The following is a 50,786-nucleotide window of genomic DNA, read 5'->3' as shown; positions in this document are numbered from 1 at the left end:
CTTTTCCTTGCCCCAAGATGCCTTGGGACAAGCTTATCCGGTATTAGCACCGGTTTCCCGCTGTTATCCCGGTCAATAGGGTAGATTGCCCACGCGTTACTCACCCGTCCGCCACTAGCCTTTACTTATAGCAAGCTATTCATAAAGGCCCGTTCGACTTGCATGTGTTAGGCACGCCGCCAGCGTTCGTCCTGAGCCAGGATCAAACTCTCCATAGATATCTAGGCTATCAGCTTCCAGTTTTCAGCCTTCAGCTAAAAACTTTCCGCTGCCTTTTTTCTTGGTCTGTTCAATCGGCTCGATTGTCTTCTCTTCACGAGTTTCTCTTTCGATTCATTTCTTCGCCAGCCCCACTCTAGCTGATAGCTATGAGCTCTTGGCTGACGGCTAAAAGAATCGGGCATGTCGTCTTCCACTGTTCAGTTTTCAAAGACCAGCTTGCGGCTTGGGCTTTTGCCCCCCGCGCGACAAAATTTATCTTACCATGTCACAAGCTTTTTGTCAACTTCTTTTTTCTTCCCTCGCTGCATTTCCCGCAGTATCCTCTTTCCTTCTTCCTCCCCTGCGCTCCCGCGCCGGGAATTCATATATTAGCACCCTCTGCGAAATTTGTCAATTGCCAATTACCGGCTAACTTTATTTTCCTAGCCAGTGGCTCTGTATTTTACTTTTACCGCTGTTTCCAAATGTTCTTCATACAGCGGCGAATTTACAACTTAGCACGCTTTTGTATCGATGTCAATTCCTTTTTATCACCATTTTTCGCTTGCTAAGCATACAAAGCAATCAACGGAAAAAATTAAACTGGAGTTTTTCATTTTAATTCTTATCGCCATTTTTTGAGCATTGCAATTGCATCAAAAAACCCGACTTGCGCCATGCCCGTGGGCCGGAAGTCAGGTTATATAATAGGCTTTTAAATTTATTTTGGTAGCGAGAGAAGGTTTTACTATCGCTGCTGAAAACCGTTATTTAAAATATCGCCGTTTAATGATCTACCGATATTCAGGTATGTATTAGGCACCCTGCCCACAATTATCGCATCAGCTATGGGAACTCTTGTTTCTATAGATACAGCCTTACTTACTAAGGGGATGATTACCTTTACTGTACTTTTAACTACCAGATATACCCTATGCCGCGTCTGATTTATTCCAGCTTCTTGGAAATCATCTGCAATTTTTGCTTCAATCGTACCAACTGGTAAAAGGGTAAGGTTAAATTCCGGGCCGGAGTTGGCAAAAATTTTAATTCCAAATACCTGCCCCAGTGGCACTTTGAATTTTACTTTTTGCAGCTTTTCAAGGGATTTTTGAATTTCCAAAATTGCTTCAGCCGTTATTTTGTTCACTTTGATCATATTAACTTGCATAAACACTATCTCTTGCTCGGTATTTCTTTCCGGCTTAATCAGATCAGTATAAGAAATACTCGGGACAATTTTTTCAGTAATTGCTTTATTGATAACTTCAGTTGCAGTCCATCGGGCTTGTGCTTCAGCGAAAGCATATATTGTATCAGTCAAGCTTTCTTCAACAAGATACAAAAAAGAAATGAAAAAAATAAAAAGAGCTAGAAAAGGAAATCGCAAGCGCTTAAAATAAATGCGCCTTCGCAAATCTTTCACCTCTTTTCCAACGTATATTCTGCTCTTCTGTTTTTGTTTTATAGATAGTATATGTAGCCCTTTTTAAAAGGTTCCATGAACCTGTTATATTTCTGCAAAGCTTCGTTCTTTATTACAATACTACTTTTAAATATAACAAAGACGGATCCCGCTATCGAAATCCGTCATCCAATAATTGAACGTTATTGTTTTACGATTAATTTAGCAAATTTCCTTTTACCTACCTGTATGACCATCCCATTTTCAGGTATAATCTCTTGCGAGCTGTCAGTTACCTTTTGCTCATCGATTTTTACAGCCCCTTGCGTTATTAGGCGTCTTGCTTCACTGGTACTTCCGGCCAGATTGATAGCAACCAGTAATTTAGGTAACCAAATCTTTTGAAGTAGTTCAGGCTCTTTTAGCACTACTTCAGGTAGCTCATCGGGTAACTCATGTTTTTGAAAGACCTTTTTGAAATTTTCTTCTGCTTCCAAGGCAGCTTCTTTGCCATGGTACATGCTAACAATTTCCCTGGCTAAGCGCATTTTCACATCTCTCGGATGTAATTTGCCGGTTTGTAAACCTTCTTTTATCTCTTGCAGTTCTTCTAGGGAAACGCTGGTAACAAGTTCAAAATAACGAACCATCAGCTCGTCTGCAATTGACATGGTTTTTCCGTACATTTCCTGTGGGCTCTCATTAATGCCGATGTAATTGCCTAAGCTCTTGCTCATTTTTTGTACGCCATCTAGCCCTTCTAAAATCGGCATCATCAAAGCTACCTGCGGTTCTTGTCCATATTCCTTTTGCAAAGTCCTTCCCATTAACAAGTTAAATTTTTGGTCTGTTCCACCTAATTCTATATCGGCTTCTAACGCAACTGAATCGTACCCCTGCATCAAAGGATAGAAAAATTCATGGATACTAATAGGGAGATTTTCACGGTAACGCTTGGCAAAGTCATCCCGCTCCAGCATGCGTGCCACCGTGTAATTAGCCGCCAGTTTTATAACATCCTCAAAGGTTAAAGGAGCGAGCCACTGACTATTAAAAACAACCTTTGTCTTAGCAGGGTCTAAAATCTTAAAAATCTGTTCTTTATATGTTTGTGCATTCCTTTGAACTTCTTCTTCTGTAAGCTGTTTCCTGGTTTCTGATTTTCCTGTAGGATCCCCGATTCGGCCTGTAAAATCGCCAATGATAATAATTACTTCGTGGCCCAGTTCCTGAAATTGCCGCATCTTTTGCAACACAACCGTATGTCCCAAATGTATATCCGGTGCGTTGGGATCTAGGCCAAGCTTAACTTTAAGAGGTCTATGTTCTATTACAGATTTCTGTACTTTTTTAACAAGTTCATCTTCCGGAACAATTTCCACTGCTCCACGTCTAATAATATCAAGCTGACGTTTAATTTCTTGCTCGATTGTCAAAATAAACCACCTTCCGCACAATAGTATATGTAAAGAAAACTTGGCTTGCGCCAAGCTTATAAGCGCCGGCGAAGCCCTAGTTGTACTTATGTAAATCAGAAAATCGATAATCTTTCTGATTTACTAAAAAAATAACTTCTCCCCTCTAATGGAGCGAGAAGTAGTATTGTTTAAAAAGCAAGATACTGCCAAATTCTTAACAATTTTACCACAACCAAGCATTGAAAATCAAGTATTTTAAACATTTCCCGCTCCTTGACCTTATGTTATAATTAGGTGGTATCTTGTACATCAAAAATCCCATTTTCTATTTCTATAAGTTAGCATCTAGGAGAGGAGGCTAAAAAATGCCTGGAAAGAAAAAAACCGTACGGAGGTTAAACTGGACACGGCTTATTGCGCTGACTGTGCTTGTACTTTTTATTATTGCCGCCGGTGCATCTGCCGGCTTCATGGTAGCTGTCGTCAAAAACCTGCCAAACTGGAAGCCGGGAGATATAACCGGAGACATGACTACCATTTTTTATGATCGAGAAGGAAAACAAATAGCCCAACGGCACGGTGTAGAAAACCGTATTCCGGTAGAATTTGAAAGAATTCCCGAACATCTTAAAAATGCTTTTATCGCAACCGAGGACCCCAATTTTATGTCTCATCACGGTATCGATTTTCGTGCTATAGCCAGGGCTGCCTATGTTAACCTAAAAACAGGAAGATGGAGCCAAGGGGGAAGCACAATCACCATCCAGCTGGCTAAAAATGCTTTTATCGATCAAAAAGATCGCAATAAGAAGATGCTGCAGCGTAAAGTTCAAGAAGCTATTTTAGCAATTCAATTGGAAAGGACCTATCGCAAGGAAGAAATTTTTGAATATTATCTTAACCTGATTCCCTTTGGCCGCGGTGCTTATGGTGTGCAAGCAGCCGCTAAGACTTTTTTCGGAAAAGATGTGGAAGATCTCACCTTGGCCGAAAGCGCTTTAATTGCGGGATTAACTCAGCGTCCCTCTTATTACGACCCTTTTAAATATCCGGACCGGGCTAAAGGGAGACGGGCACGGGTACTAGCCAATATGGTAGAACATGGCTATATTTCCCAAAGTGAGGCTGATGCAGCTAATGCTGAAGAATTACATTTAGCTGAAAAACCTCAAGAAATAACCAAAGCAAAATATTCTTTTTTTGTAGACCACGCCATAGAAGAAGCTGAAAGAGTACTAGAGGATAAGGGCATTTCCTCTGTTGAAATTTACAAGGGTGGTTACAAGATCTATACCACCATGGATACCAGGGTTCAGGATAAAATCGAAGAAGTTTATGCAAATCCGGCTAATTTTCCTAAAGATATGAATGGCGTACCGGTCCAAAGTGCAATGGTAGTATTAGATCACCGCACCGGTGAAATCGTTGGTTTGATGGGCGGACGGGATTATACTACTCAAAGGGGGCTTAACAGAGCCACACAAATGAAACGCCCACCTGGTTCAGCAATTAAACCTATTGCTGTTTACGCTCCAGCTTTAGAAAAAGGTTTTTCCCCTGCCACAGTTGTGGATGATGTACCGGTCACATATCCCGGCAGTACAAAACCATACAGCCCCAAAAATTACGATGGCAGGTACAGGGGTTTAATCAATTTACGAGATGCAGTTAAAGATTCAGTCAATATCCCTGCTGTAAAAATGCTTGATACTATCGGCGTAAATACAGGTTACGAGTTTGCAAAAGCTCTAGGCCTGCCGCTAGTAAAAACAGATAAAAACTTGAGTTTGGCTTTAGGTGGTTTAACTTATGGAGTCTCTCCTTTGGATTTAGCTTCTGCCTATGGCGCATTTGCCAATCAGGGTGTGCGCGTCGAACCGCACATTATTACCAGGATAGAAGATCATGATGGTAGCGTGCTTTTCGAGGCTAAGCCTAAAAAGACAGAAGTGATGAGTGAACAAACAGCATATTTAATAACAGATATGCTGCAAACGGTAGTTAAAGCCGGTACCGGTACACGAGCCCAAATGAACCGCCCAGTTGCCGGTAAAACCGGTACGACACAGCTGCCGGATAAGCCGGAGTTCAGGGGAAAAGCCGGCAACCAAGACGCTTGGTTTGCAGGATACACACCTGAATTAGTAGGTGTGGTTTGGATGGGGTTTGACACTACTGATGCCAAGCATTATTTACCACAAGTGTACGGCGGTAGATACCCTGCTCAGATCTGGAAACAAGTAATGCAGGCAGCTTTAAAAGATGAACCCGTAAAACCCTTTACAGTTCCTAAAGGAATTACCCGTGTACAAATTGACAAAAAATCCGGGCTTTTACCAAGCGAATTAACGCCATCCATGTTTGTAGTAACAGAAGTATTTGCACAACAAAATGTTCCAAAAACAGTTTCGGACATCTGGGTTGAAGCACAGGTGTGCGCAGAAACAGGACAGCTACCCAACCCTTATTGCCCGGATATTGTCACAGGAGTGTTCATGCGCAGGCCTATACCTTATACGGGGAGCGTATTGCCAGAAGATGCCGAACTGGAGCTGCCCAAAGAAACATGCACTCTTCACGGTCCCAATGGTACAATACCGGAGGTTCCTACTTGGGGCGATACAGGTGTCCCCGGAGGCAATACAGACATTAATACAGGGAATAAAGGCGGAAGAGTAACCCCTGGTTCTGAACCTGAAGAGAAAAATGCCGAAAAAACCCCGGAAGCGCCATTCCTTTATGGCGAACAAGAAGGAATGGGGGTAAGGCTTTACTGGAAGGCTGATAACAGCAGAGGGGATCTGATCTTTAGCGTTGAACGTTGGACAGCTAAAAATCCGAAACGTTACAGCGTGACCATTACTACTAATCAAACTTATCTCGACCAACAGGTAGAGGTAGGCGAAACTTATTACTATAGGGTCTTTGCCATCAATAAAAACAACAATTTAAGTACCCCTTCCAACGAGGTTAAAGTTAAATTGAAATAAATGGCAATTGCAAACAGAGAGTAGAGTACTCCTCTACTCTCTGTTTATTTTAACCTTTTAGCTGCACTACTGTAACACCGGTACCTCCTTCACTGTAATCACCTATTCTAAAATTCTTAACGTGAGGGTGACGCAGGAGATGTTCTTTTATTGCGCTGCGCAGGGCCCCAGTTCCTTTACCATGGATAAGGTAGACATTAGGCAAATTAGCTAAAACAGCATCGTCCAAGTATTTATCCACTTTCTCCAAAGCTTCTTCAACTAAGAGCCCCCGCAGATCCAATTCATTGGAAATCTGCAAACTTTTGTCTTTCATCAGTTGGACGACGCCAGACTTTTCGCTGGCTGTAGCTTCTTTCTCAATTTTTCTTAGATGTTTTAAGCTAACATTGATTTTCAATATACCCGCCTGAACTTGGACCTCTCCTTGTGCATTAAGCGGTGTCAAAACAACACCTTTTTGCTGCAGAGTGGTTATAAATACTTGATCGCCAGGCTGCAAATACTCCGGAGGTTTTCCCGGTGTAACATTTAATTTTTTTACTTTTTGCCCCAACTCCTCAGCAGCATTTTTTAATTGCTGCTTTGCTGCCTGGGCAATTTGTTCTTGGGCGCGCCTTGCTTCAGCAGTCAACTCGGTGCGTAAACTCTTAATTATCTCTTCAGCCTGATGCCTGGATTTAGCTATTATCTCTTCAGCCTCCAGGTATGCTTTCTCCAGTATTTTAGCTTCTTTAATTTTTAATTCTTGTCTTTCTTCCTCTAAAGCTTGCTTCAATAAAACAATCTCTTGTTTCAACCGTTCTATTTCTTCCCGTTCCGCGTGACTCGCCCGCCTGTTTTCTTCCAAGTCTTGAATCATATCGGCTACTTGCAACTCTTCCTTGGAGATAAAAGACCTGGCCCGTCTTACCAAATCAGCCGGCAGTCCCAAACGCAGTGCAATCTCCATTGCATTGCTGCGTCCCGGCAAACCAATTATCAGTTTGTATGTTGGGCGCAGCGTTTCCGCGTCAAATTCCACACTGGCGTTTTTAATACCGGGGGTAGAATAAGCAAATGCCTTAAGTTCACTGTAATGGGTCGTGGCTATGGTCTTGGCACCGTTCTTGTGCAAAAACTCCAAAATAGCCATGGCCAAAGCCGAACCTTCAGTTGGGTCCGTACCGGCACCCAATTCATCTAACAGCACTAGAGAAGATGAATTAACCTGCTTGACGATCTCAATAATATTTTTTAAGTGGGAAGAAAAAGTGCTTAAGGACTGTTCAATGCTTTGCTCATCGCCAATATCAGCAAATATTTTCTGGAAAATTGCTGTGACAGAGCCTGGTTCAGCCGGAATGTGCAGCCCAACTTGCGCCATTAATGAAAACAGGCCAACAGTTTTTAATGTTACTGTTTTCCCGCCTGTATTTGGTCCAGTTATAACAAGTGTGTTAAATTCATACCCTAGTTCTAAACTGGTCGGTACTACCTCCCCTTGAATCAACGGATGGCGGGCTCTAATTAATTTGATTTTACCTTCAGTATTCAACTCTGGTTCACTGGCATCCATTTTTTCGCTGAGGCGGCCTTTAGCAAAGACAAAGTCTAAGTAAGCCAGCTTTTGTAGAGTCTCCGTGATCTCCTTGGCGTACACCTGGACGTTTTTTGATAAGTTTTGTAAAATCCGTTCTATCTCATTTTTTTCAGCCGAGATAACTGTACGCAATTCATTGTTCAGTTCTACAACAGCCAGCGGTTCAATAAACAGGGTAGCACCACTGGCAGACTGGTCATGTACTAAACCTGGAATCTGCGACCTATATTCCTGCTTTACAGGAATTACATACCTGTCACCTCTAATAGTTATTAAATTATCCTGGAGGTATTTTTGGGTTTCTTGCGATCGTAACACAGCTTCTAATTTAGCTTTAATCTTTTCATGAGTAGCAGCGATTTTCCGTCTCAGACGGAAGAGCTCAGGCGAAGCGTCATCGCGTACATTTGCTTCATCATCTATTGCCGCTTCAATCATTGTCTCCAATTCAGAAAAGACACCTATCTGATTGGCAAGAGCTTGCACAATGGGAAAAGGACGTTTCATTTCAAGACAAAAACGGCGCAAGCGCCGTCCAGCTTTTACTGTATCGCAAATAGCCAACAAATCAGAAGGTTCAAGTATAGCACCTAGTTCCGCTCTGTGCAACGCCTGTCTGACATCCCTGATACCTCCTAAGGGGATGGTAGGAAAAAACCGCAAAATCTCCCTGGCCTCGGTCGTTTCCGCTTGCCAGTTTTGTAATATTGCCAGCTCAGTTTGCGGAGTTAAACCATCCACCAGTTCCCTGCTTAAAGGAGTTGTACAAAACCTTGATAGCATTTCAAGAATTTTAGGTAATTCCAACTTTACATATGATCTTTGCATTTTCTCCACCACATGTCTATAGTAATAGCTCTTCTAAATTATAACACACCACGAAAGTAATGTCCTTTGGTAAATCCGGCGGAGTTTTTTTGTTCTAATTTTTCCTTCAACCTAGTCAAATCATCTTTTTCCAAAGCCCCTGACGCAAAGCCTGTCAATGCTTGGCGGTATATACCGGTAATAAATTTTATTTCTTCGTGACTGTTCTTACGTGCTTCAATCCTTAAGCTAGTTATTCCCGTCTTGTGGAAATGTTCCAGCTCCTCTATGAGGCAAAGTTCTTTGGAATTATAAACATGCATGCGACAATTCTCATCCATTTCCAAAGGAAATATTAAGTTTAACCTATCTTTCAGTCCGTATTTGCCCTGTAAACATGGTTTGGAACAGGCTTTCTCAGCAGTTCTTCCTCCAAGCAAAGCCCCTACGGCGCAATATTCAGAAAGCATTAAGGGCAGCGAGCCATGAACAATACATTCCAATTGTGTTTCTTGGCTTAAAACCAAACTAGCTATTTGTTCAAAGGTTAACTCCGGGGATAAGGTGATTGAAGTTATTCCTTCCTGTCCTTCCAATAGTTTAATTGCTAAACTGTTAAATACGTTTAGCGGGTAATCTGCGTATATTTGCTTAGTCACACCTAGATCCCTGAGTAACTGCAATGTGCCGATATTGCCCACCAAGTAGCCTTGGATACCCAGCACTTCGTATTGTTTAATCAGTTTTTCCATCCTCTCAGCTTCACGCTGGTGCCAAATTCTAGGTAAAGCAATTACCAGTTCACAACGGTTTTCTGCAGCAGACTTAAGCAAAGCGTGAATTGTCCCTGTCTGGTTCCGCTGGCTGCGAAAAGGGGCAGTATATAAATATAACCTTTGAGCTCCTGCTTCAACTGCAGCAAGACCCGATTTAATTTCGCCCACAGCAACTGCTAAACTAAGCTCTTTTTTCCGTATTTGCCTTCTCTCTGTATTGCGTTCCAGGTACTGGCTTATAACCCATGCATCGACCGGCTTTCTCCCAAAAAGCGATTGCCTTAATTCTTCAAGGCATGCAACGGCATCCCGGCGTACATTATTAAGTTCGCTCAAGGGAACCATAACCTCACCCTCGATTTGGCAATCAAATTCACCTATGTTAAACGGAGTATTTCCCAGCCTGCTTAACTGCTCCTTGACAACCTCGGCTGTCAATGGGCGCTTTATCGCTTTTTCAGCTATAAAAGAAGTCTTAACCCTAACCACATTTCCCCGCTCGTCTTCGGCAATTAAGCTCAAGGGTTGCCCCTGCGTAACTCTTACCGTCATTTTCAAAGGTATTTTTGGTTCAGCATTAACGTTTTTATATGATTCCTGGGCCCGGGCAATAAGCCTGGCGTCATGAGTCTTAAAGATCCTATCCCCTGCCCTGGCTCTTCCAGGAATCTCAATAGTAACTTCTTGCCCTGCTTCAGCCTCATGGACAGGCTGCCCGTGCACCCATAGCTTTGTTATAGTTGAACCTTGTCTGCCTCCTTTGGAAACCCAGATTTCAATGCCATCATTTACTGCCAGGTTTTCAGCTAATCTAAGTGTCACCAACTTGCCATCAGGACTTACTTTATTGATCCTGCCAAGGAACAAACCACGGTTATTGGGCCTTTTGTAACTCATCAGATCTGCCCCTTGGTTACCCAAAAAGTAGCCAGGCGTAAAATCACGATTAAAAATTTGAGCCAGGTCTCTCATTTCTCGAGGTTTAACTTCATATTCAGCAGGATTTGCCAAGTAACGGTCAATTGCCTGCCGGTAAACTCGGATAACGGTGGCTACATATTCAGGTCTTTTCATCCTCCCTTCCAATTTTAACGAGGCAACTCCGGAAGTCAGGATCTCGGGAAGGTAGGCTATAGTGTTTAGATCCCTCGGACTGAGCAAATGCTCACCAAAATTGCCGTAGGGTATTTCTTTTCCTTGAGCATCAACCAGGCGGTATTTCATCCGGCACGGCTGAGCACATTTTCCCCTGTTTCCGCTTCTCCCGCCAATCATGCTGCTCATTAAACATTGTCCCGAATAAGAGATACACAGTGCGCCGTGAATAAAAACCTCCAATTCCACGGCTGTTTTTTGCCTGATAGAACGTATGTCTTCCAGACTAACTTCCCTCGCCAGGACAACCCTTGATATTCCCTGGCTTTTCAAGAATTGGGCACCCGCGGCATTGTGAATGGTCATTTGGGTGCTGGCATGCATCTCCAAATTCGGGAATAAATCTTGAACCAGCTTCACAATACCCAAATCCTGCACAATAATCGCATCCACACCGATTTCATACAGGAAATTTATGTAATGTCCGGCATCCTCCAACTCGCTGTCAGCAATCAAAGTATTGACTGTTACGTAAATTTTAACCCCTCTGGTGTGAGCATATTTTACTGCTGCTTGCAGTTCTTCCTTATCGAAATTGGCGGCATAATACCTTGCGCCAAAAGCCTTCCCGGCTAAATAAACTGCATCGGCCCCGTTTTGTACTGCCGCCACTAATGCTTCCCAACTGCCTGCAGGTGCAAGCAGCTCTATATCTGATCGAACCAAAACTGCTACCTCCGTTTACCTGCTTTTTTTCTAGTATAGGTTGATACTTTGCTTTCTAACCCGCTTTTCTTTAATTCTGTTTAAGCATACTATCTCCTGCCAACAGGTGAACAAAACGTACATATACTAAAATACTAAAAAGCCGCTCACAAGAGCGGCTTTACAGAACCTTAGACTGTTAGTTTTGATCTATCCGGCCTAACAGCATCTCCGGACGATAGCTATTAGAAGTAAACCAATCCCAGTTGGAGATTAAACAATTATATAACTGCTCCGTTTGTGCGTAATCGGCATGCAGACTTGCCAAATAATCAGTGGTTATACCATTCTTTTTCTCCATGCACACACCCTCCTCTCTGAATTTCTTGAATATTTTCTTAATTCTATTTTATTTGAATTTTTTCTAATCTGCCATAATATTATTATCATTTCACAAGTTATTTATTGCACAAGGGGAAAATAATGTGAATTAAAGAAAACTTGGCTTGCACCAAGCCTTGAGAGTGCCAGAATTTCTAGCGTTGTGTTTGCACTATGCGTAGAAATTCCAATCCTTTAGGACTGGCGTAAGCCAAGTTGCCCTTATGCGCCGTGAAATTTATACTTTCTGAATAGCTAAAAAAGGCAGGTACTGAACCTGCCTTTTGGGGAGTTAATATTTAGTTCGCGGAGTATAGTGGGTATGCAACAGGTGATGGGATTTCTCGCCCAGGGGTTTCTCCAAAAACTCTTTATAGAGCTGCAGAACGCCAGGGTTTTCATGGGATTTTCTTAAAGGCATATCCACATCCGCCTGATAAATACCAGCTATCCGCTTAAGCCTCACTTCAGTATCAGTTGGAATAGGTTGCCCGCCACCGCCGATACATCCGCCGGGACAGCACATTACTTCGATGAACTGGTAATCCGCTTCACCGGCTTTGATTTTCTCAAGTATTTTTCTGGCGTTACTAAGTCCGTTTGTGATAGCAACCTTGATTTTGGTCCCCTCAAGATCAACCTCAGCTTCTTTAACTCCCTCCAAGCCCCGCAATTCTTTGAAGTCAAGACTGGGCAGCTCTTTCTCGGTAACTACTTCATAAGCTGTACGCAGAGCTGCTTCCATGACACCTCCCGTGGCTCCAAAAATCACGCCTGCCCCGGTGGAAATGCCTAGAGGATCGTCGTATTCTTCTTCCGGCAGAAGATTAAAATCAATTCCTGCCTCTTTAATCATAGCTGCCAATTCCCTGGTAGTCAGAACATAATCTACATCCTGGTAACCACTATCAGTCATTTCCGACCGCTGGCATTCGAATTTTTTAGCCGTACATGGCATGATAGAAACTACAACAATATTTTCTGCCGGTATTCCTACTTTCTCTGCATAGTAAGTTTTTGCTAAAGCGCCGAACATTTGCTGCGGCGACTTGCAGGTAGATAGATGAGGCAGCAATTCCGGATAAAAGTGTTCGATGAATTTAATCCAGCCAGGACTGCAGGAAGTTATCATGGGCAATGTTCCACCCTGAGTAAGCCTTTGAATCAGCTCATGCCCTTCTTCCATGATAGTCAAATCGGCGGTAAAGTCTGTGTCAAAGACTTTATCAAACCCCAATTGCCTTAATGCAGCAACCATTTGCCCTGTGCTGACCGTGCCCGGCTCTTGACCAAAATACTCTCCAATGGCAACCCTGGTGGCCGGGGCAGTTTGGACAATCACATGCTTCCCGGGGTCTGCCAAAGCATTCCATACTTCCTGGGTATAATCTTTTTCCACTAACGCTCCCGTTGGACAGACCAAAGTACACTGACCGCATTCTACACATGCCACATCGATTAACTTGTCCTGAAATGCAGGCGCTATTACCGTATTAAATCCCCTGTTCAACGGCATGATGGCTTTTACACTTTGCACTTTCTCACAAACTGCCACACATCGGCGGCAAAGCACACATTTCTGCGGATCCCTGACCAAAGCAGGTGTAGAATCATCAACAGCAAATTCCGTCATTGCGCCTTTATATCGTATCTCCCTTATCCCTAAATCATGGGCCAGCTTTTGCAATTCACAATTTTGGTTCCGTTTACATGTTAAACAGTCCTGCGGATGGTTTGAAAGCAGTAGTTCAACGTTTGCTTTCCGGGCAGCCCGCACCCTTTTGGAAGAAGTTGAAACAACCATTCCGTCGGCTACCGGCGTTACACAGGAAGCCTGCAACGTTCTTGCCCCTTGTACCTCGACTACGCATACCCGGCAAGCGCCAATCTCATTAATTTCTTCCATATAGCAAAGTGTTGGAATGTTGATTCCCGCTTTTTTTGCCGCTTCAAGAATAGTTGCTCCTTGTTCTATTTCAACCTTACGGTTATCAATTGTTAAGGTTACTAGAGCCATATTTCAGCCCCCCTTTGCTTTTCATATCCTTTGTTACTCCCTAACATCGCAACGCAGGCAGCGACTGGCTTCAGCAATAGCTGCTTCCCTGGTATAACCCAATTCCACTTCTGCAAAATTTCCCAAGCGCTGTTCCGGTGACAAGCAGTTTGCTTTTACTCTGGGTTCCTCGTGTTCTATAATTGGTCCGTTAACTTTACGCTCATATTTTGGTTCGTTAAGTTCTCCAGTGCCCCCGAGATAGCGGTCAATGGCTTTGGCAGCTTGTTTGCCCGCTGCAATAGCTTCAATAACCGTACTTGGTCCTAAGACACAGTCACCACCGGCATAAATGCCTGGCACATTTGTAGCCAGAGATTTCTGATCCACTACTACTGTCCCCTGCTTGGTTAAGCCTAAATTATCCAGTTGAGTCATGAACGTTAAGTCAGTGGTTTGGCCGATGGCAGGTATAACCAGATCAACCTCCATAGTATACTCAGAACCAGGGATCGGTGTCGCTTTCCTTCTACCACTGGCATCAAAATCACCTAATTGCATCTTGATGCATTTCAAGGCAGAGACTTTGCCTTCACCTAAAATTTCCACCGGTCCTACTTGAGGATAAATCTTAATTCCTTCAATTTCAGCTTCGTGTATCTCCTCTGGAAGTGCAGGCATATCCTGCCGTGCCCGACGGTAAAGAATAAAGACTTCAGAGGCACCTAAACGCAAAGCACTGCGGGCAGCATCGATAGCTACATTGCCGCCTCCGATAACCGCAACTTTCTTACCTTTGACCTCTAATTTTTCTCCTAGATTCAGCTGGCGGAGAAAAGTAGCACCAGGTACAACTCCCGGCAAATCAGCTCCAGGTATACCTAAGTCTTGATCCTTGTGGGCACCGACCGCTACAAAAATGGCTTTGTAACCTTGCTCAAGCAACTCCTGCATTGTAATGTCTTTACCAATTGTGGTATTTAATTTTAATTCCACGCCTAATTTGAGGATATTCTCAATTTCTTTTTCTAAAGTTGCCTTAGGAAGCCTATATTCGGGAATACCAACTGCCATCATTCCACCGGCCACAGGCAAAGCTTCAAAAACCGTTACCTTGTAACCCATTTTGGCCAGATAATTAGCTGCGCTTAAGCCTGCGGGGCCAGAACCAATAATGGCTATTTTATCTTCTTTGGTTGGCTCAATAGCGCTGGCTTGGCTATGCTCTATACCGTAGTCAGCAGCAAAGCGCTTCAGCTCGCGTATAGCCAGCGGCTCATCGATTTTAGCCCGGTTGCATTTTCCTTCACAAGGATGGTTGCATACCCTGCCGCACACAACCGGGAAGGGATTCGCTTGGACAATAGTTTGATACGCTTCCTCCAAACGCCCTTGCCTGATTTGATCAATATAGATGGGGACATCCACTCCTGCCGGACACGCATTTTGACAGGGAGAATTAAACATGGTAGCACAAACTGAAGCCGGACAGCGTTTATCCCGGATATGCGCATCGTATTCCTCCCGGAAATAGCGGATAGTACTTAAAACCGGGTTCGGCGCTGTTTGCCCCAGACCACAAAGGGCTGAATCCTTAATCTGCTGCCCCAGTTCAATCAATAATTCTACGTCGCCTTCTTGACCTTGGCCCTTGGTAATCCGGTCTAAAATTTCCAGCATTCTGGTGGTACCGATCCGGCATGGTGTACATTTGCCGCAGGATTCATCCTTCACAAAGTCCAGGAAGAACTTGGCCAAATCCACCATACAGGTGTCCTCATCCATTACAATCAGGCCGCCGGAACCCATGATTGTACCCAGAGCAGTAAGCGAATCATAATCGATAGGCACATTGAGGTGCTCAACAGGAATACAGCCGCCGGAAGGGCCTCCAGTTTGGGCAGCCTTGAATTTCTTGCCCTTCGGGATCCCACCGCCTATATCGAAAATGACATCCCCCAGCTTAGTTCCCATGGGAACCTCAATTAAACCGTTATTGTTTATTTTACCGGCCAACGCAAATACTTTTGTTCCCTTGCTCTTTTCCGTACCAATGGAAGCAAACCATTCCCACCCGTTACGGATTATAGTAGGTACATTAGCCAATGTTTCTACGTTATTGATCACTGTAGGCTTACCCCACAGGCCCGAGATAGCCGGGAAAGGAGGACGCGGTCTGGGCTCCCCTCTTCTGCCTTCAATAGAAGCAAGCAGAGCAGTCTCTTCTCCGCAGACAAAAGCGCCCGCTCCTAAACGAATTTCAATTTCAAAATTAAAATCTGAGCCAAAAATCTTTTTACCCAGCAAACCAAGAGCTGTTGCCTGTTCTATAGCTTTTTTCAGACGGCTTACAGCAATTGGATATTCTGCCCTTATATATACATAACCTTTTTCTGCTCCGATAGCGTACCCCGCTATTGCCATACCCTCTAATACGCTATGGGGATCGCCTTCCAGGATACTCCGATCCATAAAAGCTCCCGGGTCGCCTTCATCAGCGTTGCACACGATGTACTTAACATCTCCTGGAGCCCGGTGAGCGAACTCCCATTTCATTCCGGTGGGGAAACCACCGCCGCCCCTACCCCTTAAACCTGACTTCTTAATTTCTTCCAACACATCTACAGGCTTATATTCTTTTAAAACCTTGCCCAGGGCTTGGTAACCGTCTCTGGCTATATACTCTTCAATAGATTCAGGATCGATTAAACCGCAGTTTCTTAAAGCTATTCTTTCCTGATATTTGAAGAAAGGTATTTCTTTAAAATCAACGATTTTTTCCTCTGCACTCTCCGGTTGATATAACAGTCTCTTCAAAACGCGTCCTTTAATAAAATGCTCTTCAACCAGTTCCGCCACATCTTCCGGATGGACATGACAATAAAAAGTTCCTTCTGGATATACCACCATGTTGGGGCCAAAACTGCAGAAACCAAAGCATCCCGTATCTAAAACCTTGACTTCCTTAGCTAATCCCCTTTTTTCCAACTCCTTGATCAATGCTTCTTTGGTCGGATGGCTGCCAGATGCAGTGCAACCTGTACCGGCACAAATCAGCACGTGGGAGCGATAAAATTCCATGAGCCTACCTCCTTTGGGTCTCCTCAACCCGCCCACGATTTATTCAATTTTGTTTACAAGCCAATCAGTTATAACAATCCCGTTAACAACATGCTGGGCTACAATCTGCTTGGCTTTTTGAGGATCTACTTTGCCATAAGTTACTTTTTCCTTGCCAGGAATCAATACGTCTACAAGAGGTTCTTCACCGCACATACCTATGCACCCAGTCTGGCTGACTAAGACATCGTTCAAATTCCTTTTCCCCAGTTCTTCCAAAATTGAGGTCATAACCTCCCTGGCACCGGCGGCTATGCCGCAAGTACCCATTCCTACTACTACCTTTATTTTGTCTTCTGTTTCCCGCAATTTCATTTTTTCCAATACTTCTTTTTTCAACTTTTCCAGATCTTCAAGGGATTTCATCCTCTTCCCCCCTTACGGATATTGTCGAGATTTTCCGCGAAATAGCTTCTTAACCAGTTAATTACTTGTGGATGTTTCTGGGGAATGCCATCTAAAATTTTAGAAAATTCCCGGCTGTCAAATGTGAAAATTCTTTCGTTCACAAGATGAGAGTAACTTAGAGCTATGTTTTCGCTTGAAGCCAAAAAAACTGCTATGGTACTGGCAATGTCGCCCAGGGGAGGTCTGTCCCAATGATTATAGATCATTTTAGCAGTAACCTTCGTCCCCTTCCCTGCCTGGGATACAATTTGCAGTTCACCACCGCAGGATTCGGCAGTTGCTTTTAACAGGCTCAACCCTAACCCAACCTTTCTGGTTGTCCTGCTGGTGACAAAAGGATTAGTCACCTTTGCAACTACGTCAGGTTCCATACCCTTCCCGTTATCGGCTACTACCAGCGTTAACAAATTATTGGCTTCATCTTCATCTATGAGTATCTCAATGGCTGTAGCTCCGGCTTCCAAGGAATTTTCCATTAAGTCCAAAAGATGCAAAGCCAGTTCCTCCATGAACCATCCACCTGACTTTTTTAGGCGTAGCTTTTAATGACTTCTGCGGCTTTATCCGGTTTTAACAAGCCATGAGCAGAATTATTTACCGTCATTACCGGACCCAAACCACAGGCCCCCAAGCAGCGAACAACATTCAACGAAAACTTGCCATCGTCAGTGGTATCGCCGGCCTTAATGCCAAGCTCTTTCTCCAGACGTTCCAAAACAGCAGGAGCCCCTTTAACATAACAGGCGGTACCTTTACATACGCAAACATTATATTCTCCCTTCGGCTTCACACTGAAATGGCTGTAAAAAGAGATTACGCTGTACACTTCGTTGACCGTAATACCTAAACCATCTGCTATTTTCTCCTGTACTTGGCGAGGCAGGTAACCTATCAGTTCCTGGGCCTGATGCAACACCTCAATTAATGCAGATGGTTGACCTTGATAACGGCTAATAATTTGTTGCAGTTCTTGCTCATGTTCCGCCACATCCTTACAAACGCAGTTTGACACCAAAATCCCTCCTTACCAAGTAATTCTGCTCTCCTTTGTAAAGAAAATGCTTAATCCCGAGAACCCCTCCTTTCTTATTGGCACAAATATTCTATTAAGGCGGGCAAACTAGGGCCTGCCAAATAGAACCTTGACTTGCATAACCCTATCTCAGTTAAGCTGTGGGCATCTGAACTTATGATCATAGGGTATCCCAAAGACAAAAACTCTTGTGCTCTGTTCTCTTGCAATGAATAAGGTGTAATTTCAATGGCTGGGAAAAGCCCTGGTGGGATAAATCCTAGTACTTCCAGAATGCTATATGCTTTGCGATCAATATGAGCAGGTATTGCAATACCCTTAACTTGAAGAACAGCCCGTACTAATTGGTTAATTGTCAGATTGCAAGAGTTTAACAGCAATTTTGTTTCGGTGCCTATAATATTACCTTTATAATCAAACAACAGTTGTTCGCCAAAATATTCAGGTCTGTTTAAACAAGACGGTAAAGTTGCATCTACCAGCTTCTGCACCGCTACCGCCTCTTCATAGCCCGGAAACAAACAAAGCAAATGTATTTCTTCAATTGTCTGTACCTCAATTCCTGTCAACACAGCTAAACCGGTACCTTCTGCCGCTTGCTGCACAGCAAGCACATTGCCCAGCGAATTATGGTCCGTAATGGCAATCAAATCGAGCCCAGCACTTATGGCAGTTGCAACTATGGCCGGAGGGCTCATTTCCCGCCCAGCACACGGAGATAAGGCGGTATGGATGTGCAAATCGGCCTGATACCAACGGTTCACAGTTTTTACCCTTCTTGGAGAAGCTGAAAGAGCTGTCCAGCTACCATAAAGTTTAATTCCTCGGTCCAAAACAGCGGCAATCTTTCTTCCCTGGCCCGGTCCAAAACATCCTGCTCAGGCTTCCTGCCACCCGTAATAATAATACCGCTTAGGTCTGCCATCAGTGCTACCGCCACAATGTTGATGTGACTTTGTAATGTTATCCATAGGGCTTCCTTGGGGGCACAAGCCAGTACTTCACTTAAGAGATCTGAAACATGCCCGGCAGAAATTTCTCGATTCAACTGTTCGGGGGTATACTGCCCTTCCAGTTTTAACCTACTTATAATCTCTTTTAAGAGCATTATTTTTCCCCCTATTTTGTATTTTTGCCCATCACTGGCGGCACTTTTTTGGCCAGTTCCAAAACTTCTTCCGCAACAGCTTGAACTTTTTCCCGCAAAACAAAGGTACAGTCTGTTTCATAGGCCAGCCCTCTAACAATATCCTCCGCCAGAGCGCGGCAGGTAGGTGACCCGCAAGAACCGCAGTCTAAACCAGGTAATGTTTCAACTATCTGCTCCAAACTACCCATCTTCTGGATTGCTCTGGTTAAATCCTCGTCAAGGGGACTTAACCTTCTGGCTTCAGGCAAGTTGACAAGTTTATAAAAACCTTGATGGTAACTTTCCCTTAAATGCTCCTGATCAACACTTTTCGTCTGACTTCCTGCCTCTCTGATTATATGTTCCAAGCGGGCCTTGGCCACGAATGGATTTTTAACTACTAAGGGGCCTCCGACACATCCGCCGGCACATGCTTGGCACTCTAAATACAGCAGGTTATTTAATTCCCCTCTTTCCACTTCTTCCAATAAATCAATAACATTGCGTATACCGTCGACAGAAAGCATTCCTGAACCGCCTAAAGCTGCAATTTCGCCTCCTGCTCTTCCCCAGCCAATGCCTTTGTCATAACAAAACCTTATACCTCCAGCCTCATCCTGTTCTTTAACCCGTTTAATAGCTCGCTGCAATTCCCCATAGATTTCGTTAATTGCTATAGCTCCGTCTACCTTATAAGGATTATTGCTTTGGGGCTGTCTGACCACCGTTGCTTTGGCCGGGCATGGAGTAATGAAGAAAGTCCCTACCTCCTCCGGCTTTAAACCAAATTGCTCCTGCGCCTGCCTTTTTGCCAATTTGGCTGCTATAGCCATTGGGGTTTCAATAGGAATAATCTGTTCTGTAAGCAAGGGAAAACGAACCTGAATCAACCCTACTACTGCGGGACAAGCTGAAGAAATAAGCGGTTTCCTAAAATCCTTGCCCTTTAAAAATTCGGCTATAGCAGCAGTAACCAATTCAGCGGCAAAAGGCACCTCTACAACCGCATCAAAACCTAGCGCCAACAAAGCCTGATCGATTTGTCCCGGCGTTTCTTCTTTAAATTGCCCGTACAAAGCAGGAGCAGGCAAAGCGACAGTGTATTTATAGTTGTTTATAACAGTCAAATGGTCAACTTCCGCAAATTTAGCATTATTGGGACAAATACGAATGCATTCCCCGCAGTCTATGCAGCGTTCCTCAATAATCTGCGCTTTGCCGTCTCTTACTCTGATGGCTTCCGTTGGACAACGTTTGATGCAGTTGGTACAGCCTTTGCATTTATCCTTATCAAGCCTGACTGAATGAAAGTATTGGCGCAAAGCTAAACACTCCCTTGGCCGCAAGGGTAGTAAACTCTAGCACTTAACTTAGTGCCTACTCCTACCTCAGAGGTAATCTCCAATTCATCTGCACTGCGCTTGATGTTCGGCAAACCCATGCCTGCCCCAAAGCCCATTTCTCGCACCACTGATGGAGCCGTAGAAAAACCTTCGCGCATAGCTTGCTCAATATCACTAATTCCAGGCCCCGAATCCTCTGCTACAATTTCTATAAACTCAGGGGCAATGATTGCTCTAATTTCCCCTTTGTAAGCATGAATAATGATGTTTAATTCGGCTTCGTAAGTTATGATGGCAATCCGGCGAATTACAGCATTATCCACACCTATTTGCTGCAGCACCTGCTTAATCTTCGAGGCGCCCTGCCCAGCCGCCTTGAAATCCATACTTTGCACTGTGAAATTTAGCACCAAGACATTCTCGGACTGTTTCATTTTAACTCCTGGTACTGTCCATGCCGGCTAAGCCAGCTGACCATAGCCTGCCGCAAGCCTCATACAAAGTGTATTTTGTAGTTAAGAGGGGCAGTCTTTTCACATAAGCCTCCGCAATCACATCGGGAGGCGGAACTTTGCCCCGCACAAAAATCACAGCTCTTGCATCTACCATGTCGGCTGTAGTAATAACTTGCCGGTTAGTCAACCCGGTTAATAAAACAAAATTCTCTTTGGCGAACATCAACACATCGCTTAACAAATCTGCTCCAAACCCTGCCTCGATCTCAATATCAAGTTCTGAAAGACAATTTAAAGGTTGAGCTTGTAAGATTTCCGCAATTTCCCGAAGCAACATAGGTTGGCACCTCTAGTAGTTCCTGTTTTCACTTTCACAACCAACAAAATACGTGCTTGCTATTACATTCACAATAGCTATCTTCATTATCCTCTTATCATGATATGCAGCCCAGTACTCAAATTTGTTTTTTTAATAACACTCTGAAAAATTATTTTTAGTGTAAATTCGCTAAATCATGGCCAACTCCTGCCATTCGGAATAAAAAAATTCGGTAATACCAGTAATGATAAAAGATTACCACCTGTAAGGCAGTGAATTAAAAATACAAATCCCTCACTCCCTCTTCAATTAATTTTAAACGTTGTTGGGTCATATTCCGGACCTGCAAGTTGCTTATTTGTTTCAGGTGCTGCTTAATGGTACCTTCACCCACTGCCCGCGTGGCCGGTGAAGCATAGTCTTCCAGGAATTCCTTAAAAGTAAGAATAGCGTTTGGCTGGCAAACATTTTGAATTTGCCCGCTTTTAGCTAAAGACATAAAACGGTCGCCTGTGCGGCCGCTGCGGTAGCAGGCGGTGCAAAAACTGGGGATATAGCCGGAAAGGCAAACGCTGCGCAGAATTTCGTCAGTGCTGCGACGATCCTCTACCTGAAATTGCGGCGCCTCATTATTATATGCTTCGAACTCGCTATCATTGCCATGCTCCAGCTTATATCCACCCACCCCTGTACATGAACCTGCGCTTATCTGGGACACGCCAACATCCAACAGTTCATCCCTGAACTCCGCCCGTTCCCGGGTAGACAAAATTATCCCAGTATAAGGAACAGCCAAGCGCAAGATAGCAACTATTTTTTTGAAAGCTGCATCATTTACCAGATGCGGATAATTGGAATAATCTACACCAAGGGCAGGGCGCAAGCGGGGCACTGAAATGGTATGGGGCCCTACGCCAAATGTCTCTTCCAAATGCAAGGCATGCATCAGCATCGCCAGCACCTCGAACTTGTAATCGTAAAGACCGAACAGTACTCCAACTCCAACATCATCAATGCCGCCTTGCATAGCCCGGTCCATGGCGGTAGTATGATAATCGTAATCGTGTTTGGGCCCTTGCGGATGCATAGCTGCGTAGGTCTCCCGGTGATATGTTTCTTGGAAGAGAATATAGGTCCCAATACCCGCTTCTTTTAGGCGGCGGTAATTTTCTACTGTAGTGGCAGCAATGTTCACATTAATCCGCCGGATGCTGCCTTTGTCTTCTTTCACTTCGTAGATGGTCCTAATCGCCTCCAGAATATAGTCGATGGGACAGTTGCGTGGATCTTCCCCTGCTTCTAAAGCTATCCGTTTATGCCCCAAGGATTCCAGTATTTTGACCTCTTCCCGCAACTCGTCCATGGTCAGGCGACGCCTGGCAAACTTATTATCATGCCTGTACCCGCAATAAGTGCAGTTATTAATGCAATAATTGCTAATATACAGAGGGGCAAAAAGCACCAGCCGCCGACCGTAGATTTTTTCCTTTATCTCCTGTGCTGTTTGATACAGCTCAGCAAGCAGTTCCTGATCCTCAAGATTTAATAGGAGGGCACATTCCCAGGGTGTTAAGCCCTTGGCTTCCCGTGACCTGGCAATAATCTCCCTAGCTGCATCATCGCTTGCATGTCTGGCTTCTGCCAACAAGGCATAGATTTGTTTTTCATCGATAAAATCGGCTCGCATTTTTTGCATATTAATTACCTCCCCACGAATTAACACAGTATTAAGTAATTTCATTTTTATCAAGTAAAGCCAGCACATCAGGAAACGGTGCCAACGCCCGACGTAAAATGCCATGCAAATAAGCGATCAAAACACCGTAATTCACGATTGGAACACCTGCTGCCTGTGCAGTCATGAGACGGCTTAGCATTTCCCTGCGGTTAATCATACAGGCGCCACAGTGGACGATGAGCTTATACTGGCTTAGAGCTTTTGGCAGTTCAATACCGCTGGACCACTCAAAACACAGTTCTCCTCCAACGATTTGGCGCAGCCAGCGGGGAATTTTTACAGTGCCAATATCATCTGCCATCCTATGGTGCGTACAAGCTTCAGCAATCAGCACTTTATCACCGGGTTGCAGTCTCTTCACCACCATGGCTCCGGCCACCAATGCAGCCAAATCTCCTTTATATCGAGCGAAAAGAATGGAAAACGAAGTGAGTGGTATCTCAGGGGGCGTATCTGCGTTAACTTGTTGAAAAGCCTGAGAATCCGTGATTACCAAAGCAGGTGGCTTCGCTAGGCTGCTTAATGCTGCTTTCAGCCCGTTTTCTTTGACTACCATAGTCAAGCAGTCGTGATCCAACAGATCCCGAATTGTTTGCACCTGTGGTAAAATCAGCCTGCCTCGAGGAGCCGCAGAATCAATAGGCGCCACCAGCAGTGCCAACCCACCCTTGGGCACCAAATCGCCAGCTATTTCAGGCCTGGACCAATCCTTTGGTGCCAGTTCCACCATCCGTCGTTTAAGTTCTGCAATGCCTTGACCCGTTCTTGTACTCACTTTGATCCACGGAATCCCAAACCAGCCGGGAGTTTGTTGTTCAGAAACTGTTGGCAAGTCAAATTTATTAAGCACTCCAAGGACCGGTATTTGCTTTTGCGCAGCCTCCATGGCAATTTGCCGTTCGATTTCACCTATCCCCCGCTGCCCATCAACTACCAACAGCACCAAATCGGTTTTAGAGAGCACATCCATGCTCTTTTCCACCCTTTTTTCACCCAGTTCGCCTTCATCATCCAGCCCTGCAGTGTCAATTAACACCACCGGGCCCAAAGGCAGGATTTCCATAGATTTATACACCGGGTCAGTAGTCGTTCCCGGTATGGACGAAACAATTGCAATCTCTTGTCCGGTTAGGGCGTTAATAAGGCTGGATTTGCCGGCATTTCGCCGTCCAAACAAAGCAATATGCAGCCTACTGCCCCTGGGAACATCATGCATGCTCATATCCCCTTTCTAGAAAATACCTGCAAAAACCAGCAGCTAACGTGAGACTAAAGCGCTCTTAACTTGAACACCTCCGATTTGCCCCAGCTTGCCGGTCAGGGCCCCTATTTCATCGGTATTGCCGTCTACAATGAGCGAAATTACGGCCACACCTCTTTCCCTGTAAGGAACCCCCATTCTGCCTAAAATAACTTCATTAAAGTCGCTCAATATGTTGTTAATCCTTGGAACCTGTTCCCTGTCTTCAATAACTATGCCTATTACACCGATTCGTCGCCCGACACTCATAATCCACCTCCTCTTCCCGACATTGATTTTTAAGCCAACCTAAGCAAAAAGGCCTGTTTCCCCGCAAAGGAAGACAGGCCTGACAGAGGGCAAGATAATACCTTCACCCCCTTGAGTCAGTGTTGCCACCTGTCATCGCAGGGCCTAGAAAAGCAACTGTTCCTTCCGGGCAGGCAGATGCCCACTCCGGTCAGAAGCTGTACCATGTTTAATTTTTTTATATGAAAAGCATTAATCAAGGCTTTGGACTATTAATTAACTTAAAAACTTCGGGCTATGTCCAGGTCCAGTACCCACCTTTCTCCCCAGACTTAAAATTATACCCTCAATACAAAAACGGCAATCTTGAGGTTTATCCCCAACACAGATCTTTCCGGGATAAATCTCATAATATTTGCGGTAATCCCCAGGAGTAATATTGGGCATGACAACGTTTGCTCCGGCGCGGAGCGCCTTCTGCCTTCCCTGCTGGTCAATGCTGCCCAACGCAGTGGTAGCCGGCAAATGGGTCAATGGCATAAGCAGGCGAGCTGCTGCCAGGCATTTCAGAGTCATTTCCACTGTTCCCCCTTTTGAACCGCCTAGCGGCGTGTTGGGATGGGGAATGAATGGGCCGATTCCCGCCATTTCCACGTCCAACTTTTTTAAGAGCAGCAGATCTTCAGCTAAATCATCCACTGTCTGTCCAGGTAACCCGACCATATTACCTGACCCCACTTGAAACCCTAGCTCCTTTAACCAGCTCAAACATTCCAACCTTCGCTCTAACTCAGTACCCGGCCTCAATACTTTAAAAAGCTCTTTATTAGCAGTTTCATGTTTAAGCAAGTAACGGTCGGCACCGGCTTCCCGGAAAAGGCGATAGTCTTCCCTGCTTTTTTCCCCTATGCTTAAAGTTATGGCGATGTTAAGTTCTTTTTTGATTTTTTCTACGACTCTGGCAATTGTTGCGGCATCGTACCACGGGTCCTCGCCGGACTGCAACACAACGGTTTGGTATCCTAATAATGCGCCCTGTTTGGCTATTTGCAGTATTTCATCCGGTTTCAAACGATAGCGCCTGAGATGCTGGTTACCCGCCCTTAAGCCACAGTACAAGCAATTTCTCTGGCAATAATTGGAAAATTCAATAATCCCTCGGAGGTGAACATCATCACCCATATATTTCGCTCGAGTAATATCAGCAACTTGATAGAGCTTTTCTGCCCGATCTCCTTCTGCAGCAAGCAGGCAGATAATCTCGTCTTTACTCAATTTATGACTTGTTTCGGCCTTAGCCACGGTATTTGCCACTTCCATCCCAGAACAATCCCCCCTCTTAATTATATTCCAAGTTGTGAAAAATGTAACGAACTTTAGAATAAAGAAACCTACCTCGAGAAAAGAAAGGTAGGTTGTAGTACGAATTTTATCTCTTATGACGAATAAGTCCGGAGCAACATAAGACCTCTATACCTTGTTTCTCTAGCTCATCCAGTATTAAATTCATACCCAGGGAATCACTGGACATATGCCCGGCAATGACTACATTAAGATGGGCCTTCTCGGCTTCTTTGCGATGTTTCTCCCCGATATGCATGCCTACTATTGTACCAACCCCGGCATCGGCCAGTTTGGCGTAAGCATCTTCAGAACCGCCCGTCCCTCCCGTCATATCCACAAAAATCTTTCCGGCCCTTCGTTCTTTGCTGCCCACAAAAACCGTTGGACCGGCATTGACTTTCACTGCCTCTTTAAATTCTGGTATTTCTTTTAATATTTTTATGATATCCCCTACTGTCTCCGGTTTCCGTTCTGCAAAGAGCCTATCCAAAAAAGTGGTCACCAGGTTATCAGCAGGAGTATGGGCGCACATTAAAGGCAGATCCAGGAGTTTAGCCCCATCTACCGTTCTATTGTGGTTTAATGGCGAGAGCCCTCTTTTCACTTCAGCGATCCTGCTGGACATAATGTCTTCCGCTATGTTAATAGGAACGCCTAATTTATAAAGAATATCCTCCTGGAGATGCATTACATCATGTAAAGCCGCTAAAGCTTTACCTTCCGGGTGGTGGGCCAAAACCAAGTCGATCTTTTTGCCCTTGACGGCTAAATGCTCAGCCAAAAGCAGTTCACCCATTTCAATGTCGATACCGGCCAAAATGGTTTTTACTTCTCTCTCATCGTCGCCATACAGCACCCGAGTATCGCTGTAAGGGTTACTTAGTTGTTCCTGATCGAACTCCGCTTGCTCCTCAGGTTTTAGCTCTTCAAACTTCTTGCGGTTTTTATCTAATAGTTTTTGCACTTCGGCCAATCCCCTGGGGTCTGCTTCCATTCCTTTTTGTACTATTAATTTATAAATTTCAGCTATCTTCAATTTCTTCACCCCATATTTTATATTCCAAATAGAACGCCAAAATTCCTTGCGAAAGTATTATGATATTTAGTATTATTCAATTATTGCTGCCGGTAGTCCTCCTTTTAATGGAAATATTATTTTGTGCCCCCCTAACTTCTGGAAACATAGGGATTGCCTGTGAGATAGTACCTTAACGGCCAATCTACTGCTTTGGAAATACCCACCCTGGTTGTAACAGTAATTGGCCTCTCTACCCCTTCAGAATTTGCATAGAAACCTATAGGACCTTCTAAAGCGCTTGAACCGTTGAGCTGTTTTGTAATTCCCAGAGCCTGCACCAGTTTACCTGGCCCGGAACAGAGCTCTGTAACTTTGCCGCGCTTACGGCGCCTTTCCATTAATTCAAGCCCAACCCGAGGTTCCAACGCTCGGATAAGGACTGCTTCCGGCTGTTTCGGTGAAGCAGTTGTCACATTTAAACAGTAATGGACGCCGTAAATAAAATAAATATAAATGATTCCTGCAGGCCCAAACATCACTCGATTGCGCGGGGTACAGCCCCTTGCGGCGTGGCAGGCGGGGTCATCCATACCCAAATAAGCTTCTGTCTCAACGATAATCCCGCCAGTTAGGCCCTCTTTGTCATGGTGGACCAACCATTTCCCCAAAAGTTCCCGGGCTACCAGAGCAGTTTCCCTGGCAAAAAAGTCGTAACCTAATCTTTCCCCCCAAAAAACATTGGACATTACTCGATTCTTCTCCGTTTTAAAAATTTATCCAGCTCAAGTTTGGATTTGGTATTGACTACCTGTTCCTTAGTCAACCAACCTCTGCGGGCGGTGGTTACCCCGTATGCCATTTCCTCCAATCTCGACACATCATGGGCATCAGTATTGATGACAATCGGTATTTCAAATTCGTAGGCTGCCCGGCGTGCTAGTGCTGCATTTAAGTCCAGCCGGTCTATGGAAGAATTTATTTCCAAAGCCTTGCCCTCTGCCTTCGCTAGTTGAAAGAGCCTGTCCAAATCTATGTCGTATGGTTTACGTCGGCCCAAAATACGTCCCGTAGGATGTGCCAAAATGTGTACGTATGGATTTTTTAAGGCAGCCTCAGCCCTTAGTGTAAGTTTCTCCATTTCCTGCCGGAATCCTGTATGAATGGAGGCAATAACCACATCGCACTGCTCCAAAATTTCATCGGGGTAGTCAAGCCGTCCGTCTTGTAAGATGTCAGCCTCAACCCCTGTGAGTATTTTCAAATCTGCTGACTGTGAATTCATTTGCTTGATAAGGGCATGTTGTTCCTGCAAACGCTCGATAGATAAACCATTGGCAATTCCCAAACTCCGGGAATGATCGGTTATGGCAATATATTCGTAACCCTTGCGTCTGGCGGCGTCGGCCATTTCTTCAATGCTGTGGATTCCGTCGCTCCAGGAAGTGTGCAGGTGTAAATCTCCTTTTATATCCTCAAGTTCCAACAGTCTTGGCAAGTCATTTTCCAGGGCAGCTTCCCATTCACCGCTGTCCTCCCTTAGCTCTGGCGGAATATAAGGAACGCCTGTAGCCCGGTAGATATCCTCTTCCCCCTTTATCTCCAAACTAACCTCGGAGCCTTCGGGAAAAATGCCATACTCATTGACTTTCAGACCCAAAGATCTTGCTCGTTGCCTCAGTCTTTCATGATGTTCTTTGGAGCCAGTCAAATGGTGTAAAGCAGACCAAAATTGGTCGGGTGACACTGTGCGAACTTCCACTTTTACACCCAACCATGTTAAAACAGCACTTTTTTCGTTGCCGGAAGTTATAATATCTTTCACTTGGGGATGTTTCAATACTGTTTGCCTTACTAAGTCGGGGTTACGGGTAGCAATTAGCAAATCTATATCCTTTACCAGCTCTTTACCCCTGCGCAAACTCCCGCAGATAGCCCCGTCAGTAACTTCAGGCAAACGTTTTAAGTCATTTAAAAATAGATTAGCCAAAGGCAATGCTACACCGATGGGTACTTCACTTTGAGCATTCTGCTTTAACATTTCAATACTTCGCAGAATATTCAGCTCAGTTTTGCTCCCCATCCCCGGTAAAGTGCGGATTTTCTTTTCCTTTGCCGCTGCTTCCAATTCTTCCATGTTATTCACATGTAATCGTTCATGGATTAAGCGCACAGACTTAGACCCTAAACCGGGGATAGCTAAAAGTTCCCGTAATGTAACCGGAACTTCTTCTTTCAACCGCTGGTGAAAGGCACATTGTCCGGTGGATAGAAGTTCTGCTATTTTATCGCTTAAGTTTTTGCCTATCCCCGGTAGTTCAGTCAGCTTCCCTTTTTTCCAGAGGCTGCCTAAATCGTCCGATAAATGCTTGATTGTTTTTGCAGCCTTGCGATAAGCCCGGACTTTAAAAGAGCTTTCTTCTTTTAATTCCAGCAGGTCAGCTATTTCGGAAAAAATCCACGCAATTTCCAAATTAGTCACATTTCTTCACCCCAGGCATTGGTGCAAACAATCGCCGCCTGGCCATAATTTTCCCACCATGGCGGCAATTAATGCGGTATTTAAAAATAACGCTTTACCACTTTAGGTAAAGCGCTATTTGTTAAGATCGTTTTGCTTCTTCAATCAATTTTACCAGCGCATCGTAATCTTCTTGTAATTTACAAAGCTCATCGGCTAAATTCAAGGCAGTCAGCACTGCAACTTTGGAAACGGGCATGTTTGGATTTCTTTGCCCGATCTGGCGCATTTTCCTGTCTACCAGCGCAGCAAGCATTTCAATGTAATCAGAAGGTTCGTTTGCCCGGACAACGTATTCCGAGTTGTAAATATTAACTGAAACCCTGTTCTTGTAGTCTTTTTCCTGTTGCAAACGCAACCCTCCTTTATTTGCCAATATTCTTTTTCATTCGCTATATTTTTGCGAATTCCTGCTTACCGGAGATAAGCTCCAAATCGGTCCTGCAATTCCTGCTCAATCTTCTGATGAATTGCCTGCACTTCGTCATCAGTCAGTGTCCTGTCGTGGGCTTGGTAAATTAAGTTATAAGCCATACTTTTGAAACCTTCCGGTACTTGTTTCCCTCTATATACGTCAAACAACCTGTAGCTGTTTAAGTAATTTCCACCAACGGCAGCAATCACCTGTTCCACTTCCTGCGAGCTAACCCCATGGGGTACCAACAACGCCATGTCCCGCTCTACTGCCGGATATTTAGGCAGTGGTGTGTATTGTTTTACTTTAGCAAAATTGTCGATTAAAAGTGCGATTTGCAGTTCAAAGGCACAGGCTTTCTGTTCTAAACCGTAATTAGTCAATACGTCGGGATGGATTTCCCCGATTACACCGATCCTCCTGCCGTCGCTGAAAACCTCGGCAGTTCTGCCGGGATGAAAAGTGCTATAGCTGCTGCTGGGGACAAACTTCACTTGCTGGTTGTTTAGACCTGCCAGCAGCTGTTCCAGGATTCCTTTCATGTAATAAAAGTCCATCTCTACTTGAGGCCAATTCCATGTTTTGCTTAATTCCCCACTTACCAAACCGGCCAGCATCTTCTCTTCCACAGGCAGCTCTGCTACTGCTTCCTTAGGCCAAAAGACCCGCCCGCTTTCAAATATGCTTAAATTTTTCTGCCTGCGGTTGATGTTGCGGGATGCAATCTCAAGAAGCCCAGGCAAAAGAGTGGTGCGCATAACGCTTTGCTCTTCGCTTAACGGATTTTTAATTTTTACTACGTTCCTCAAAGGATGAGCGGCCTCCAGCCCAATTTTATCCAAAGCTTTCGGGCTGATAAAGCTGTAAGTAATGATTTCTGTCATTCCACAGGCGAGCAAAATTTGCTTGGCCCGTTCTTCCAACAGCTGGCTGATATTTTTCTTACTCTGTCCCATGGCGCCTTGCGGCAAAGTGGTTGGTACCAGATCATAACCGTGAATTCTGGCCACTTCCTCAATTAAATCAACTTCTTGAGTTAAATCACCACGGTAGGAAGGGACTTTAACCAGCAGTTCATCCCCACTTGACGTTACTCCTAAATGTAACCGGCAAAGAATGTTAACAATTTCTTCCGCACCGATATTGGTCCCCAGGAGCTGATTGACCCTGTGAGGCCTTAAGGCAATTACTGTTTCATGTCTCTTCATGGGATACTGATCTATTTTACCGGGCACAGCCTTTCCGGCTCCCAGCTGTTCGATTAAATCTACAGCCCGGTTTACTGCAGCTAAAGCGCCGTCAATATTTACCCCTTTTTCAAACCTGCTGGAAGCTTCCGAGCGCAACCCAAGTTTTCTGGAGGTTTTTCTGATGCTGGCGCCATCGAAATGGGCTGATTCCAGAAGTATTGTTTTAGTGTTGACTGTAACCTCCGATTCCAAACCGCCCATTACCCCGGCAATTGCCACCGGATTTTCCGCGTCGGCAATAACCAGCATTTCTTCATCCAGCTGACGCTTCTGGCCGTCTAAAGTGAACATCGTTTCTTTATCCTTGGCACGGCGGACAATTATTTGGTGTCCAGCTAATTTGTCGTAATCAAAAGCGTGCAAAGGCTGCCCCATCTCCAGCATGACAAAATTAGTAACATCGACGATATTGTTGATGGAACGCATCCCGGCTGCCTCCAGCCGATGCCTTAACCAAGCAGGAGAAGGGCCGATCTTAATATCCTTTACAACTCTCGCAATGTAGCGTCCACACAGATCCGGGGCCTTAATTTCCACTGCAGCCATTTGCTCAGTTTCAGAGCTTACCCCTTCTTCATTAATCTGCGGGAGCTTTAGTTCTGCACCGGTGATAGCACTCACTTCACGGGCTATGTTAATCACACTCAAGCAATCAGCCCGGTTGGGCGTCAGATCCAATTCTAAAACTTCGTCATCCAAACCCAGAATTTGCTGCACGGGCATACCTGGCTCCGCCTCTGGCGGCAGGCTCATAATGCCATGTTTTTCATCCTCAGGGAGTCCTGACGGATCAAGCTGCAATTCCTGGGCTGAACAAAGCATGCCAAAAGATTCAACGCCCCGGAATACTGCTTTTTCAATTTGAACACCATTGGGCAAAGTTGCCCCCACTAGTGCTACCGGCACTTTCATACCGGCTTTTACGTTTTTGGCACCTGTAACGATAGCCAGAGGCCCACCGGAAGCGCTTATTTTAACAGAGCATATCACCAGCCTATCAGCCTGGGGATGAGGCCTAACATCTATGATTTCCCCTGCCACAACATTGGTAATGCCTTCTCCCAATTGCTTTACACCGTCCACAGGTATACCGGCCATTGTTAATTTGTGGGCCAGTTCTTTGGAAGACAACTCCACTGCCACATAATCTTTAAGCCATTTCATAGATACTTGCATACCGTTTACCTCCCATTATTTAAAACTGCTCGATAAACCGGAGGTCGTTATCAAACAGCAGTCTCAAGTCATCAATCCCATATTTCAGCATAGCTATTCTTTCAACCCCCATACCGAAAGCAAAGCCGCTAACTTGCTCCGGGTCATAACCCGACATTTCCAATACTTTAGGGTGAACCATTCCGCTCCCTAAAATCTCAAGCCATCCTGTATTCTTACATACCTTGCACCCTTGGCCACCGCAATTAAAACATGATATATCCACTTCCGCACTGGGCTCGGTAAAAGGGAAATAACTAGGTCTCAGCCGGATCTGTCTGTCCTCGCCAAACATCTGCCTGGCAAAGGCAAGCAGTGTACCTTTTAAATCGGCAAATGTTACCCTTTTGTCGACCAGCAGACCTTCGACCTGATGAAACATGGGGGAATGAGTAGCATCATCATCCCGCCGGTACACTTTTCCGGGTGCAATAATTTTCACTGGCAGTTCCGGAGTCATCCCCTGCATTACACGTACCTGGACCGGCGAGGTATGGGTTCTTAAAAGCATTTCTTCAGTAATGTAAAAGGAATCCTGCATATCCCTGGCCGGGTGATCTTTTGGCAAATTTAAGGCTTCAAAATTATAGTAATCCAGCTCAACTTCAGGGCCCTCAGCCACTGTAAAGCCCATGCCCGTAAAAATTGATTTGATTTCATCCAAAACCAGAGTCAATGGATGCTTATGTCCCAGCGGAAAAAATCGCCCAGGCAGGGTTACATCTATAGTCTCAGCGGCTAATTTTTGCCTTAGGGCTTCTCTTCCGAGACTCTCACTTTTGGCTGTCATCAGCTTTTCCAATTCATCTTTGATCTGGTTCGCCAACTGCCCTATTAATGGCCGTTCTTCGGGAGATAATGCTCCCATCCCGCGCAGCACCTGTGTTAAGATGCCTTTTTTCCCCAAATATTTAATGCGCAAATCATTTAAAACTTCCAGGCTTTGAGCATGCTCCAATTCTTCCCGGCCGTTTTTTCTGATTTCTTCCAGTTTTGACCGCATCAATATCCTCCTTCGAAACTTAGATATAAAATAAAAAAGCCCTCATCCTAAGGGACGAAAGCTATCTTCCGCGGTACCACCCAAATTAATCACTAAGATTCTCTCTGCGGTTAATCAACCATTTCCGTTAACGGTGGAAAACCGTCTTACCTACTTTCCCGGGAGCATCCTAGGCTTCCGGCTTTCAGTTTGCTGTTCCCGGGCGAACTTCATAGGTCAAACCTTAATGGTACTCTCAGTCCATGGTACCATCTCCCTGGCAAGGTTTAAGTCTACTACTCTCCCGTTCATCACATTTTGCGTTAACCTTCTTTTTACTGTACCAACAGCCTGCGGTACATAATATAAGCTGCAATGGAACCGGTTTTTTCAAAAATCCTCCAAAAAATTTCGGCGGGTATCAACAAAAGCACCACAACCTTTCCTGCTGTTTTTTGGGGGAACTTTACTCAAGCAGATTATATCATACTTGATCTTTATTTGGCAAGGAAGGGTAAATTGGCATGCTTTGTTGGCGCACCGCTTCGTAAATCAAAATGCCTGCAGCCACACTGGCATTTAATGATTCCACCGGACCAAGCAGCGGAATTTTTACTACTAGGTCAGCATTTTGTAAAAACTCGGCGGACGGTCCTTTGTTTTCGTTGCCGATGATGAGCACCACCGGTCCCTGCAAATCGGCGTCGAAGTAGCTGGTCTGACCGCTCAGATCAGCCACAACCAGCTTGTAATGTTTCTCTTTAAGGGCATCAATTAAATAAAAGTTATCTTGAATTGCTGCCGTAGGCAAATAAAAAATGCCACCCATGGTTGCCCTTATTACCTTGGGGTTGTACAAATCAACGCAACCTCTGGTTGAAAACAGTCCTCCGGCACCGGCTGCCGCAGCCGTACGGATAATAGTCCCTAAATTGCCAGGATCCTGAATGCCGTCGGCTACGACCAGCAATTGATGCGAGGATAAGAGTAGTTGCTCCGGCGTAAAATTTTTTTTGTGAGCAACCAGCAAGACCCCTTGCGGGCTCTCCGTAAGCGCCAATTCGGCAAAAATTTGGGCCGGTACCTCGCATATTGGTGTCTTTTCACTGAAAGAAGCAACAACCTCCTCAACTTGAGCGCTCGCTTTAAAATCCGTGGAAACCAACACCACCTCTAATTGAAAGTCGGCCTTTGCTGCTTCTTCCAGGCTCCTGAAACCTTCCAACAGAAATAAACCCTTTTCCTCCCGGCCCTTTCGATGTCTTAAAAGTTTAACCAGTTTTACGTACTGGTTTTGTCTTGAAGTAATTCTTTTAACCACCAACTACTTTTCCTCCAGATGCTTCAGTCCCTTACGTGTCCCAATGACCACCGCAACATCACCCGGTTCAAAAACTGAATCAGCCCCAGGGCCCGGTATTAGACACCCTCCCGGCTTTTTAATGGCAATAACTGATATACCGTATTTTGCCCTCAAATTCAGATTTCCTAAGGACTTACCATGCATCCTCTCCGGAACTACAATCTCCTCAATGCTATAATCAGGCGTCAACTCCATGTAATCCAAAACATTGGAAGTTGTTAAAGCATGAGCCAGGCGATTTCCCATATCCCGCTCCGGATATACTACTTTGTCTACACCGATCTTCTCCAGTACTTTACCGTGGAGTTCATTGACCGCCTTGGCAATAACAGTCTTAACCCCTAAATCTTTTAATATAATAGTTGCTAAAATGCTTGCTTGTATATCCTGCCCGATTGCTACAATCACTACATCAAAATTGCGTATTCCCAAAGCTTTTAGCGCCTCTTCATCAGTAGCATCGGCCTGGGCTGCATGTGAAACAATCTCTGAGATTTGCTGTACTCTCTCTTCCGAGGAATCGATTGCCAGCACACTATGACCAAGGTTGACAAGGGTTTTGGCCAGGCTGGTGCCAAACCTTCCTAATCCTATTATGGCAAATTCCTTCATGCTAAAGACACTCCTACAAAATCGTTTCTAATTTCATGTTCAAGCTCCAAAAGTAGAAAAGTTCAAATACGAGACTTATTTATTATTGTACCCTAAAATTAGAATCAAGCAGTAAAGAAATTAAAAAAGCTTGGCTTACTCGCCTCTAAATAGCTAAAGAAAACTTGGCTTGCCCCAAGCTTATAAGCTTGCCAGAATTTCTAGCGTTGTGCTTGCACAATGCGTAAAATTCCAATCCTTTAGGACCGGCGGAAGCCTAGTCGCCCTTATGCGCCGTGAAATTTATACTTTCTAAATAGCCAAAAAAGTGACTAAAAGTCACTTTTTAGGCGTTTAATTTTTCTTTTGCTACGTTAACCAGCTTACCAAAGGCTTGCTGGTCATGAACAGCTAATTCAGCCAGCATTTTTCTATTGATCTCTACTCCTGCTTGTTTTAATCCATTAATCAGGCGGCTATAAGATAAACCGTTCATTCTGGCAGCAGCATTGATTCTGGCAATCCATAATTTCCTGAAATCGCCTTTCCGTTTTTTGCGATGAGCATAAGCATAAGATAATGATTTTAAAACCTGTTCATTTGCAGGTCTGAAAAGTTTAGATTTTGCTCCTCTATAGCCTTTGGCCAGCTTAAGTATTTTTTTATGTCGACGATGGGCTGTAACTCCTCTTTTTACGCGAGCCATTGTTGTTCCTCCTTAACTTATTCGATATTTTTTATGAATATGGTAATAATCTAACAAGTCTTTGCTGGTCAACTTTGTTAACGACTGTAGTCTTTCTTAAGTTGCGTTTTCTTTTAGGCGATTTTTTTTCTAAAATATGGCTCTTAAAAGCATGGGCTCTTTTGAATTTACCGCTTCCGGTTACCTTAAACCTTTTAGCAGCGCCCTTATGGGTCTTCATTTTTGGCATTTATTTTTCCTCCCTTTGTACTTCTAAAATTATGATTACTAGTCTTGTTTCGGTGCAAGAATCATGGTCATATTTCTGCCTTCAACGTTTGGTTGTTTCTCCACTACAGCTATATCGCTTAACTGGTTAGCTAGTTTGGTACATATAGCTTTGCCAAGGTCAGCGTGGGAGATTTCCCGCCCCCGGAACATGACGGTAACTTTAACCTTGTCGCCACTTTTTAAAAACTTGGCGGCATTTTTCGCTTTTACCTGAAAGTCATGTTCTTCAATACCCAAACGGAATTTAACTTCTTTTACATTGATTATTTTTTGATTTTTCCGCGCCTCTTTTTCCCGTTTGCTTTGCTCATAGCGATACTTACCGTAATCAATGATGCGGCAAACAGGCGGCTTTGCAGCCGGAGCTACTTCGACCAAATCCAAACCTTTATCCTGGGCAATCCTTAAAGCTTCTTTGACCGGCAGGATTCCCAATTGCTCACCGTCAGTATTGATCAGTCGAACCTCGCGAGCGCGGATCTCTTCATTAACTCTTAAATCCTTACTAATAATTTTTCACCCCCAATTATTTAAAAGCCCTTTTGCCTCCATACACCAGCGTCTAGCAAATAAAAAAAAACGAATGGCATAAACCATCCGCTAAAAAGCTGTGAAACTACAGTACTTGTAACCAACCTTATGAGCCCGAGCTATAAGGTGAGAAGCGGATAGCTTCTGCTTGTTGCGAGTAGGGCAGAGATAATATACCCAACTTGACTATTCAATTCTTTGTAATTATAGCAAATACTTTTGGTCAGATCAATATGAAATTAAATGCTTACGAATGGCTTTAAAATTATTTTACTCCTTTTCTGCCACTTCTTTGCTTAATAAAGTGACAAACTCCTGAACAGGTACGGCACCTGTATCACCAACGCCTCTTTTTCTTACGGCCACCGTTCCTTCCGCCATTTCTTTATCACCTACAACCAGCATATATGGAACTTTTTCCATTTGGCCCTCCCGGATTTTATAACCGATTTTTTCATTCCTGGCATCAACTTCCACCCTAAATCCCACTCTTTCCAGCTGTTTCTTTACATGATAAGCATAATCCAGCTGGCGGTCAGTAATTGGCAATATTTTGACCTGAACCGGGGCAAGCCATGCGGGAAAAGCGCCGGCATAATGCTCGATTAAAATACCGATAAACCGCTCAATACTTCCGAAAACTACTCGGTGAATCATTACCGGGCGATGTTTCTGCCCGTCTTCGGCAATGTAAGTTAAATCAAATTTTTCCGGCATCTGAAAGTCAAGCTGGATAGTGCCACATTGCCAGGTTCTACCTAACGAATCTTCAAGGTGAAAGTCAATTTTGGGACCGTAGAAAGCGCCATCTCCTTCGTTGACAATATAGTCCATTCCTTTTTCTTCCAAAGCCTGGCGTAAAGCTTCAGTTGCCTGCTCCCAAATTTCTGCAGAACCCATTGCTTTTTCAGGCTTTGTAGAAAGCTCTACATGATATTTAAACCCAAAAATATTATAGAATTGATCTACCAAATCAATGACATTTTTAATTTCGTCCGTAATTTGTGAAGGCAACATAAAAATATGAGCATCATCTTGCGTAAAAGCCCTTACTCGCATTAAACCATGGAGTACTCCTGATTTTTCATGTCGATGCACCAAGCCCATCTCTGCCAGGCGTAACGGGAAATCCCTGTAGCTATGCTGCTCAGTTTTATAGACCAGCATTGCACCCGGACAATTCATGGGCTTAATGGCAAAATCCATTTCGTCAATCTTGGTAAAATACATATTCTCTTTGTAGTGATCCCAGTGACCGGATCTTTCCCAAAGGGACCGGTTAAGGATAATTGGCGTCCTGATTTCCAAGTAGCCCCATTTACGGTGTTCCTCTCTCCAAAATCTTTCCAACTCGTTACGTAAAACCATCCCTTTGGGGTGGAAAAAAGGGAAACCCGGCCCTTCTTCCTGCAGTGAAAAAAGTCCCAGCTGAGCCCCCAGTTTGCGGTGGTCACGTTTTTTAGCTTCTTCTAATTTATAGAGGTAGTCATCCAGCTGAGATTTTTTTAAGAATGATGTTCCGTAAATCCGCTGCAGCATTTTATTTTTTTCGCTGCCCCTCCAATAAGCCCCAGCTAAACTCATGAGTTTGATAGCCTTAATTTTGCCGGTAGACGGCACATGGGGGCCTGCGCAGAGATCGGTAAAGTCTCCTTGCTGATACATGCTGATCACGGCGTCCTCAGGCAGATCCCTGATCAATTCCACTTTATATTTTTCTCCCCGCTCACTGAAGAAGTCTAAAGCTTCTTCCCTGGAGACAACCTTGCGTACAAAAGGATAGTCCTCTTTTATTATCTTTTGCATTTCAGCCTCAATAGCAGCCAAATCTTCTGGTGTAAAAACATGTTCCGTATCGAAATCGTAGTAATACCCATTGGCTATGGCAGGGCCGATCCCGAACTTCACATCGGGAAAAAGATGCTGCACTGCCTGTGCTAAAATATGCGCGCTGCTGTGGCGGTATGCCCACTGCCCTTCCTCATCTTCAAAAGTTAAAATTTCCAAGTTGCCATTTTCGGCGATAGGTGTAGATAAATCCACCACTTCACCGTTCCATTTAGCTACTATAGCCTCTTTTCCCAATTTAGGACTGATTTGGGCAGCAGCCTCTCCCATGGTAGTTCCAATAGGGAATTCCCGGACTGACCCGTCTTTTAGAGTGACTTTAGCTATCGACATTGCAAACAACCTCCTCTAGACTTTGGTAATAAAAGAGCATAGAATAATGCTAAACCAAGGAAGTTTTTTTTGTTACTCGTAAAGGAAAGTGATAAATTAAGGAAGAATATACTTTCCTACTTGTAATAAAAAAGCTGCACGCCTCGCTAAGAGACGGCAGCACCGCGGTTCCACTCTTGTTAGAAAAAGACTGTCTTTTTCTCCCTTTACTCTTTTAACGCCAGAGCGCGCCGGAACATACTAAAGTTTCCGTCCCGGAACTCCAGGGTGGTCTTCAACTGTACATGCCTGGGGAAACTTCCAGCCGAGGTATCCCCTCTCTTGAGGCATTAGGAACAGTTTACTCTCCCTTTCATCGTAACCTCATTATGAATTTATTGGGCTTGTAGCATAGTTAATTATAATTATAACTGTAAATAATTATAGCTCTCATAAACAGCTATGTCAAATGCCCGGGAAAAGCTGCATTAAAAACAATTGCCCCAGTCCAATCAGAAAACCGAGAATACCGCCCAAAACCTCGATGTGACGCAGTTCCCGGCGCGCCAAGCTCAAAACAAGGTTTTCCAAGCTTGACCAATCCATCTGCATTATTTTGTTTTCTACAATCTGGGCAAAACTCAAATGCTCCCTGATCTCCCCGGCCAATTCAGTGGAAAATTGGTTAAAAAGTCCGGGGGCTTCACGGCTAAGAATTTCCGTAATGACCGATGCTAAAATGTCCCGCAAGGATACCGGTATAAGGGGAGGCAGCCGATTGAGAACTGCTTGCCTGATGAGCGGTACTATTACCTCTATAACTTGTTGCTGAATTTCTTTAGCTTTTAAATGCTCCAGAATATCCTCCAGGGAAATTAGCTCCTGTTCTATTACTTTTCCCAAGGTTTTCGCAATTTCCTCTTTTCTTTTCGGAATCAACCCTTGAACGGTGTAGTTGATTAGGGGAATTTTCCACGGCTCATGAGGTCTGAAAATTAATTTTATTGCTAAAACATTGGTAATCCAACCAATTACCGCACCGAGCAAAGGTATGGAAAGATAAGTAAGTTTCATGATTTGCCCCTCTTCACTATTATATTTAGCAATATAGCAAATTTAGAGGCTATGTGCAACCTTGAGCAGTGTGGATTACCAGGAGAGGAACTAAAGCATTTATGCCTAATTTATCACAATATTTATGCGAGTATAATTTCATGGATGACAACGAAAAAGGCCCTGCACCAGAGCCTTTAAACTAAGTATTTTTTTTCTGATTTGAACTCAAACACCTGCTGCAGCCGGGACAAATGGTAACTCTCTCGCCAAAAACACTTTTAATTGTATTGACTGTACTTTTTACTTTGTTTTGGTCTGGCAGGTGCAGCACGATTTGTCGCGGAGCAATAGTAATGAGCGTGCTGATGAGCAGATCTTCGTAATTTATATCTCCTTCCGGCAAATCAACTATAAATCCCTCTAAGTATTCGTTGGTGATGATATTTTCATTGCCATCGTACAATTGAAAATAGCCTGATGGTTTTAAAAGTACATTCACCTTTTCAACCCTGGGTTCCTGAATTTCAACAAAATAGCGCAGTAAACGAATAAACTCATTATACTCTTTTTCCATTAAAAAATCGTCTACCGCCTGGTCTACAGCTTCTTCCAACTCATTTAGATATTCTTTAAGCCTAAATTTGATAAACCCGTCTAAAATCAAGTCATCGTGGGACTCCAGATAATCCACGATTTTTAATAGTATCTTATTTTTTCTTGGTACCTCATCTTCCCGGGCCAAAATCTCCTGAGCCCGTTCCAGAATGTTTTGACGTTCTTCCTCGTTGAAATAGTAATAATGGTTTTTCACTATTCCCCTAACCAGGTGTTCTTCCCATCTGGCTACAATCACTTCTGAAATGACTTTAGCGATGTAGTGCTTTAAAAGAATATGGTCTGGGCAAGTAAGTGCCTTATTGTCTTGTGACATATTGCATCCCAGAAAGGTGTAATCTCCCCTGGCTTTTTCCTGAAGATTTATATTCACACCTTCAGCCTGCAACAACTTGAACTCATCATCAAGTCTATTGCGGATGAAATCGATGTGTTTTGAACTGGCAATAGAAATCTGCGACATCGTTTTCACCCCTTTCTCCTGGTACTATTATATGTGTGGGATATTATTTGTATACAATTGGGAAATACTTTGATCTATTTTCAACAACCCTAGGTTACCGGTAACAGCTATTATAAACAAAAAAACACGGGTATAAAACCGTGCTAATCCCTTTTTATGGTGGGCCTATCCCGACTTGAACGGGAGACCTCTTGCATGTCAAGCAAGCGCTCTAACCAACTGAGCTATAGGCCCATATTATCTTGTTCGGCAAAAGCTACTTTTATATTATGCCGCGTGACAATACTTTTGTCAAGGGCTGCTGGGCGGAAATTATTAGCTATGATATAGCAAAAGGATAGCGCCCGGGAATGAACCCAGGCGCTGTTCGTTACGAGCTTTGCATCATATAAAGTTCCGAAAACTCCCTGGCATTAAAAGAGCTACGCACAAAGGGAGCCGAAGCTACATATTTAAAACCTAAACTTTCGCCAATAGCCTTATACTCAGCAAAAGTTTCCGGGGAGACATATTCATGTACTTCTAAATGCCGGCGAGACGGTTGGAGGTATTGGCCGATAGTGACTATATCACAGCCAACAGACCGTAGATCTTGTAATGTCTGCAAGACTTCCTCATTGCTCTCACCCAACCCAACCATAAGTCCTGATTTAGTGAAAATGCCAGGACCATAATGTTTTACTCTGTCCAGCAAATTCAAACTGCGCCGGTAGTCCGCCCGCGGACGAACTGACGGGTAAAGCCTTGGGACTGTTTCAATATTATGATTAAAAATATGGGGCTTTGCTTCTGTAACTGTTTTAATTGCAGTCTCATCGCCTTTGAAATCAGGGGTCAACACTTCTATGACCGCTTTAGGCAGTTTTTTCCGGATAGCAGTAATCGTAGCCGCAAAATGCCCTGCACCTCCGTCGGGCAGATCGTCCCTGGTTACAGAAGTTACTACTACATGTCTCAGGCCCAGCTGCTTAGCCGCTTCAGCCACATTTTCAGCTTCCTGGGGGTTGACAACTGCCGGATGTCCTCCCTCCACGGCACAAAAACGACAGTTTCTGGTACAAACGTTGCCAAGGATCATGAAAGTAGCAGTCTTATTGGCAAAACACTCGCCCATATTGGGACAGATAGCACTCTGACAGACAGTGTTGAGCCCCAGCTTCTCCAGTATCTCTTTCGTTGCGGCTATATTGGCTGACGCAGGCAGTTTTCGTTTCATCCACGCAGGGAATCTAGACGGCATATAAAATCCTCCAATTATTAGGCATGTATAGTCTTTCCATGAACTCCTTCTGCAGCTTCCATTAAAGTTTCAGCCAATGTGGGATGGGCATGGATTGTTGTTGCTAATTGTTCCGCCGTGACCCCCATGCGAATAGCCAGAGCCGCTTCGGCAATAAGGTCCGTAGCATGAGGCCCTAAAATATGGACACCTAAAATTTTGTCGTTCTCAGCATCGGCAATAAATTTAACCAAACCATCGGTTTCACCGATACATAGGGCCTTGCCACTGGCTTGGAAAGGAAATTTACCTATCTTAACATTTAAGCCCCGGGCTTCCGCATCCTGGCTGGAAATACCTACGCTGGCAACTTCCGGTGATGTAAAAATACAGCTTGGGACCACAGAGTAGTCCATAGCTTTTTTCTTTGCGCCAAAAATATTTTCCACTGCAACTATACCCTGGGAACTGGCTACATGGGCAAGCTGAATTTTGTTGGTTACATCCCCTATAGCGTAAATCCCAGGAACATTAGTTTCTAAGTATTCATTGACCAGGATTTCACCTTTGGGCCCTAGAGCAACCCCTGCTTCCTCCAAACCTAAGCCTTTGGTATTGAAAGTCCTGCCAATTGAAATTAACACTTTTTCCGCAGTGATTTCCTCACCACTTTCAAGCACAGCCACCATGCCGTCATTTGCTTGGCTCACCGATTTAATCATGGCGTTGGTCCTAACAGTTATGCCTTTTTTCTTAAGAATAGTTGTTAACCTTCGGGTTAACTCCTGGTCGATCAAAGGTAAAATAGAAGGCATAGCTTCAACAATGGTCACTTGGGTTCCCAGCTCGGCAAAAATGGTGGCAAATTCACAGCCTATTACCCCTCCGCCAATTACCAGTAAACTCTCGGGAATCGCCTCTAATTCCAGAGCCTCATTGCTGGTGATTACAGTTTTCCCATTATACCCCAAAGCGGAGATCAAAGCCGGCTCGGAGCCGGTTGCCAAAATAATGTTTTTCGTCTCCAAAAGTTCAGTAGTACCATCAGCTTTGGCAACTTCTACTTTACCGGCTCCTTGAAGTTTAGCAGTACCGGTAATTAAGTCAACTTTATTCTTTTTAAATAAGTAATTTATACCGCCAATCAACTGCTTAACTATAGCATCTTTTCTGGCCATAATTTGGCTGAAATCCACACTAAAACCATCAACCTTAATGCCAAAATCGGCGGCATGTTTTATATTGGCCAAGGTAGACGTACTGGCTATTAAAGCTTTAGTAGGTATGCATCCCCTGTTAAGACAAGTTCCGCCCACCGCATCTCTTTCCACTACAGCAACCTTAGCTCCCAGTTGGGCTGCCCTGATAGCAGCAACATAACCCCCTGGGCCCCCTCCGATTACGATTAGCTCGTAGCTCAACTACAACACCCTTTCTTTAATCCAGAGGCATTTTTTGAACTTTAGAAAAATTATACCATTGGGGTTAGGCAAATTCAATAAAACCGGATGAATTACACGCCCGCATATAGATTGCCGTAAGGCCTTTTGTTAAACGGAATCAATTTACTGAATTTGGTGCTGAGGATTTCATCAGGATCCCCGCCGAAATAGGCACAATACTTGGTCACATATTTTCCCAATACTTCATAGTCTTTTTGAGCCATTTCAACGCTTTTGACTTCCTTGCCTAACTTGTAGTGTTCAACTTCCCCGCGGATATACATTACGCCCCCATGCATGCCGGTGCCGCAGTATTCCCCCACTATTTCCTCACCGTCTTTCAGGTTAAGTCCTAAAAGTATCAGCACTCCTCCGGCCATATATTCCCCGAAGAAATCGCCGCCTTTACCCCCAATGACAATAGCGGGCACTTTGTCTTTATATTCTTTCATGTGGATGCCGACCCGGCACCCCACGTTATCCCGCACGTAGATTTCTCCGCCCCGCATAGCGTAACCGGTAGTATCTCCTGCGCTGCCATGGATCACAATTGTGCCGTCGTTCATTGTATTGGCAATAGCATCCTGAGCGTTGCCGTTAACGATTAGAGTAAGGCCGTCCATATAGGCGGCCATGTCATTGCCAGGCGTACCATCGATGGTTATTCTCTGCTTACCGCTTATTCCCGTGCCGATATACCTCTGCCCGTTAACATTTTTCAAGAAGATCTCCTTGGCGCCGTCGAGTAAAGTCTGACGGATATTCCTGTTTAAGTCGGCGTAATAAATTCCCTTAGCATCAATATTTACCATCAAGCCTCCACTCCCTTCAACATACGGCTTTTTCTCAGCTCCTCCGGCAAGTGGATATAGCCGAAATTATCATTCAACAAATCTTCCTTGAATGTCTCCACATTAACTTGCTGGCTGATCAAGCCGGTAAGTATACCTGCCCTGTCCACCTTATTTAAAAGAATAAAGCCGGACACTATATTATCCTTTAGCACTATTTTCCTGTAAGCAGCTTTTTCCGGATCAATATTGGCCAACACTTCATAGCTATCCCCTTGCGGAGCAATAATTCCTGAGGTCAGCATGGGCAGCCCGAAAATCTCAATAGCGTTCATGGCAAAACCGCCGGTGTAGCTCACATGATGGCCCGCCATATTCAGCCCTGCCGTTTCCCCTTGCCTGTAGGCATTGGGCAGGATGGGCAGAACCCTTTTTTGTCCATATACCAGATCGTACCCTTCAGCAACGTCACCCGCGGCATAGATATGGGGAACATTGGTCTGCATGTAAGCATCAACTACTATGCCCCGGTTTACTTTAACCGGCGAATTTTCAACCACTGCAGTGTTAGGCTTGACACCAATGGCAAGAATTACAAAATCGCAGTTTATCTGCCGGCCGTCTTTTAAAGTTACACCTGTGACATGGCTTCCACCCTCTATTTTTTGTACGGTGGTATTCAGTTCCAGCTTGATTCCTTGACCGGTTAAATGCTTTTGGACAATTTGGCCTGCTTCTTCATCTAAAATGGCGCTGAGCACCCTGTTCGCCAATTCTACAATGGTTATTTCTACGCCCAGCTTGGCCAAACTTTCGGCGGCCTTGAGACCAATTAAACCGGCACCGACAATAACCGCTTTTGCGCCTTTTTTTGCAACCCCTTTGATTTTCTTGACATCATCAAGTTTGATAAAGGTATAAATGCCCTCTTTGTCCAACCCCTCTATAGGCGGGATAAAAGGGGTTCCCCCTGTGGCTATTAAAAGCTTATCGTAAGGAATTTGTTTTTCGTTTGCCAGTTGCACAGTCTTCCTTTCCGGATCGATTGCAACTGCTTTTTCACCTAACAAGGCCGTAACCTTATTTTTCTCATAGAAATCTCTTTCCCGATAGAGCATTTTTTCCTCTGTAACTTTTCCGGCCAGGTAATAGGAGATTAAAGGCCGGGAATAGGTATGATAAGGCTCATCGGAAATAAGGGTTATTTTCCCGGTCTGATCTATTTTTCTGATGCCTTCAACCGCCCCGACAGCAGCAGCCGAATTCCCTATGATTACGTAGTTCATGTTATTCCCCCTCTTCAACAATCAACAGTATGTGATAGTTCCAAACCGCCTCGCAAACTGGGGAGTAAGGACTGGCGACTGGTGACTTTAGTTGTCCCGTTCTTCAAAAAGCAGAGCCCCGTTAGGACAGTGCTCTACGCAAGCGGGAGTTAAAGCTGTCTGGCTGCACAAGTCGCATTTGGATGCAACTTTATGACCTGACTCATCTCTTTTGATAGCACCGAAAGGACAAGCAAGGATGCAAGTCCAGCAGCCCACGCATCTCTCTTCATCATTTGTGACAATCCCTGTCACCGGGTCCTTCCGCATAGCCCCGGTAATACAGGCTTTAGTGCAGTATGCATAATCGCAATGCCGGCACTGCAGGGCAAAAGAAACTGGCCGTTCTTCTTCCACAATTACCCTGGGCAAAGGGCGATTGGTATCCTTTTTGAATGCCTTAATAATATCGTTTGGATATTTGGAGTGGGCAACCACACAGTGTACTTCGCAAAGTCTGCATCCTACGCAGTACTCTTCCTTGGCATAAACTTTTTTCATTGTCTGACCTCCTATTCCCCAGCCGCTTTAATACCTAAAATATTTAGCTCCCGGTCAGAGAGATTGATGCCGCGCAGCATCAAGCGGTTTCCGCGCAGGCTTTCCAGGGCATTGATACCCATTCCGCCCAGCATCTCCTTAATTTCATGTTTCCAGGCACGGAGCAAGTTGGCAGCCCTTTCAGCGCCTATTTCAGGATTTAACCTTTTAACAAGCTGGGGGTCCTGAGTGGCTATACCCCAGTTGCACTTGCCGGTATAGCATTTTTGACATAAGTGGCAACCTAAAGATAGCAAAGCGGCGGTGCCAATATATACGGCATCGGCACCCAAGGCTACGGCTTTAACCACATCGGCACTGTTCCGAATGCTGCCTGCTACCACCAGAGAAGCAAGATGCCGGATCCCTTCGCTGCGCAGGCGTGAATCAACAGCCGCTAAGGCCAATTCGATAGGGATACCCACATTATCACGGATCATCAAAGGTGCGGCGCCGGTACCTCCCCGGAAACCGTCGATTACCACCATATCGGCGCCAGCCCGGACAATCCCCGAAGCAATGGCAGCCACGTTATGCACTGCGGCAATTTTCACTGATACAGGTTTTTCATAATTAGTAGCTTCCTTTAAGGAATAAATCAGCTGCCGAAGATCCTCAATGGAGTAAATATCGTGGTGTGGTGCCGGCGAGATGGCGTCGGTCCCTTCCGGAATCATTCTAGTCTGGGAAACTTCCTTGCCCACTTTTTCTCCGGGCAGGTGCCCCCCGATCCCGGGTTTAGCGCCCTGACCTATTTTTATTTCAATAGCTGCGCCGGCCTCCAGGTATTCGGGATGCACGCCAAAGCGGCCGGAAGCAACCTGCACAATGGCATTTCTGCCAAATTTAACTAACTCCTGGTGTAAGCCGCCTTCGCCTGTATTAAAAAAGGTTCCCTCCATTTCCGCTGCCCGGGCTAAGGATTTAACAGCATTTAAGCTGATAGATCCGAAGGACATGGCGGAGAACATCACCGGCACATCCAGTTCCAGCTGGGGAGGAAGCTTTTCTGCCAGCTTCCCGTCCTTGACTTTTAAGCAATCCGGTTTCCTGCCGAGGAAAGTCTTCACCTCCATTGGCTCCCGCAGCGGGTCAATAGACGGATTGGTCACCTGACTGGCGTTAAGCAAGATACGGTCCCAGTAAACGGGGTATGGCTTGTCGTTCCCCATACCTGTCAGGAGAATCCCGCCGGTTTCTGCTTGCCGGTAAATGTTAGTGATTGTGGCCGCAGTCCAATGGGCATTTTCCCTGTATTCCAGGGGAAATTTACGTATGGAAAGCGCCCTGGTGGGACACATCACTACGCAGCGGTGGCAGTTAACGCACAGGGAATCATCAGAAACAACTTTTTCTTCTTCCGCATCCCATTTATGAGCGGAGTTAGCGCACTGCCGTACACAAACCTGGCAGTCAATACATCTATCTTTATTACGTTCGATTAGAAAAGCCGGTGTAGTGTAGCTTAGTGTCATTATTAACCCTCTTTCTATGAACTAATATATCTAAATCATTTCAATCGGCCTTTGACAAACGAGCTTTGAGCCCTTAGTCCTCAGTAACGGGCTCCGCAAAGTCCCTAGTCCTCAGTTAGCAGTGTTAAGACTTAATATGGTCTTCAACACTGGGGACTGGCGTTCGGTGACTGGCAACTGACGAAACTAAGGACTAACGACTAACTTTAAGCGCTTATAACATGTAAAGCTTCGGTTGCAGTATACTCGCCAGTGTTTTCCAAGAGCCCGATAACCGGCTCACCGCCTCTTGGCGCCCATACTTTTTCCGGTTTAGGGCAAACTTCCCGGATAGCGGACTCCTCGCTGGCTACGTACAGAAAGTCACCTTTGGTTGCGGCTACCAGAGAACGCAGTTTAAGCCGGTCATTTAAGGCTACAAAGCCTTGACTGCTGCCCAAAATGATGGAAAAGGGCCCGTTGATCAAAAGGGGGCTGTAAACGGTCCTGATAGCTTTCACCAGTTCCTGCTTTTCAGGCTCCATTCTGGAAATTTGGGACCATAATGGCGCCGCTACTGCAGTAATAGCCACATCCAATGGCAGCCCGTGTCTGCGGAGCAATAAATCAAAAATATAAGTGATGGCTTCTGTATCCGTCTGCAACATACACTTGTAGCCAAACATTTCCAAGTATCTTTTATTAGCGCCGTAAGAGGATATTTCACCGTTATGGACAATGGACCAGTCCAGCAAAGTGAAGGGATGGGCCCCGCCCCACCAGCCCGGGGTATTTGTGGGGAAACGCCCGTGAGCTGTCCAGACATAGCCTTTGTACTCATCCAGACGGTAAAACTCTCCCACCTCTTCCGGGTAGCCAACAGCTTTAAAAGCTCCCATGTTTTTACCGCTGGAGAAAACATAGGCTCCGGGAAACTCACTGTTGACTGTCATAACCGCCTGGACAACCAGTTCTTTTTCATCCAATTCAAGTTCCGCTAACATATCTGTTTTCGGTAGTACAAAGTACCTCCAGATCAGAGGAGTGTTGGTAATGGATTTTACCTTACGGGTAGGTATTTTACCGGAATCTTCAATGCGAAACATCGTACTCAAATACTGCTCTGTCTCATCCTTGGCTTTGATGTTTTCATAGAAGATATGCAAAGCATAAAATTCTTTGTATTCCGGGTAAATCCCGTAAGCGGCAAAGCCGCCACCCAAACCGTTGGAACGATCCCGCATCAGGGCAATGGATTTCATAATATCCTGGCCGGAAAACACCTTGCCTTGGCGATTCATTATCCCGCTGATTGCGCAGCCGGAAGGTATTCTGATTTCTCCTTCCCGTTGTAACATTGGTAAGTCCCCTTTCCCTGCTTGTTTTTTTAGACTGAAATTAAGTATAGAAAACAAAAAACGTCCATGAAAATACGCCTTTGGCGTATTTTCATGGACGTCATCGCCCTAACTGCTATACCGTTTTCTTAAATTATAGCAGAAGTTATTCAGATTACAATAGTTAATTTTTGTTAAACATTTGTAATTAGCATTCAATATTACTTAAAGATGAATGGCTACTTTATATTCCTTAAGCCACGTATTAACCTGAACAAGGTAGGCAAAAAGCTGAGGACCAGTCATCAATTGGCCAAACCAGGGACGATTAAAGCTGTCTTCTCCGCAATCGAGCATGGATTGAATATAATCCACATTAATTAACTGGAGCAGAGGTGAAGAAGGTTCATTGAGGATATCCAGCAATAGGTTGCTCACTACATCCAGGTAGGCCGGATTGTGAGTTTTGGGATAAGGGCTCTTAGGCCGCTGGAGCACATCCGGGGGTAAAATACCTATCAGAGCCCGTCGCAGTATCCCCTTTGCCATACCGTCGCAGGTTTTCATTGACCAAGGAATGTTCCAAACATATTCCACCAGCCGATGGTCGCAAAAAGGCACTCTCACTTCCAGGCCGGTTGCCATACTCATGCGGTCTTTGCGGTCCAGTAAGGTTTGCATAAACCAAACCATGTTTAGGTAAAGCATTTCCCGCCTGCGGGCCTCCTGTGGGTCTTTACCAGGAAGAAGGGGTACTTCCGCCAGGGTTTCCCGGTAACGGTCCGCCACATAATCTTCCAGGTTGACTCTTTGTCGTAAATAAGGAGAAAGCAATAAAGCACGGTTCCGCAGAGACTGAGACCAGGGAAAAGTATCAGCTCTTAAGTCTTCTTTCCGGTGAAACCAAGGGTAACCGCCAAACACTTCATCGGCACATTCACCCGACAAGGCTACTGTAGCTTCTTTTTTTATTTCCCGGCAGAAAAGATATAGTGAGGAGTCCACATCAGCCATGCCCGGCAAGTCACGAGCCAAGACTGCCGCTTTTAAGGCTCCGGCCAACTGCGGAGTATCAATAGTGATATAGTGATGTGTGGTGCCCAGAAAATCAGACATCCGTTTTACCCATGGCGCGTCTGAGTTGGGCTGAAAATCATTGGCCTTAAAGTAGTGCTCATTATCCTGGTAGTCTACTGAGTAAGTATGCAGAGGTGCTCGGCCTTCACTTTTAAAAGCATGGCTTGCAAAAGCCGAGATAGCGCTGGAATCTAAGCCTCCCGACAGGAATGTGCAAACGGGTACGTCAGCTACCAATTGCCTTGTGATAGAGTCCTCTACCAGTTCGCGAACTTTCCGGATGGTGGTATCCAGATCGTCTTCGTGGGGGTGACTCACTAAATTCCAGTAACGTCTAATAAAGATACCATTACGCTTATATGTTAAACAATGACCAGGACGCAGTTCCGAAATACCTTTAAAAACTCCGTGACCTGGCGTGCGTGCCGGACCTAATCCGAATATTTCAGCTAATCCGTCAGCATCCACCACTGGCTGAACAGCTGGGTGGGCTAAGAGGGCTTTTTGTTCACTTGCGAAAAGGAAAGCACTTGCCCTTTCAGTGTAAAACAGAGGTTTTACGCCCATACGGTCCCTGGCCATAAATAAAATTTGTTCCCTTTCGTTCCAGATAGCAAAGGCAAAGATGCCGTTTAAACGTTCCAGACACCCGCTGTCCCACTCAATGTACGAAACCAGCAGCACTTCGGTATCAGATTGGCTGCGAAAGGTATG

42 protein-coding genes, 1 tRNA gene, 1 rRNA gene and 3 other annotated features (2 of these 47 only partly in view) are annotated in these 50,786 nt (G+C 44.7%); of the genes, 1 reads left to right on the top strand and 43 read right to left on the bottom strand.

Annotated features, from left to right (window positions below; all coding sequences use genetic code 11):
• From EYS13_RS03015 to tyrS, 3 genes are all read right to left on the bottom strand, one after another.
• Window positions 1-218, bottom strand: a 16S ribosomal RNA gene (locus EYS13_RS03015); it reaches 1,345 nt to the left of the window's first position.
• 731 nt (window positions 219-949) lie between these two features.
• On the bottom strand, window positions 950-1,618 hold the full coding sequence (gene yunB, locus EYS13_RS03010; RefSeq protein WP_227765804.1) for a sporulation protein YunB: 669 nt from the start codon (window positions 1,616-1,618) through the stop codon (window positions 950-952).
• Window positions 1,619-1,809: 191 nt separating this feature from the next.
• A complete protein-coding gene (tyrS, locus tag EYS13_RS03005; protein ID WP_227765802.1) occupies window positions 1,810-3,042 on the bottom strand; it encodes a tyrosine--tRNA ligase in 1,233 nt (410 codons plus the stop codon).
• A gap of 347 nt (window positions 3,043-3,389) precedes the next feature.
• Between tyrS and EYS13_RS03000 the strand changes: the two genes are divergently transcribed.
• Window positions 3,390-6,014 carry a transglycosylase domain-containing protein gene (locus EYS13_RS03000; RefSeq protein ID WP_227765799.1) on the top strand — a complete coding sequence of 875 codons (2,625 nt, stop codon included), beginning with the start codon at window positions 3,390-3,392 and terminating at the stop codon, window positions 6,012-6,014.
• 49 nt (window positions 6,015-6,063) lie between these two features.
• Here the strand turns inward: EYS13_RS03000 and EYS13_RS02995 are convergent, their stop codons facing one another.
• The 40 genes from EYS13_RS02995 to asnB all read right to left on the bottom strand — a co-directional run.
• Entirely contained in the window at window positions 6,064-8,424 is a 2,361-nt protein-coding gene (locus EYS13_RS02995) for an endonuclease MutS2 (protein WP_227765797.1), read from the bottom strand.
• 38 nt (window positions 8,425-8,462) lie between these two features.
• Window positions 8,463-11,000: a U32 family peptidase gene (locus EYS13_RS02990; protein WP_227765796.1), complete on the bottom strand. Its 2,538-nt coding sequence runs from the start codon at window positions 10,998-11,000 to the stop codon at window positions 8,463-8,465.
• A 178-nt stretch (window positions 11,001-11,178) separates the two neighbouring features.
• On the bottom strand, window positions 11,179-11,340 hold the full coding sequence (locus EYS13_RS02985) for a hypothetical protein (RefSeq protein ID WP_227765793.1): 162 nt from the start codon (window positions 11,338-11,340) through the stop codon (window positions 11,179-11,181).
• A gap of 312 nt (window positions 11,341-11,652) precedes the next feature.
• Window positions 11,653-13,377, bottom strand: a complete 1,725-nt coding sequence (locus tag EYS13_RS02980) for an NADH-dependent [FeFe] hydrogenase, group A6 (RefSeq protein ID WP_227765792.1) — start codon at window positions 13,375-13,377, stop codon at window positions 11,653-11,655.
• Between the two features lie 33 nt (window positions 13,378-13,410).
• Window positions 13,411-16,437: an NADH-quinone oxidoreductase subunit NuoF gene (nuoF, locus tag EYS13_RS02975; RefSeq protein ID WP_227765789.1), complete on the bottom strand. Its 3,027-nt coding sequence runs from the start codon at window positions 16,435-16,437 to the stop codon at window positions 13,411-13,413.
• Between the two features lie 39 nt (window positions 16,438-16,476).
• On the bottom strand, window positions 16,477-16,842 hold the full coding sequence (locus EYS13_RS02970) for a (2Fe-2S) ferredoxin domain-containing protein (protein WP_227765787.1): 366 nt from the start codon (window positions 16,840-16,842) through the stop codon (window positions 16,477-16,479).
• Window positions 16,839-17,393 carry an ATP-binding protein gene (locus EYS13_RS02965; RefSeq protein ID WP_227765786.1) on the bottom strand — a complete coding sequence of 185 codons (555 nt, stop codon included), beginning with the start codon at window positions 17,391-17,393 and terminating at the stop codon, window positions 16,839-16,841. Before EYS13_RS02965 ends, EYS13_RS02970 begins: the two co-directional genes overlap by 4 nt.
• 20 nt (window positions 17,394-17,413) lie before the next feature.
• Window positions 17,414-17,896 carry an NADH-quinone oxidoreductase subunit NuoE family protein gene (locus tag EYS13_RS02960; protein WP_227765784.1) on the bottom strand — a complete coding sequence of 161 codons (483 nt, stop codon included), beginning with the start codon at window positions 17,894-17,896 and terminating at the stop codon, window positions 17,414-17,416.
• A gap of 74 nt (window positions 17,897-17,970) precedes the next feature.
• Window positions 17,971-18,681, bottom strand: a complete 711-nt coding sequence (locus EYS13_RS02955; RefSeq protein ID WP_227765782.1) for a PHP domain-containing protein — start codon at window positions 18,679-18,681, stop codon at window positions 17,971-17,973.
• 5 nt (window positions 18,682-18,686) lie between these two features.
• Window positions 18,687-19,025, bottom strand: coding sequence for a DRTGG domain-containing protein (locus EYS13_RS02950; protein ID WP_227765780.1), 339 nt, complete (start codon window positions 19,023-19,025; stop codon window positions 18,687-18,689).
• Between the two features lie 11 nt (window positions 19,026-19,036).
• Window positions 19,037-20,368: a [Fe-Fe] hydrogenase large subunit C-terminal domain-containing protein gene (locus EYS13_RS02945; RefSeq protein WP_227765778.1), complete on the bottom strand. Its 1,332-nt coding sequence runs from the start codon at window positions 20,366-20,368 to the stop codon at window positions 19,037-19,039.
• 2 nt (window positions 20,369-20,370) lie between these two features.
• Entirely contained in the window at window positions 20,371-20,823 is a 453-nt protein-coding gene (locus EYS13_RS02940; RefSeq protein ID WP_227765776.1) for an ATP-binding protein, read from the bottom strand.
• Between the two features lies 1 nt (window position 20,824).
• The gene (locus tag EYS13_RS02935) at window positions 20,825-21,181 is read right to left on the bottom strand and encodes a hypothetical protein (protein WP_227765774.1); all 357 of its coding nucleotides are present in this window, start codon (window positions 21,179-21,181) and stop codon (window positions 20,825-20,827) included.
• Window positions 21,182-21,440: 259 nt separating this feature from the next.
• A complete protein-coding gene (gene hydG / locus EYS13_RS02930) occupies window positions 21,441-22,859 on the bottom strand; it encodes a [FeFe] hydrogenase H-cluster radical SAM maturase HydG (RefSeq protein WP_227765772.1) in 1,419 nt (472 codons plus the stop codon).
• Between the two features lie 31 nt (window positions 22,860-22,890).
• On the bottom strand, window positions 22,891-24,117 hold the full coding sequence (gene hydF, locus EYS13_RS02925; protein ID WP_227765770.1) for a [FeFe] hydrogenase H-cluster maturation GTPase HydF: 1,227 nt from the start codon (window positions 24,115-24,117) through the stop codon (window positions 22,891-22,893).
• A 42-nt stretch (window positions 24,118-24,159) separates the two neighbouring features.
• Window positions 24,160-24,411, bottom strand: a complete 252-nt coding sequence (locus EYS13_RS02920; RefSeq protein WP_227765768.1) for a TM1266 family iron-only hydrogenase system putative regulator — start codon at window positions 24,409-24,411, stop codon at window positions 24,160-24,162.
• 255 nt (window positions 24,412-24,666) lie between these two features.
• Window positions 24,667-25,710, bottom strand: a complete 1,044-nt coding sequence (hydE, locus tag EYS13_RS02915) for a [FeFe] hydrogenase H-cluster radical SAM maturase HydE (protein ID WP_227765767.1) — start codon at window positions 25,708-25,710, stop codon at window positions 24,667-24,669.
• A 109-nt stretch (window positions 25,711-25,819) separates the two neighbouring features.
• Window positions 25,820-26,770, bottom strand: a complete 951-nt coding sequence (locus EYS13_RS02910) for a Nif3-like dinuclear metal center hexameric protein (protein ID WP_277998243.1) — start codon at window positions 26,768-26,770, stop codon at window positions 25,820-25,822.
• Window positions 26,771-26,901: 131 nt separating this feature from the next.
• Window positions 26,902-27,498 (bottom strand): DNA-3-methyladenine glycosylase, encoded by a 597-nt coding sequence (locus EYS13_RS02905; RefSeq protein ID WP_227765761.1) that lies wholly within the window; start codon window positions 27,496-27,498, stop codon window positions 26,902-26,904.
• Window positions 27,498-29,231 (bottom strand): DNA polymerase/3'-5' exonuclease PolX, encoded by a 1,734-nt coding sequence (polX, locus tag EYS13_RS02900; RefSeq protein WP_227765759.1) that lies wholly within the window; start codon window positions 29,229-29,231, stop codon window positions 27,498-27,500. Before polX ends, EYS13_RS02905 begins: the two co-directional genes overlap by 1 nt.
• A 121-nt stretch (window positions 29,232-29,352) precedes the next feature.
• Entirely contained in the window at window positions 29,353-29,622 is a 270-nt protein-coding gene (locus EYS13_RS02895) for a cell division protein ZapA (protein WP_227765757.1), read from the bottom strand.
• Window positions 29,623-29,684: 62 nt separating this feature from the next.
• Window positions 29,685-32,111 carry a phenylalanine--tRNA ligase subunit beta gene (gene pheT, locus EYS13_RS02890; RefSeq protein WP_227765755.1) on the bottom strand — a complete coding sequence of 809 codons (2,427 nt, stop codon included), beginning with the start codon at window positions 32,109-32,111 and terminating at the stop codon, window positions 29,685-29,687.
• Window positions 32,112-32,130: 19 nt separating this feature from the next.
• Window positions 32,131-33,153: a phenylalanine--tRNA ligase subunit alpha gene (pheS, locus tag EYS13_RS02885; RefSeq protein ID WP_227765753.1), complete on the bottom strand. Its 1,023-nt coding sequence runs from the start codon at window positions 33,151-33,153 to the stop codon at window positions 32,131-32,133.
• A 47-nt stretch (window positions 33,154-33,200) separates the two neighbouring features.
• Window positions 33,201-33,453, bottom strand: a binding site (T-box leader).
• 163 nt (window positions 33,454-33,616) lie between these two features.
• Entirely contained in the window at window positions 33,617-34,453 is an 837-nt protein-coding gene (locus EYS13_RS02880; protein WP_227767780.1) for a TrmH family RNA methyltransferase, read from the bottom strand.
• Window positions 34,454-34,456: 3 nt separating this feature from the next.
• Window positions 34,457-35,107, bottom strand: coding sequence for a potassium channel family protein (locus EYS13_RS02875; protein ID WP_227765751.1), 651 nt, complete (start codon window positions 35,105-35,107; stop codon window positions 34,457-34,459).
• Between the two features lie 325 nt (window positions 35,108-35,432).
• The gene (gene rplT / locus EYS13_RS02870; protein WP_227765749.1) at window positions 35,433-35,792 is read right to left on the bottom strand and encodes a 50S ribosomal protein L20; all 360 of its coding nucleotides are present in this window, start codon (window positions 35,790-35,792) and stop codon (window positions 35,433-35,435) included.
• 31 nt (window positions 35,793-35,823) lie between these two features.
• Window positions 35,824-36,021, bottom strand: a complete 198-nt coding sequence (rpmI, locus tag EYS13_RS02865) for a 50S ribosomal protein L35 (protein WP_227765747.1) — start codon at window positions 36,019-36,021, stop codon at window positions 35,824-35,826.
• Window positions 36,022-36,059: 38 nt separating this feature from the next.
• Window positions 36,060-36,572 (bottom strand): translation initiation factor IF-3, encoded by a 513-nt coding sequence (gene infC / locus EYS13_RS02860; RefSeq protein ID WP_227767779.1) that lies wholly within the window; start codon window positions 36,570-36,572, stop codon window positions 36,060-36,062.
• Window positions 36,573-36,627: 55 nt separating this feature from the next.
• Window positions 36,628-36,749 (bottom strand) — a sequence feature (ribosomal protein L20 leader region).
• Between the two features lie 114 nt (window positions 36,750-36,863).
• Window positions 36,864-38,768: a threonine--tRNA ligase gene (gene thrS, locus EYS13_RS02855; protein ID WP_423055315.1), complete on the bottom strand. Its 1,905-nt coding sequence runs from the start codon at window positions 38,766-38,768 to the stop codon at window positions 36,864-36,866.
• Window positions 38,769-38,920: 152 nt separating this feature from the next.
• Window positions 38,921-39,139: a binding site (T-box leader), on the bottom strand.
• A 79-nt stretch (window positions 39,140-39,218) separates the two neighbouring features.
• Complete coding sequence (locus EYS13_RS02850) at window positions 39,219-39,827, bottom strand: DUF445 domain-containing protein (RefSeq protein ID WP_227765742.1); 609 nt, start codon at window positions 39,825-39,827, stop codon at window positions 39,219-39,221.
• Window positions 39,828-40,008: 181 nt separating this feature from the next.
• Window positions 40,009-40,887 carry a putative sporulation protein YtxC gene (gene ytxC / locus EYS13_RS02845; RefSeq protein ID WP_227765740.1) on the bottom strand — a complete coding sequence of 293 codons (879 nt, stop codon included), beginning with the start codon at window positions 40,885-40,887 and terminating at the stop codon, window positions 40,009-40,011.
• Window positions 40,888-41,044: 157 nt separating this feature from the next.
• A tRNA-Val gene (locus tag EYS13_RS02840) sits at window positions 41,045-41,121 on the bottom strand.
• A gap of 136 nt (window positions 41,122-41,257) precedes the next feature.
• A complete protein-coding gene (gene lipA / locus EYS13_RS02835) occupies window positions 41,258-42,127 on the bottom strand; it encodes a lipoyl synthase (protein WP_227765738.1) in 870 nt (289 codons plus the stop codon).
• A gap of 17 nt (window positions 42,128-42,144) precedes the next feature.
• On the bottom strand, window positions 42,145-43,527 hold the full coding sequence (gene lpdA / locus EYS13_RS02830) for a dihydrolipoyl dehydrogenase (RefSeq protein ID WP_227765736.1): 1,383 nt from the start codon (window positions 43,525-43,527) through the stop codon (window positions 42,145-42,147).
• A 92-nt stretch (window positions 43,528-43,619) separates the two neighbouring features.
• The gene (locus tag EYS13_RS02825) at window positions 43,620-44,360 is read right to left on the bottom strand and encodes a GltB/FmdC/FwdC-like GXGXG domain-containing protein (RefSeq protein ID WP_227767776.1); all 741 of its coding nucleotides are present in this window, start codon (window positions 44,358-44,360) and stop codon (window positions 43,620-43,622) included.
• A complete protein-coding gene (locus EYS13_RS02820) occupies window positions 44,360-45,625 on the bottom strand; it encodes an NAD(P)/FAD-dependent oxidoreductase (RefSeq protein ID WP_227765734.1) in 1,266 nt (421 codons plus the stop codon). The genes EYS13_RS02825 and EYS13_RS02820 overlap by 1 nt, the downstream gene beginning before the upstream one ends.
• 87 nt (window positions 45,626-45,712) lie before the next feature.
• Entirely contained in the window at window positions 45,713-46,165 is a 453-nt protein-coding gene (locus EYS13_RS02815; RefSeq protein ID WP_227765731.1) for a 4Fe-4S dicluster domain-containing protein, read from the bottom strand.
• Between the two features lie 11 nt (window positions 46,166-46,176).
• Window positions 46,177-47,679, bottom strand: a complete 1,503-nt coding sequence (locus tag EYS13_RS02810; protein ID WP_227765729.1) for a glutamate synthase-related protein — start codon at window positions 47,677-47,679, stop codon at window positions 46,177-46,179.
• 206 nt (window positions 47,680-47,885) lie between these two features.
• Complete coding sequence (locus EYS13_RS02805; protein ID WP_227765727.1) at window positions 47,886-49,016, bottom strand: class II glutamine amidotransferase; 1,131 nt, start codon at window positions 49,014-49,016, stop codon at window positions 47,886-47,888.
• A gap of 204 nt (window positions 49,017-49,220) precedes the next feature.
• Window positions 49,221-50,786, bottom strand: partial view of an asparagine synthase (glutamine-hydrolyzing) gene (asnB, locus tag EYS13_RS02800; RefSeq protein WP_227765724.1) — the 3' portion only. 282 nt of this gene lie beyond the right edge of the window; 1,566 of the gene's 1,848 nt are visible here — the last part of the coding sequence; its start codon lies off the right edge, out of view; its stop codon occupies window positions 49,221-49,223.

The sequence above is a fragment of the Zhaonella formicivorans genome (assembly GCF_004353525.1).
Classification (GTDB): Bacteria; Bacillota; DUOV01; order DUOV01; family Zhaonellaceae; genus Zhaonella; species Zhaonella formicivorans.
Note: the sequence above shows the minus strand (reverse complement) of the source record. Positions and strands in the feature narration are given on the sequence as shown.

Bases quoted from the DNA above. Each gene is read 5' to 3' on its own strand.
- EYS13_RS03000 (WP_227765799.1), top strand. From the start codon at position 3,390: ATGCCTGGAAAGAAAAAAACCGTACGGAGGTTAAACTGGACACGGCTT.
- EYS13_RS02995 (WP_227765797.1), bottom strand. From the start codon at position 8,424: ATGCAAAGATCATATGTAAAGTTGGAATTACCTAAAATTCTTGAAATG.
- EYS13_RS02985 (WP_227765793.1), bottom strand. From the start codon at position 11,340: ATGGAGAAAAAGAATGGTATAACCACTGATTATTTGGCAAGTCTGCAT.
- EYS13_RS02980 (WP_227765792.1), bottom strand. From the start codon at position 13,377: ATGGCTCTAGTAACCTTAACAATTGATAACCGTAAGGTTGAAATAGAA.
- nuoF (WP_227765789.1), bottom strand. From the start codon at position 16,437: ATGGAATTTTATCGCTCCCACGTGCTGATTTGTGCCGGTACAGGTTGC.
- EYS13_RS02970 (WP_227765787.1), bottom strand. From the start codon at position 16,842: ATGAAATCCCTTGAAGATCTGGAAAAGTTGAAAAAAGAAGTATTGGAA.
- EYS13_RS02965 (WP_227765786.1), bottom strand. From the start codon at position 17,393: ATGGAGGAACTGGCTTTGCATCTTTTGGACTTAATGGAAAATTCCTTG.
- EYS13_RS02950 (WP_227765780.1), bottom strand. From the start codon at position 19,025: ATGCTCTTAAAAGAGATTATAAGTAGGTTAAAACTGGAAGGGCAGTAT.
- EYS13_RS02940 (WP_227765776.1), bottom strand. From the start codon at position 20,823: ATGAAACAGTCCGAGAATGTCTTGGTGCTAAATTTCACAGTGCAAAGT.
- EYS13_RS02935 (WP_227765774.1), bottom strand. From the start codon at position 21,181: ATGTTGCTTCGGGAAATTGCGGAAATCTTACAAGCTCAACCTTTAAAT.
- hydG (WP_227765772.1), bottom strand. From the start codon at position 22,859: ATGCAAAAAATGCGAGCCGATTTTATCGATGAAAAACAAATCTATGCC.
- hydF (WP_227765770.1), bottom strand. From the start codon at position 24,117: ATGCATGATGTTCCCAGGGGCAGTAGGCTGCATATTGCTTTGTTTGGA.
- EYS13_RS02920 (WP_227765768.1), bottom strand. From the start codon at position 24,411: ATGAGTGTCGGGCGACGAATCGGTGTAATAGGCATAGTTATTGAAGAC.
- hydE (WP_227765767.1), bottom strand. From the start codon at position 25,710: ATGGAAGTGGCAAATACCGTGGCTAAGGCCGAAACAAGTCATAAATTG.
- EYS13_RS02905 (WP_227765761.1), bottom strand. From the start codon at position 27,498: ATGTCCAATGTTTTTTGGGGGGAAAGATTAGGTTACGACTTTTTTGCC.
- pheT (WP_227765755.1), bottom strand. From the start codon at position 32,111: ATGCAAGTATCTATGAAATGGCTTAAAGATTATGTGGCAGTGGAGTTG.
- pheS (WP_227765753.1), bottom strand. From the start codon at position 33,153: ATGCGGTCAAAACTGGAAGAAATCAGAAAAAACGGCCGGGAAGAATTG.
- EYS13_RS02875 (WP_227765751.1), bottom strand. From the start codon at position 35,107: ATGAAGGAATTTGCCATAATAGGATTAGGAAGGTTTGGCACCAGCCTG.
- rplT (WP_227765749.1), bottom strand. From the start codon at position 35,792: ATGGCTCGCGTAAAAAGAGGAGTTACAGCCCATCGTCGACATAAAAAA.
- rpmI (WP_227765747.1), bottom strand. From the start codon at position 36,021: ATGCCAAAAATGAAGACCCATAAGGGCGCTGCTAAAAGGTTTAAGGTA.
- EYS13_RS02850 (WP_227765742.1), bottom strand. From the start codon at position 39,827: ATGAAACTTACTTATCTTTCCATACCTTTGCTCGGTGCGGTAATTGGT.
- ytxC (WP_227765740.1), bottom strand. From the start codon at position 40,887: ATGTCGCAGATTTCTATTGCCAGTTCAAAACACATCGATTTCATCCGC.
- lipA (WP_227765738.1), bottom strand. From the start codon at position 42,127: ATGCCGTCTAGATTCCCTGCGTGGATGAAACGAAAACTGCCTGCGTCA.
- EYS13_RS02825 (WP_227767776.1), bottom strand. From the start codon at position 44,360: ATGGTAAATATTGATGCTAAGGGAATTTATTACGCCGACTTAAACAGG.
- EYS13_RS02820 (WP_227765734.1), bottom strand. From the start codon at position 45,625: ATGAACTACGTAATCATAGGGAATTCGGCTGCTGCTGTCGGGGCGGTT.
- EYS13_RS02815 (WP_227765731.1), bottom strand. From the start codon at position 46,165: ATGAAAAAAGTTTATGCCAAGGAAGAGTACTGCGTAGGATGCAGACTT.
- EYS13_RS02810 (WP_227765729.1), bottom strand. From the start codon at position 47,679: ATGACACTAAGCTACACTACACCGGCTTTTCTAATCGAACGTAATAAA.
- EYS13_RS02805 (WP_227765727.1), bottom strand. From the start codon at position 49,016: ATGTTACAACGGGAAGGAGAAATCAGAATACCTTCCGGCTGCGCAATC.